The following is a 57,671-nucleotide window of genomic DNA, read 5'->3' as shown; positions in this document are numbered from 1 at the left end:
TTGCAGCTGATCGTCGAGTCCAGCAATCGCCTGTTGGGCATTCGTAACCTGTCGCAGATTGCCTCGGCTACCCTCAGTGAAATTGCCACCCTGATCAATGTGCCTGATGAAGGGCTGGTGTGCGTCAATCGGGCGGCTGCGGTAGGTCTGGCAGAAGGGACGGATGAGCCTGAACCCATTACCATCGCCGCTAGTGGCCGCTTCCGGCCCTACATCAACAGGGCTCTGCGCGAGTTACCCGATAGCGAAGTACAGACCATTCTCTATCAGGCGCTGCTGGAGAAGGCTTTTGTCGGGGCGCCAGAAGGGCAGGTGCTGTTTTTCTCCAAGTCGGCAGCAATTTCCGAGTTCGCCATTTATGTGGCCACCGGACGTCAGCTCACTGAAACCGAAATGGAACTGCTGCATGTGTTTGCCGCTAACGTGTCGCGTGGTTTCGGCAATGTCGCACTGATCAGCAAGCTCGACCGGGTAGCCTATCAGGATGAGCTGTTGGGTATTCCCAATCGCAGTGCGATCTTACGGGAGCTGGCGCGTCTGAATAAGCTGAAGGATGCCAGCATGTTCCGGCTGGTACTGCTGGATCTGGATCACTTCTCCGGTTTCAACAACCTGTTTGGTTCCGGGTTTGGTGATGCGGTCCTGCAGGCAGTGGCTGAACGCCTGTCGGTGTCCTTTCCTCAGCCTACGGTCATCGGGCGTCTGCATTCGGATCTGTTTGCCATCATCGGACATGCCGACAGTGTCAATCTGCATGCTGCACAGCAGATGTTTGAGCAGCCCTTTGAAATCAACCAGAGCAGCCATAATCTCACGGCCTGCCTGACGGCCATGTCACTGACGGTGGGGGCGGAAGATGCATCGTCACTACTGCGCTCGGCGGTCACCACGTTGCGTATTGCCAAGGCCCATGGTGCCGGGTCAGTGCAGCCGTTTGATCCGGAGTTTGAGCGGCAGGCCAGCGAGCGCTTCGCGTTGATGCAGAAGCTGGTGACGGCCATTCGCGAGCAGCAGTTTATTCTGCACTATCAGCCGCAGGTCGATTTGCAGACAGACGAGGTGGTCGGAGTAGAGGCGCTGATTCGCTGGCAATCCGACCAGGGCATGATTTCCCCCGGTGTGTTTATCCCGCTGGCTGAACAGTCGGCTTATATCCACTGCATAGGTGACATTGTCGTCAACCACGCCTGTCAGGCCGTGCAGCGCCTCAATTCGGAAGGGTTCGAAAAGATGCTGGTCAGCGTCAACTATTCGGCACGTCAGCTTGAGCGGGCAGATGTGTTTGATCGGTTGCGTGTGGCCTACGAGGCGGCAGGAATAGAGCGCAAGCGGCTATGCCTTGAAGTGACCGAGACGGCGATGATGCAGTCTTTCCATCAGGTTGCGGCCTTACTGGAACAGCACCGGACTCTGGGAGGAACGGTCGCCATCGATGATTTTGGCACCGGGATGTCATCGCTGGAATATCTGCTTGAACTGCCTGCGGATCATCTGAAGATCGATATTGCCTTTGTGTCACGCCTTGATAAGGACGAGCGCAGCCGTTCGCTGGTGCGCATGATCATTGCGCTGGGCAAGCGGTTGGATATTTCGGTGGTAGCAGAGGGGGTGGAAACCGAGCAGCAGGCCAACTGGTTGCGTGACAATGGCTGCAACATTGGTCAGGGCTGGCTGTTTGGCAGGCCCATGCCACTGGAGGACCTTATCCAGTGGCTGCATAACCGCAAGCAGGGCGAAAGATGAGTGAGCACATGGCGCCTGCATCTGCTCGCCGGGCGACCCTCTGGCTGGGGTACCTGCTGCCCTGGTGGATCATCATCCCGCTGGGCACCTGGCTGATCTATAACAATGCCTCCAGCCGCGAGCTGGATCAGATCCGTTATGCCCAGCGTGATCTGGTGGCTCATGACAATCGTCTGGTCGAGAGCTATCTGACCAAGGTCTATCAGGATGTATTGTTGCTGGCGGGCAGCACCGCATCCGTGCTGGACAGCTCAGCTGCCGCTCCCGATACGCTGCTGGCCAGTCTGTTCAGCGATGCAGGCCGTGCTTACCCTCAGTACATGCAGATTCGCTGGTTATCGAATCAGGGGATGGAGCAGGTCCGTGTCGACAGAACAGGGCCGCAGCTCAAGACCATTACCGAGCATGACTTACAGAACAAATCCGGTCGCTACTACGTGCAGCAGGGGTTGAAGACGGAACCCGGTAAGGTCTATGTCTCGCCACTGGACCTCAATGTGGAGGGCGGGAAGATTGAGACGCCCTACCGTCCGACGCTGCGTGCTGTGACCAAAGTGGTGACAGCCAGCGGAGAAACGCAGGGAATAGCGGTGCTGAATCTCGACGCCAGTCGGCTGATTGCGGAACTCCGAACCTCTGCTGATGCCATGCTGGTTGATGAACAGGGTTACTGGCTGGTAGGGCCTGACGCCAGCAAGGAGTGGGGTTTCATGTTCAACGATCCCTCTCGTCGTATTCAGGTCGAGTACCCGGACGTCTGGCAGCACATCATCACTGAGCAGTCAGGGCAGTTTCTCGACGAGCACGGTCTATGGACGTTTGCGCGTGCCAACCCCGAGCAGGATCTGCAGATCAGTGCCGATGAAATACCAGAGTTATATACCCTGTCACGGGTGACCACGCCGCTGGTGCTTCAGCGTCAGTTGCAGCTTTTTTACTTCAGTGCTGGCGCTGCCGTGCTGCTGATGGTGTCCTGCCTGGCCGGTTTTCTTGCCCTGAGCCGCCGCCGCCTCGATAGCAGAGCAAAGGAGTTGCAGCACAGCAATACGCAGCTGACCACCACGCTTGGCCAGTTGCAGGCATCGCAGGAAGAGCTGGTACGTACAGAAAAGCTGTCTTCACTGGGGTTGATGGTGGCAGGGGTTGCTCATGAGCTGAATACCCCGATTGGGGCAGTCATGCTGTGTGTGACCACGCTGGCTGACCGCCTGCGAGACTTCCGCCAGGCCTTCCTGGCAGGTGGGGTTAAGCGCTCTGAACTGGAACAGTTGCTGCTGCATCAAACCGATGGCCTGCAGATGGCTGAAGCTAATATCAACCGGGCAGCAACGCTGATTCAGCAGTTCCGTCAGGTCGCCGCTGACCGGGCCAATGCGGACATCCAGTCGTTCTCCCTGCAGGCGCTGGTGGCTGACATTCTTGCCCTGACCCATGGACAGTGGAAACACAGCGGTCATCAGGTGGTGACCGATATTCCTGCCGATATTGAAATGATCAGTTATCCCGGGCCGCTGGGGCAGGTGATACAAAACCTGCTGCATAACGCGCTGGTGCATGCCTTTACCCCGGGCGACACCGGCACCATTTCGATCAGTGCCCGCGTGAGTGCCGACCAGTCGGTGGACATCCTGGTCAGCGACGATGGTATCGGGATTGCGCCAGAGCACATCAAACGTGTTTTTGATCCTTTCTACACCACCCGGCGTGGCGCCGGTGGCACAGGGCTTGGGCTGCATATCGTGCATCATCTGACCACTGAGGTGCTGGGTGGCCGGGTATGGATCGAAACGGAGCTGCAGGGCAGGGGGACGACCATGCATCTGCGCTTGCCGCTGGACTGCCGCTCCCCGCTGCAGCAGGCGGTCTCCGGGTAGGGACGCCAGACTCGTGCGGTTCCTGTCCGCTCTGCGCTTGTGCTGACGGCCGTGCTCAGACCCACGGGGTACGCGTTATGACCCCGCTGCCTGCCATATCGATGAACGCCTCTTTTATCATCGGGCCTGACGTGCCCCGATCTGAAAAATGTGTCATTGCCCGGCCTTGTGCCGTCTGAAGCTGATTCGATTCAGCTATCTTTTGACGTGAACGTCATCGTTGAACACTTCTTGCTCCGTCCGGATTTCTCTCTATACTTCCTGAAATTTTCATCGAAACGTTTGCGCAAACGTTTCGCTCCACCTAATACCTATAACCCGGAGCCGTCGATGAGACTCGGTCCTTTACTTAACCAGCCCTTGTCTGCCTGCCTGTCCATGCTTGGTCATACTGACGAAATTACGCTGGGTGATGCGGGCTTGCCCATCCCTGCACAGGTTGAACGTATTGATCTGGCGCTCAAACGCGGCGTTCCCGGTTTGCTGGATACACTGGAAGTGGTACTGGCCGAAGTAGCGGTGGAGGCCGTGACGCTGGCGCAGGAACTGCCCTCCGTCAGCCCCGACATGCATCAGGCCATGCTGACGCTGGTCGGCGCGGCAGGCCAGCGCCGCGGTATCGACATCGCCATCCACTACGTCAGCCACAGTGATTTCAAAGTACAGAGCGGACGCTCCCGCGCCGTGGTGCGTACGGGTGAATGTACTCCCTATGCCAATATCATCCTGCACGCAGGAGTGGCATTCGAGGGAGGGCAGTGATGGAACCTATCCTCTCGCTGACAGGTATCGAGAAGGCCTTTCCGGGTGTGAAGGCGCTGGACGGCGCTGCACTCAATGTCTATCCCGGTGAGGTCATGGCCTTGCTGGGAGAAAACGGTGCTGGCAAGTCGACCATGATGAAGGTGCTGACCGGGATTTATCAGGCAGACCAGGGCACCCTGAGCTATCAGGGCCAACCGCAGTGGTTCACCGGCCCGAAAGCCTCGCAGGCGGCGGGCATCAGCATTATCCATCAGGAGCTGAACCTGATCCCTGATCTCAGCATCGCCGAAAATATCTTCCTCGGTCGCGAAAAGACCAGCGCTTATGGCCGCATTTTGTGGCGGCAGATGTACGCCGAAGCCCAGCAGCTGCTGGACAAGCTGCGCGTGCGCCACAGCCCGCAGACCCGTCTGGGTGATCTCAGCATCGGCGAACAGCAGATGGTGGAAATAGCCAAGGCGCTGTCGTTCGAGTCCAGGGTCATCATCATGGATGAGCCGACCGATGCGCTGACCGATACCGAAACCGAATCCCTGTTTGCGGTGATCCGCGAGTTGCGGGCCGAAGGGCGCGGCATCGTCTATATCTCCCACCGTCTGAAAGAAATCTTCGAGATCTGCAACCGTGTCACCATCCTGCGTGACGGTCGTTTCATCACTGAGCGCGCCATTGAAAGCCTGCAGGAAGAGGAAATGATCGAGCTGATGGTGGGGCGCAAGCTGGAGGAGCAATACCCCCGCATTCATACCGACAAGGGGCAGGCAACGCTGGAAGTGGCGCAATTGAGCGGCCCCGGCGTCAGGGAGGTGAGCTTCAGCCTGCAAGCCGGGGAGATTCTGGGTTTCTCCGGCCTGATGGGGTCAGGGCGTACCGAGCTGATGAAGCTGCTGTTTGGTGCCAGTCGCGCCACGGCGGGCAGTATCCGCGTCGCCGGGCAGGTGGTTCAGCACAACAGCCCGCAGGATGGCCTGCGCAGCGGGATTGCTTATATCTCCGAAGACCGCAAGGGCGATGGTCTGGTGCTGGAACTGTCAGTACGGGAGAACATGAGCCTGAGTTCACTGCGTCAGTTTACCGGTGCGGGCTTCCGTATCGGCAAGCAGGCAGAGACCGGTGCTGTGGATGAATACGTGCGCCACTTTAATATCAAGACCCCCAGTCAGGAACAGCTGATCCGCAATCTGTCCGGCGGTAACCAGCAGAAAGTCTCCATCGCCAAGGGGCTGATGACCCGTCCCCGTGTGCTGATTCTCGATGAGCCTACCCGTGGCGTCGATGTCGGTGCCAAGAAGGAGATCTATCAGCTGATCAATACCTTCAAGGCGGAAGGCATGAGCATCATTCTGGTGTCATCGGAGATGCCGGAAGTGCTGGGGATGAGTGATCGCATTCTGGTAATGCACGAGGGGCGCATCAGTGCCGAGTTTGAGCGCAACGATGCCACCCAGGAAAAATTAATGGCCGCTGCCGTAGGTAAGCAGGCGGCGTAATGGCCTCCTGCGTCGTCAGTCACCTTTGATCAATTGCCGAAGTGAAAATAATGAATAACAGCACCCGTCAACTTACTCCTGCCACCGGCCTGTTCAGCAAGCACTGGTGGATGGAGCAGAAGTCTCTGATTGCCCTGCTGATCCTGATCGCCGTTGTGTCGGCCATGAGCAGCAACTTCTTCACTGTCGACAACTTCATGAATATTCTGCGTCAGACCTCCGTCAACGCCATCATGGCCGTGGGGATGACACTGGTGATTCTGACTGCCGGTATCGACCTGAGTGTCGGGTCCGTACTGGCGCTGACCGGCGCTTTTGCCGCCTCCATGGTAGCCATGGAGCTGCCGCTGGCGGTCACGCTGGTGGTCACACTGGGCGCCGGATTACTGCTCGGTTGCGTCAGTGGTCTGATTGTGGCCAAAGGCAAGGTACAGGCCTTTATCGCAACACTGGTGACCATGACGCTGCTGCGTGGCGTGACCATGGTGTATACCGATGGTCGTCCGATTACCACTGGTTTCAATGAGGCGGGCGATGCCTTTGCCGTGCTCGGCACCGGTTACTGGTTTGGTATTCCGGTTCCGGTCTGGCTGATGGTCTTTGTCTTTGCCGGTGCCTGGTATCTGCTCCATCACACGCCGCTGGGCCGCTATATCTACGCGCTGGGCGGCAACGAGGCGGCCACCCGTCTGTCGGGTATCAACGTCAACAAGGTCAAAGTGGCGGTGTATGCCCTGTGCGGCATGCTGTCGGCACTGGCAGGTCTGATTGTGACCTCACGCCTTTCCTCCGCTCAGCCAACCGCCGGTATGGGCTATGAGCTGGATGCCATCGCCGCTGTGGTACTGGGCGGCACCAGTCTGGCAGGCGGCAAGGGCCGGGTGATGGGCACGCTGATTGGTGCACTGATCATTGGTTTTCTTAATAACGCGCTGAACCTGCTGGATGTGTCGTCCTACTATCAGATGATTGCCAAAGCGGTGGTCATCCTGCTGGCGGTGCTGGTCGACAACAAAAGCAAGTAACGCAAACTCACGGCGCTGACGGAACCGATAAGCCGTCAGTGTCTGGCTCTGCCGCTGCTCAGGACGGGCTGCGTTAATGGTCATGAAGACCTGATACTTCCCCGATGTTCTGTCGGACCCCACACAACAAGGAAAATATCGGTCATGAAAGTCGCTAATCTGTTTTCTCGTACCAAAGCCGCTGTGCTGCTGTCTTCTGCCCTGCTGGGTGCCAGCATCAATGCCGCTCATGCAGACAGCATGGCACTGGTGCTGTCGACGCTGAACAACCCCTTCTTCGTCACCATGAAAGAGGGGGCAGAGTCTACCGCCAAAGCGCTGGGCTATGATTTGGTGGTGCTGGATTCCCAGAATGATCCGGGTAAAGAACTGGCCAACGTGGAAGACCTGACTGTACGTAAGGTCAAGGCCATCCTGATTAACCCCACTGACTCTGAAGCGGTAGTGAATGCAGTGCGTATGGCCAACAATGCCAACATCCCGGTACTGACGCTGGATCGTGGCGCTGCTGGCGGCAAAGTGGTCAGCCACATTGCCTCTGACAACGTAGCAGGCGGCAAGCTGGCCGGTGATTTCATCGCTGAAAAACTGGGTGATGGTGCCAAGGTTATCCAGCTGGAAGGGATCGCCGGTACCTCTGCTGCCCGTGATCGTGGTGAAGGTTTCAATCAGGCTGCCAAGGCACACAACTTTGCCGTACTGGCCAGCCAGCCCGCTGACTTCGACCGCACCAAGGGGCTGAACGTCATGGAAAACCTGCTCAACGCTCATCCTGATGTACAGGCCGTGTTTGCCCAGAACGACGAAATGGCACTGGGCGCTGTGCGTGCCATTCAGGCCTCTGGCAAGAAAATCATGATGGTGGGCTTTGACGGCACTGACGACGGCAAAGTGGCCGTACAGCGTGGCCTGATGGCAGCGACCGTTGCCCAGCAACCCGAAAAAATCGGTGAGATCGGCGTAATTACTGCTGACAAGCTGCTGAAAGGTGGCGACGTTGAGGCTAATATTCCCGTCGACTTGAAGTTGATTACTGAATAACGTTCGTTGCCTTTGCGGTAAATGATCGATGAAAGCGAGCCCCGGGCTCGCTTTCGTCCCTGAGAACCAAGGCGGGCCGCAGCGGCGGACGACTTTCAGCAAAATGAGAAGAATGATAATGAGCCAATCCCTGGTTGTTTTAGGCAGCGTCAATGCGGATCACATTCTGCAGGTAGAGCATTTCCCCCGTCCCGGTGAGACCATCCGCGGTCGCGGCTATCAGGTGGTGGCCGGTGGCAAAGGCGCCAATCAGGCCGTTGCCGCCGCGCGTCTGGGTGGTAACGTCAGCTTTATCGCCTGCGTGGGTAACGATGATACCGGCCGCAGCATGCGTGAAGCCTTCGCTCAGGATGGCATGAACATTGATGGCGTCATGGTGGAGAGCGATCTGCCCACCGGCATTGCCATCATCTATATCAACGCCGAAGGCGAGAACTGCATCGGCCTGTCAGAAGAGGCCAATGGCCGTCTGAGTGCTGAACGCATCGAGCCGCATCTGCCGATGATCAAGCAGGCAGGTGCACTGCTGATGCAGCTGGAAACCCCGCTGGATGGCTGCATTCTGGCTGCCCGTACCGCCCGCGAGGCCGGTGTGCGTGTGGTACTGAACCCGGCTCCGGCGCGCAGCCTGCCTGCAGAGCTGCTGAGTCAGGTGGATATGATTACCCCCAACGAGACCGAAGCCGAAGTGCTGACCGGGATCGCCGTCAGGGATCAGGCCTCGGCGGCAGAGGCGGCGGCCAGCCTCCATGCTCTGGGGATTTCGACGGTAGTGATTACCCTGGGTTCGCAGGGTGCCTATATCAGCCAGCGCAGTGACGCCGGAACTGACGGGGCTGTGATAACCGGCTTCAAGGTGCAGGCAGTTGATACCACCGCAGCCGGTGATACCTTCAATGCCGGATTGCTGGTAGCGCTGCTGGAAGGCAAGTCCATGCAGGAAGCGGTGCCTTTTGCTCATGCTGCCGCGGCTATTTCCGTCACTCGTCTGGGTGCGCAGACGTCTATCCCGCGTCGGGCTGAAGTGGATAGCTTCCTGCAGGCCCAGTAAAAAATAGGCTCCAGCATAAAGGTAGCGGCAGGCGCCGTTACCCTTGTGCTGCGCTTCAAGAAGTGTCCTGGCAGGAGTATCTGGCCCCATGGCTACCATCAAGGACGTCGCCAGGCTTGCTGGTGTATCCACCTCCACTGTTTCTCACGTTATCAATCACACCCGTTACGTCAGCGAAGAGATCAGCACGCGCGTGCAGGCTGCTGTCGCTCAGCTCAACTATGCTCCCAGTGCGGTGGCGCGCAGCCTCAAGATCAATACCACCAAGACCTTCGGCATGCTGGTTACCGTCAGCACCAACCCGTTCTTTTCCGAACTGGTGCGCAATGTCGAACACGCCTGTTATCAGCAGGGCTATCACCTGATTCTGTGCAACACCGAAGGCGATGTAGAGCGATTGCAGAGTCATCTTGATCTGTTGTTGCAGCGCCGGGTCGATGGGTTACTGCTGATGTGCACCGAAACCAATCACCATATAGCGGGCTGGTTCGAGCGTTTTGGCTCGGTGCCGACCGTGATCATGGACTGGGGTCCGATTCAGCCGGGAATGGACACCATTCAGGACAGCGCCGAAGAGGGCGGTTATCTGGCCACGCGCCACCTGATTGATGAAGGGCACCGTGATATTGGCTGCCTGACCGGGCCGATGCAGAAGCTGCCCGCGCAGCAGCGCTGGCAGGGCTATCAGCGGGCGATGCAGGAGGCAGATCTGGTGGTCAATCCGCAGTGGGTGCTGGAAGGCAGCTTTGACTGCGACAGTGGCTATCAGGCCATGCTGGCGCTGCTGCAATTGCAGCAACGGCCGACCGCCATGGTCGCTGGCAATGACATGATGGCCATGGGGCTGATCAGTGCTGCTGCTGAACACGGCGTCCGGGTACCGGATGATCTCTCCATCGTGGGCTACGACGATATTCCCTTTGCCCGCTATATGACGCCAGCGCTGACCACCATTCATCAGGACACGGCACGCATTGCTGCCGTTGCGGTACAAACTTTGCTTGAACGGGTACAGGATAAACAGCAGGCAGACCGTACGGTGATGATGAAACCCAGTCTGGTGCAGCGTGCATCGGTACGCCGGTTAAGCCCAACCGTCTGAGCAGTAGTTTTGATCAGTAGTTTCTGAGCAGTGGCGTGACGGCTGCTCAGCCAAAAGACGGGTTTACAGATGCCAGCTGGCAGCGGAAGCTAGGAGTTCTGTCGGATGTGACGCCGGGCTTACTGCGAAAAAGCCGGTCAAGTCTGGCAGGCTCGCAGGAACGTATTCCTGATCTGCTGCGTATCGGCCACTCGGCGTGACTTTTGGCGCACGAGATCAGGGACATGCCCGCGGCAATTAGCACTCAGGACAGTGTCTAACGCTCAGGACAGTGATTAACGCTCAAGACAGTGAGGACTCAATGCAGTTTCAGCTTACCTACGATGCCAAGCAGGACAGGATGTTGTTGCGGGTCAATCTCGGTGACCGTGTGCTGGGGTTCTGGCTCACGCGCCGTTGTTGCCGGATTCTGTGGCAAGTGATTCAGCAGCGTCTCAACACTCAGCTGGTGCCGGGGGTAACCCCGCAGGCGCAGGGCTGGATGAAGCAGATGCAGCACCAGCAGATCGACAAAAAGCTCGATACCACTCCCGAACCGCCCGCGGCTATTGCCGGAGAGGCGATTCTGGTGATGGCCATTCGCCACGGCTCACACAGTGATGGTCGTCATCTCATCGGCCTGTATGACGAGCAGGAGCAGGGCGAAACCTTTGTGCTGTCCGCTGAACTGCTGCACGGGCTGATCAAGATTCTGATGGAGTCAGAAAAGAAAGCAGACTGGGCACTGAATCTGGACTGGGACCAGCAGGGCAGTCCCGCTGCTTCCATGACCCTGCAGTAACCCCAGCCCGCATCTGCCGACATTAACGTGGCAGTGGAATATATTCCTGATCATCGCCAGGGATGGTCGGGAAACGTTGATTGATCCAGTCTTCCCGTGCCTGCTCGATGCGCTCCTTGCGACTGGAAACAAAATTCCAGTTGAGAAAGCGCCGTCCATCCAGCGGCTCGCCCCCCAGCACAATCAGCGTGCTGTCCTGTTCAGCAATCAGGCACAGGCCGTCATGGTCTGCGGCGATGCCCAGATTGAAGGCTTCCACCTTCTCGTCCTGATCGGTGTACACCTCACCCCTGACCACATAAAACGCCAGCTCGCTGTAATCTGCAGGTAGCTGGAACTGGCTGCCTGCCTTCATGGTCAGGGCGGCAAACAGGGTCGGGGCGTAGGTTTTGACCGGAGAGGTCAGGCCCAGAGCGCTACCCATCACCAGATGCAGGTGAATGCCATCACCATTGAATTCAGGCATGGCCGTACTGGGGTAATGCAGGAATTCCGGCTCCATTTCCTCCAGTGGCTTGGGTAGAGCCAGCCACATCTGGATACCTTCTACCGCCGCGTCATCCTGCCGGACATGGGCAGGCATCCGTTCCGAGTGGGTAATGCCTTTGCCCGCCGCCATCAGATTGACCGCGCCCGGCGTGATTTCCTGCACGGTGCCGAGACTATCACGATGCATGATGGCGCCGCTGAACAGGTAGGTCAGGGTGGCCAGACCGATATGCGGGTGAGGGCGCACGTCCCCTTCGGTGGTATCGGGCTGAAAGTGTGCCGGGCCCATATGGTCAAGGAAAACAAAGGGGCCGACACTCTGGCGCACGACGGCGGGCAGCAGGCGGCGGACGGGGAAGCCGATGTCCTTGGCTTTGGGATGAAGCAGGTGCTGTAAGCTGGGCATATCCTGTCCTCCGGTGACACGTTTTAATCGCGGGTTCAGAAGTCGCCGTTGCGGAAATCCGTAACGGCCTGCTCGATCTGTTCTCGGGTGTTCATCACGAACGGCCCCCACTGCGCAATCGGTTCATTCAGTGGACGTCCGGCGATCAGCAGTAACCGTGCTCCTTCCGCCGACTGCAGGCTGATACCCTGGCCGTCGTGGTCACGCATGCGGTTGCCTGACAGTGCCGCCAGACGGCGAGTAGTGACTTTGCGCTGGCTGTCACCGGCCAGCACTTCACCCGAGTAAACATAGATGAAGGCGTTGTGGCTGGCAGGGATAGCCTGCCAATGGGGTTTGCCGGGGGCCAGTTCAATATCCAGATACAGTGGCTCGGTGTCCGGGCGGCTGATGGCACCGGCCACGCCTTCGCTCTCCCCGGCAATCACCCGGATATGGGCACAGGACTCGCTGGTGTATTCAGGAATGGCCGAAGCGGGCAGATCCTGATAACCGGGGTCGATCATTTTCTTGTCACTGGCCAGATTCACCCACAACTGGAAGCCGTGCATCAGGCCGTCTTCCTGCTCGGGAATCTCGGAGTGCAGAATGCCGCGACCGGCCGTCATCCATTGCACGCCACCTGCTGTCAGCAAGCCTTCATTACCGGCGTTATCGCGGTGACGCATACGGCCAGCCAGCATGTAAGTCACGGTTTCAAAACCGCGGTGAGGGTGTTCGGGGAAACCGGCGATGTAGTCATCGGGGTTATCGGAGCGAAATTCATCCAGCATCAGGAAAGGGTCAAGGCGACGTTGCAGCTCCTGAGTCAGCACCCGCTGCAGACGGACGCCTGCGCCGTCGGAAGCCTCCATACCGGCAACGACATGCTCAACTTCGCGGCTTTTTCCGGGGGTGTGGACAGTGGAATTCATGGCATCCTCCTTTTCACTATGGTGTCGATAACGTGGGCATCAGTCACAGCGTGCTTACGTTATTAAGGGAGCAACCCTGCACGGGGCAGGGTTGGCAAGGGGGGATCAGTCAGCCTGACGTTTGTCGATGCTGGGGTAGCTGGCGCCGTGCTGAACCAGCAACAGCAGACCACCGGCGATAGACAGGTTTTTCAGAAAGTTGGTCATCTGCATGGCATCACCGGGGTGGAAGTGGAACAGGAAGCCGGTGACGATGCTGAAGCCTGCCAGAATCAGGGCGATCCAGCGGGTCTGGAAGCCTGCAACCAGTGCCAGACCACCGCCGATTTCCAGCAGAATCACCAGTGGCAACAGGAAGCCCGGTACACCCATGGATTCCATATAACCCTGGGTGCCAGCGTAACCTGCGCCCAGTTTGCCGACACCGGCGATAACGAAGAGAGATGCTAGCAGTACACGAGATACAACGTTGATGGCTGCGTTCATGGTTTGGCTCCTCAATGTTCTGTCATTTCCAGCCAGTGAAGTGCTGGCTGAGTCTTGCAATATTGATGTGGGACATCGGGTTCTGACAGCAGCTGAGCGTTTTAGTTTGCCGGGTCAGTCGCTGTCGATGGAGAAACTATAGGCGAGGGTCCGTTTACGAAAAAGCTGAAAAATTGACACTTGATGTTCAGAAAAACTGACGGCTTTCGGGGGAAGTTGTTTAAAGGAATTGGAATTATGTTGCGGTGCCGTTTAATGCTGGCTTAAGTGTGAGTGGGCCAGCGCGAGCGTAGCGTGCTGGCCGTGATCAGTTCAGACTGCCGGGTTAAGCATGAATGCCCGGCTTGATCACCAGACTGGCGGGCTGACGCTGCAGGATGACTTCGCCTTTTCTGATTGACCAGCGCACATCCTCCTGACGACGAACGACTTCGTAGTCATCACTGCCTGACAGAATGATCAGGTTGGCGGGTTTGCCGACCTCGATGCCATAGCGATCACTGATACCAAGCGCCTTGGCACTGTTGTCGGTAATCAGGCTCAGGGCTTTGGAAATATCCTGATAGCCCATCATCTGGCAGATATGCAGACCGGCATCCAGCACCCGCAGCAGCTTACCGTTGCCGAGGGAATACCAGGGGTCGAACACCGAATCTTCTGCCAGACAGACATTCATACCTGCGGCCAGCAGCTCCTTGACACGGGTGACGCCACGGCGTTTGGGGAAGGTGTCAAAGCGCCCCTGCAGATGGATGCTTTCCGTCGGGCAGGAAACAAAACTGATCCCTGATTTTTTCAGCAGTCTGAACAGTTTGGAGCAATAGGCGTTGTCATAGGAGTGCATGGCCGTGGTGTGACTGGCCGTGACCCGATGGCCCATATCGTTGAACAGCGCCTCGGCGGCCAGCACCTCAAGAAAACGCGAGTTGGGGTCATCGATCTCATCGCAGTGCACATCCACCAGACGATCATACTTTTTCGCCAGCGCGATAACGTGCTTCATCGAGGCTTCACCCAGTTCCCGGGTGTACTCGAAGTGCGGAATACCGCCGACCACATCGGCACCGATTTCCAGTGACTCCTCCATCAGTCTGAGTCCGTTGGGATAGGACAGAATGCCCTCCTGCGGGAAGGCCACCACCTGCAGCTCCACCCTGTCTTTCAGCTCATCACGCAGCTGGCAGAAGGTCTTCATTGCCGTCAGGGACGGGTCAGTGGTGTCCACATGGGTACGGATCACCTGAATGCCGTTCTCCATCAGCAGCTGGATGGTTTTCAGGGCGCGGGTGCGGATGTCCTCCGGCGTCAGCATCGGTTTGCGTTCTGCCCAGCGCTCAATTCCCTCGAACAGCGTGCCGCTCTGGTTCCAGTTCGGCTCACCTGCGGTCAGGGCGGCGTCCAGATGAATATGAGGCTCAACAAAAGGGGCACAGGCCAGATTGCCATCGGCATCGATATCGGTTGCCGCTGCACTGACGGCCGCAGGCTGCACCTCGATGGCAGTGAAGACGCCGTTGTCCATAGACAGGGTGAAGAGTTCGGAGCGATGACGGAGACGGGCGTTGACGATTTTCATGGTGTTTTCCTTATCGTGGTGGCTGGCCGCGGGCGAGCAACCGCAGAACAGAGTGAAAGCAGGGCAAACGTCAGAGCAGGATGGAAGTTAAAAAACATCATGGCACGGGCTCATGAGGGTCCAGCTGATGGGAGTGCAGCAGCATGCGCTCGATCAGCAGGGCGTTATGCAGATTGAGCCGGTGCAGCGGGTCATGCAGTGGCCGGCCAGTGATTTTTTCCAGCGTGGCCAGACGATTACGCAGGGTGTTGCGATGAACACCCAGTGTGGCCGCCGCGTTGATATGGTGCCCGTGGCTGTTGAGATAGCAGGCCAGCGTGGCTTTCAGTTCCTGTGATTCCTTGCTGCGGTTGAAGCACAGGCTGCCCAGAGTCTGGTTGCAGAAATCCAGCAGCAGACGTTTGTCCTGAATGGCGGCAAACAGCCGGGCGACCCCCAGTTCACGATAGTGTACGGGCTGGTTGAGCTGATGATGAATTTCAGCAAAGGTGGCGGCCTCCCGGGCCTGCTGCATGCCTTCGGCGAGGCTGCTGAGCCCCTTGCCTTCATTGGCAATGCCGATCACCAGTGGCATATCGGCCTGTACCTGCTGCAGGGAAGCCAGCAGCTGGGCAACGTCTTCGCTGTCCGGTGACGTCGGCCAGATCAGTTGCCAGTCGTGCAGTTGCCGCAGTACCGGGAAGGGGTTATCACGCAGCTTCAGTCGTTCCGGCAGCAACTCATCGAGAGTTTGCTGCCAGTCTTCACGCTGTTGCCGGTCGCCGCCCTGTGCCAGACGGATCACCATGGCGCACAGTGGCTGCTGCGTCTCGATACCCAGTTCACGGGCGCGCAGATGGATCAGCTCAGGCGCTTCGGCGATACCGGCAATAATGCGACTGAGGAACAGGCGACGGGAGTGGCCGAGCAGGTTGTCCTGCACGATGGCATTGCTGATGATCTCGGTCACGCTGACCATTTTCAGATCATAGGGCTGCTCCAGCAGGGCAAAGCCGTAGTGGTTGGCCAGCTGGATAACGGCGGCGGGAATCTGCCGGATAAACGGCTGACCGGTCAGAATGACCATGCCCGCTACCTGCCGGGCACGGCCCTCTTCAATCAGCTGACACAGGTTGGCACTGTCACGCTGATGGTTGATGCCAGTGATAAATACCAGCTCACCGCCTTCCACCCAGGGCAGGATGGTGTCGTTCTCTGCCACATAGGGCCAGCGCACCACCTGACGGGCACCCTGAAAGCCCGCCCGAAAGCGAATGCTTTCAAGGCCGGGCAGATGCGGGATGTCAGCGCAGGTGATGGGCATGGCGACATGTCCGGGCAGAAGACATCCGGCGGGCTGGGTTTTGACGCTGGTTTATGACGAGGCCTCCGCGGTCAGTGTGCTGCTGGCGGTCAGTTTGACCAGTACGGTGTAGACCACCACCGCCACCACAATGCCTACCAGTGGCGCGATCCAGGGGGAGGTATAGGCGGCGGCTGAAGCGATCACGTAAGCTGCCAGCCCCTGAACATTGAAGGCGGGCAGGGTAACGGACTCCAGACTGGGGTACTGACCCTTATGGCGTACCCAGAAGTCCGCCATGATCACACCACCAATCGGCGGAATGAAGGTACCCAGCAGAATCAGATAGGGGATCAGCATGTCATACATACCGTTGATCGCTAGCACGGTACCGATTGCGGCGCCAGCCAGCGTGACCCACTTGCGGTTGGGAGTACGTAGCAGGTTGCAGCCTGCGACTGCAAAGTTGTAGATGGTGTTGTCCTGAGTAGTCCAGAGATTAAGGAACAGCATCAGTACCGCCAGGGTGACAAAACCCTGTGCCAGCATCACATCGACTACATCCGCCTGCTGATAGACCAGTGAACCAAAGGCACCGGTAAACACCATCAGGCCATTACCGACGAAGAAGGCACCCAGGGTTGCCCAGATGGCTATGGGGCCGGACCTGGCAAAGCGGCTCCAGTTGGTGGCCTGGGTTCCGCCACTGACAAAGGTGCCGAATACCACGGTAATACCGGCGGCCAGCGTCATCGGATCGGCAGGTGTCAGCTCAAACAGTTTGCCCCAGCTGCCGAGGTCTTCTCCCCCCTTGATAAAGCTGATGACGATGAAAATCAGCATGGCCGGTACGGCAAAGCGGGACAGCCACTCCAGACCACGATAACCAATATAGGCGGTAACGCAGAAGCCAAAACCAAAGATCACCATCAGCGGGATTTCCCAGCCCTGAGGCAGGTCAAGGATCTTGATCAGCACGATGGCAATGGTGGCGACACCCCAGGAGTACCAGCCTATCTGGGTGAAGCCGAGGATCATGTCGGCCAGCTTGCTGCCCCATTCACCGAAGCAGAAGCGGCCCATCAGCAGGGTATTCAGCCCGCTGCGGTAAGCGATATAGCCAAGAATGGCGGCGTAGACGCCCAGCAGCAGGTTGCCGATCAGCACCACCCACAGCAGTTCCGAGAAGGTGAAGCCACTGGCCAGTTTGCCACCGGCAAACATGGTAGCGGTGAACAGGGTAAAGCCGACCAGCACCAGCGTGGTGGAGAGCAGACCTTTACGATCAGAATGAGGTACTGCCGAGAGAGGGTAATCCGTTGGAACATCATTGCTCATGAGGAACTCCTTTAAGTACGGCGTTGCAGGTGTGTGCACTGGGTAAGTCGCCAGCGACGCTACGAACGGGATCACGATCGGCTGCTAGCTCGTGAGCACGTTGTGATATCTGAATTACGCTAGCTGTAAAGGCAAACTGCATACCAGTCTGAAACAGTTTTAAACGTAATGGTGCTCAGACAGCCTGTGTTGTGCGATGGCGTGATGAATTCGTCGAGATGGTTGTGCAGTTTGCACAGTGTAGAAGGTGAGAGGCGGGTGAGCCACTGTCGCTTGCTGTGGCGCCAGCAGGGCAGGTGGTGCAGAGTGCACCAGTACGGCGCAGCATTAGCGCAGGATGGGCGCAGGGCGCTGACGGCGGCAGCGTTCTGAACAGTAACGCACCTGCTCCCAGTCTTTTGCCCATTTCTTGCGCCAGCGAAAGGGGCGCAGGCAGCAGGGGCAGACTTTTTCCGGTAAATGGAGTTTCTTATGGGCCATTCGGGTGTTCTCAGGTTCCTTACTTTGGGGGCTCAGAACAGCGACAGCTGCCGCACATCCGCTGCAGACGAAGCCGCATGCCGTTGTGCAGGGCGGCGACGGCTGCCGTGTTTTTCATAGACGCTGCGACTGACTTGCCGGTGCTCACTGTTGTTATGGACCATCGCCAGACGCTGTCTGGCGCGCTGGGCGGCGGCCTCATGATCCACCAGTGGTGGTGGGTAGGTGACGCCCAGCTCAAGGCCATGGCGAAGCAGTTCTGCTCGGGCAATCAGGGCCGGGTGATGGCGCCAGCTGGCAGGCAAACTGGCCAGTTCAGGGCAGAAGCGAGCGATAAAGTGGCCATGTGGATCCTGATCAAGAGACTGTTTGACGGGGTTATAAATACGGTTGGGATTGATGCCGGTCACCCCGGATTGCATCTGTATCTGTGGGTAGTGAATACCGGGCTCGTAGTCGGTGAACAAGGTTGCCAGCAGCGGTGCAGTGCGTTGCCAGGGTAGCCACAGCAGGTAACTGGCATAGCTCATCACCATGGCGCGCATACGAAATGGCAGCCAGCCCGTCTGCCGCAGGCAGCGCATGCAGGCATCAATCATCGGCTGCCCGGTCTGGCCGTGAAACCAGGCTGTGAGGCGCGGCGCCAGCTCACCTTCGCCATCGCGGTTCGCCCCCTCCGCCTGTGCCCGGTACAGCCTGTTCTGTTCGACAAACTCCATGGCCGGTTCGGCTTCCAGCTTCTGCATAAAGTGCGACTGCCAGTGCAGACGGGAGATAAATGCCTGCAGATTGTGCCGATGGCTGGCATCGTCAGCCTGCACCAAAGCGTGCCGGGCACAGGCCATCACCTCTCTGGCAGATAAACTGCCCCAGGCCAGATGAGGGCTAAGACGCGAACTGAAGGTAGCCCCTTGCAGTGGTCTGGCCAGATTTTGCAGGTAACGGTGACTGCGACTGGCAACAAAGGTATCCAGTAGCTGCAGACCCAGACTGCGCCCCCCGCGTTGAATCTGCTCACCGCTGATGCAGGTCATCGCTCGCACGCTGGGGTTCGCAATCAGAAAGTCGCCGCTGTAGCGAAGCAGGCTCAGACCAGCGTGGATGTCGCTGATCTGATCCAGCGGCAGCTGGCGGACGCGTTCAGACATGGGGATGGCCAGTGCTGGCACACCGGTGCAGGTCATATCGAAGAACTGCTGGCTGAATTGCTCGTAGTCATCGCGGTTGATCCCGCCGCGTCTGACGGCATGCTGGGGCACCTCGAACCACTCAAGCCGGTGTTCGCGGCACCACGCCTGCACTTGCCGGTCACGCTGGAAGGTCCAGTCATTGCCGGTTTCCTGATGACTCCACAGGCCCTGAATTGCACAGTGGTGATGCAGCCAGTGCAGTGTGTCAGTGAGGGAGCCGAACGCTACCAGCAATGAAGCCTCAGTGAGACTGCGTGACTGTATCTGTTGTGCCAGTTCGGCCAGACAGTCACGAATAAACAGCCAGTGACGATGGGCCATATCGGGCTGCTGCCAGAGCTCAGGCTCAATGCAGTACAGCAACACCAGAGAGTGGCCGCGCTGCTGGCAGCGCTGTACCGCCTGCTGCAGCGGAGCATGGTCCGTCAGCCGCAGATCGCGCTTGAACCAGACTATTTCACAGCCGTTATCCATCGTTGTCCCCGGGAAAATCTTCTCTTTGCCTATACGGGGTGACGCTGAATCCAGATCTTTCAGCGGGCTGGATCAGACGAATAAAGATGTTTGACAGCCAAATAACAGCAGGTCAATCGAAAGGCATTTGATCGAATTAACGTAATCTGAGCTTTATTCAAAAATGCCCGTGTATCGCTATTGGGTGATGAATGAATAGCGCGACTAATAGATGAATAAACTGAATGGGTTTAGCTGTATTTATATTTTGAACACAATTGAATGTATTCGTTTCAGTTGTAATGGAAAAGAGGGTGCACTTAATTATTTAAGTCTTAGTACGACTTTCAGCAATGTTTCTGCTAATGAGTACAGATTAACGTGTGATACGCCATCTTGCTCAAGCCAACGTTTTCCCTCAGACAGAATAAAGCCAAGAAAAACACCAGCTAGCGAAAGTACTGCCTCTGCCACCTTCTTAACTCCCTATTAGCTGGCTCCGCGATCATTGGCTTGTTAGGCATTGCGCTTGATCCTTACATGAACTTTTACAATGTCCTTGTCTTGCCAATTTCCAGATCTAAACTCAGGGCGAGAACGTAAATTCCCAAGGATGTTTGAAGAAACTGCGAAATTGGTAGCATTCCATTTTTTTGTTTCAACTCGGCCGTCTTTATAAGTCGTCTCTATTTCTGCGAGTTTTGTTACTAAAAGTTCTTGCTTGAAAAGCTCAGGATCTCCGGGATCCAGTGTTATCGGCAGATAATCTGTGCGAGATCTAATTGCCTCTGAAAGCACGCCTTGGCTTTCCTGCTCATCTGATGTTTCTGTTTTGTCATTTACCTGCACACTATTGTCGTAATTTTTATGACAAGGCTGACAAAGAATCAGTATTGATTTCTCTAAAGGGAAATGCTCGTCTTTGAATTGGTCTTCAAATCTTTCAATATCCACGGTTGCTACACTGTTGTAGGTATAATCCTTGAGGATCAAATCTATTATTTCATTCCTATTTCGTCCATGCACATGAGCAGACTCTAGATTTTCCTTTGAACCACAATGCTCACAAGCGGACACTTCAGCTTTATGGCTTTTGGTAAATTGCTGCACTAGGTTTCTCAACCTCGGACCTATATATCTACGGAATTCTTTGTGGGTTCCTACGAATGATGCCATTTTTATTGCCTAATGCCGCGTTCACCGGCCTGTCCGGTGCAACGCTTTGTTAAATTACGGATTTCGAAGTCCTCGGATTAAATGACAAACCAAGCTTTTCTTTAAGGTACGAGTTTAAACAAAAAATTTCTATTTTATGAGCTTTTCTTGGGTTGTCTAAAAAGTAGCGGGTATAATCATCTTCTGAATCGGGCGATATGATTTGCATCTTACGTTCTTCATTATTTATATCCTTCAATACCTCATCATGTTTTATGCCGGTATCCCAGCACACAATGCTGTGGATATTTTCAAAGGAATGATTAAATCCTTTCGATAGGGTTCTTTTAAATTCAACGTAGAATAATTTTGCGCTTGAAATTGGTGTATTTTTATCCCCTTTTGCAATGACATCAATTCCTTCATGTGTATCATAATCAACAACATAAAAGGGAAATAGATCTGCTTCAAGCTGAGACAGTATAAGAAATAGCGAAAATACACCGCTCTCCCGTTCAGGCTCTACTAATGTGACGCCTTTGTGAACAGCTATATTGGATTTATTAACTTTATTAATGCGCCAATCAAAATTTTTCTTTTCTTTTTCTACTGTCTGATACGCCTGCGCTTCCTCTTCAAGCCACTCCATTGACGTCCATTCATCACTCTTTACAATTCCGTCATATATTTTTCTTACCTCTTCCTTTAGGTCTTGCAATATTTCAGTCGGGGTATTATCGACCGATCCTCTGTTTGCCGTAAGTCGCAAATCTTGGCAGTTTATGAATGCGTGAAATTTTGTATATTCAGAACCCTTAAAAGTAATCCATTCATTTTTTCTTTGAATAGGCATATAGTCTTTGCACACCCACAATCCATAACGCTCCTGTATTGTGTAAGCACCTTCTGGTGCTGTGTATCCTGGGCGCCTAAGCATTGTATTGTATCCATACCTGACGTATTTTCCTTCAAGGCTGAATATGGCCTCGTATGTTATTTCTGGGAAATTTTTGAGAACACCTGTCTTTATAATTTTCTTGGAATAGTGATCTGGTGCTCTAACCATATGCTCATCCAGAAGCCTACTTATATCTTTGCTATTTTCTGGAAAAAAATGACCCTGATCAATTTCTTCAAGCTCGCTCGCCCCTAAACCCTGCAGTAAAAGTTTTACTTCTTTTGTTTCTGTGTCGAAATGCTTTTCGATTGATCCATGTTTTGTAAACCAATTTATGTAGTCCTTTAAAATTTGATGAGTAAATTTATCTCGGCGATTATTGTTGTACCCATATATTGTTATTTCTGTCCCTTTAGGGATTCCTGATTGTGGCGTGACTTGGACTATTGGTATTTGCCTGTCAAAAAGCTTTCTAAATGGCTCGTCCATAACTGCCAAAAACCCGTTATCCCCAGTTGAGGTCCTCACCTCAATCCGACGGCTATTAAAATATACTTTTGTACCGTGTCCTTTCTCCCCAATTGCTTCAACATTTCCGCGACGAGTGGAATTCCCCAGATCGAAGAAATTCTGAAGCTGATCCCCGCTCATTCCTGTACCGTTATCAGCTAGAACAATCTTGAGAACGGATTCTCCGTATTGCTTGACAACATCGAAAATAACTCGAATTTCAGTTGCTTTAGCGTCATAAGCATTACTAATAGCCTCTCTAACCAAATCCAAAGGATTCGAAAAGTCGTTGGCTATTTCAATAAACTCTTGAGTCTCATCGACCTTTGGTGTGATCGTATAGGATTCCATTTTTTCTCCATAAGTCATGGTTCGGATACAAGTAATTTAACAGTGTGTTAATGAGGTCTTCGACCTTATAACAATTATTAAAAGGTATACCTTTTAACAAATTTTCTCTTAAAAGCATTCGCGTAAGACTTTGTTTTTAAGAGAAAAGTGAATTAGCTAACACAAAAGTGAGTAACTAAAAGGTATTTAAATCAGAAACACATCATCCAAAAGGTATACCTTCTTCCAAATTTTTCAAGGGCGAAATACTCAGCATGGTGACGCCCTCCATTTCTCATACCTGTCCAGAAAACATGATGGTACATCGATACAGTAAGCGAACCCTTGATGCCTATCGGTACTGGGTGGAGTTTCTTCTCCCATTCAGCAATAAGCAATATCTCTGTTTAACGCAGTCTGATGATCTGTTCTGGTTAGGCGCAGCGCATCCTGAGCTGGGGTAACTGTTCACCGAGACTGCGTTGGCAGCATCAATAATTCTAATTCTGCAGGAATGGGATAATCCGTCTTCTCGATACACGCATGCACCACGGTGCGCAGACACTTGCGGATGCGGCCCTCGCCGGTGCTGACTGGCGAGGGCCGATTGACCTCTTATGACATCAGGCATTAACGGCTGTAGATCAGCGGATCGTAGCGCTCCATCAGGGTCTGGGGTTTGGCGGGTGCAGTAAAACCGTACTGGCTGTACAGCCCGTGCGCGTCACTGGTGGCGAGAGTAAAGCGCCGCAACTGCTGTAAATCATCATGTTCAAACACCGCTGCCATCAGCTGTTTGCTGTAGCCACGGCCGCGGAATTCGGGCAATACAAAAACATCAACCAGATTGGCAAAGGTGGCGAAGTCAGAAATCACCCGGGCAAAAGCAATCTGCTGATGGCCAAGATAGCCACCAAAACACAGGGAGTGCTCGATGGAACGCTCGACGCGACGTCGGTCAATGCCTCTGGCCCAGGCCGATTCTTCACTCAGAAAGCGATAGATCACATCCAGATCAAGCTGCTGCCTGTCAGTGGAAATGCTGAATACGGCTTCACTGTGCTGGCTGGCGGGGGAAGTGCTCATGGTAATGAGAGGCCTCGGTCAGGGATAACGTGGGGGCAAAATAAATCATTGAAGATAGCACGGTGCTGTCTATTCTTTTCACAGGTTTTTTATGAGAAAGCTGGCGTGTTAAAGAGCAGATGCACGTCAGGTCAACGATGAGGAGATTAAGGATGAAGCCATCAACGATCAGCGTTTTCAGTCTGCGCGGTCTGGCCCTGAGTGGTATCGCCCTGGCCCTTGCCGGGTGCGCCGGGCAGTCCTATCGCACTATGTCAGAGCAGCAGTTGCAGGCGGCCTATCAGGCCGCGGTGCAGGACGCCGCCGTGGCTGAGCCGGACGAAATCTCCAGAAACCTGACCGCCATTGTGCCGGGCAATCATGCGCTGGTGTGGGATAACGATCAGTCCCATGTGCTGATGGTGACCTGGACGGCATGGAATGGTTATGACACTCAGGTGGATACCGATCAGCAGCTGAGCCGGGAGATCTGGGTCACTGCGGCGCCTCAACTGCAGCAGTTCTGCCGCAAGAACAGTGATGCGCTGCGACTGGAGCAGCTGCTGGGTCTACCGCCACACAACGGCAAGACGCGCTTTGTGGAATTGTGGGTGCAGCCCAAGGACATGTTCCGCCCCGCACCGGATTCGGAAATTTCCGACCACGAGGCAGAGGTCGACTTTCCCTCATCGCCCTATATTGCGATCAGTAATGAGTACAAGGCCTGGTTCAATCAGCTGCGCGCCAGCTCCTACGGTGACAAGGGTTACCCCTGGACCCGTCTGGGTTATACCTACGACTGGGGCAGTGCATCCCATGTGGGGCTGAGTGAGTTTGTCATCCGCCCGGGCGCTACCGTGCATGTTAAAGGTGTGGTTGAGAACGCAGCCTACTGCCATTAAAAGGCTGGCTCAGTTATCCCATTAGGTGCCATTGAAAGGACATGCCATGATCGCCGTTATTGCCACTATTACGTTGCGCGAGCACAGCCGCGACGCCTTCCTGCAGCGGATGAAGCAACTGGTGCCGCTGGTGCTGGAAGAGGAGGGTTGTATTGAGTACGGGCCTTATATTGATATCGACGCTCCTGCAGGCAAATTCGATCAGGATGCCAATTCGGTGATCATGATTGAGCGCTGGGAGTCTGAAGCCCATCTGCAGGCGCACGGTGTGGCTGCGCACATGCAGGTGTATCGGCAGGATGTGGCGGACTGGGTGGTCAGTGTTTCTCTGAGGGTACTGGAGCAGGCCTGATCTGTTCAGTCGCTGACAAGGACGTCTGACAGGTATCTGTTGTATCGATACCTGTCAGACGTCCTTGTCGGCATGCTCCGCCACCACGGCGGGTAGTAGTTTTTCCATCATGTAGACGCTGTCTTCATCCCGAACGATTTCCAGACCGTAGCGCAGATAGAGCTGCAGTGCCGGGTTGGATTTGAACACCCGCAGACGGAACAGACTGCAGCCAGTATGGCGGGCTAGCCACATACTGCGCTGCAGAGCTTCCCTGCCGACACCACGGCGCTGGTAGGCAGGCTCAATCTGCAGATCCCACAAATAGGTCCAGGGTTTGACGATCTGCAGGCGCAGTAGTCCGGCCGTTTTTGCCGGCGTCACGGTGCTGTCGAGCAGAATGAAATTAGCGGTACTGGGCCACTGCTGAAAATAAACTTTGCTGCTCCATTCGATGCCGTACTGCACGTAGTAGCGCCGCATATTGTTGTAGGTCAGGTCATGGGCGTACTGGCGGTCATCGTCATCAGCGGCGCGCAGATCGAGAGGCAGAGGGGGGAGTTTGGCTGAGCCGGTTCGATCATGGGGTGCGTCATGCATTGAAGGACTGCTGGAGCGTACCATTCCCATGGCTGAATCCTCTTCCGGGTGTGCGCGGTAGCGATGCCGCATCCAATATCGCTGTAAGTTGTGTCAGTTCTGAGTCTGTTGGTGCCGCACCTGCTGCCGAAGGCAGGCAGGGATAAGCGCTTCTTCAGAGCCAGAATACAAGGCTGCAAGTGTCATACCTGATCAGACCTTATGCACTTCCAGCTTGTCATCAATGGCTTTGAGCGCCTGGGTGATGGTCAGAAAGCGTTCGCGCTGATGGGTCGTCATGTTTTTGACGATTTTTACCAGTGGGCGCATATAGAACAGGCAGATATTGAATATCTGCTTTTCTTTGAACGTGCCTTCACGGCAGGCGCTGACACCTGCCTGAACCATGTTGAGCTTGATTTCCAGGCGTTCGCCACCCTCCTTGACTGCCCGCAGCAGGGTAAAGAAGGACGCTTCAAACTGATCCTTGCTGTATTCGTTCATCCCTTTTTCAACCAGCTCGTGCCACGACTGGTTGTAATCCACTTTATTGACTTCGATAGCCATCATGGCCACGTTGGAAATGGCGGCCATCGCCTGACTTTTTTTGGTCAGCTTGCGCTCGATGCGCAGTTCCAGCTCCTCGGTGACCAGCTGGCCGTATTTCTTGGTGACCTTCTGCTCCCACTCTTCATCGGTGAGTGGCTGGTTACCTTTCAGACGCGGGGTGGTGCGTTGTGCTTCGATGTAGAGGTCTTTTTTGACTTCCTGCTCGGCATCTTTGTACTGCTGTTCGTGCAGTTGTTTCAGCTGACGGGCATTTTTCAGCTTCTGCCGGGACTTTTCCTGCCGTCCTTTTACTTCATTGTGGGACTGCAGGCGCTTTTCCAGCTTGGTCTTGCGGGCGCCAGATAATGCCAGTAACGCTTCCTGTGACAGGTTTTCCCGCGACTTGATCAGATTGGCCAGCTCCTGAGTAAAGTCGCGGCCGAGGTGGCGGAAATGCGCCTTCATCAGCGCTTCGTCGGCAAACTGGTTGGCGACATCCAGCTTGAGATAATACTCAAGTAACACATCGGTCAGCTCATGAGCTTTCTTTTCATTGCCCTGTTCGACCGCTACGGTCGCTTCGATGATGCTCGACTTTATTTGCAGGTCGGCGTTGCGGGGGTATTTATCAGACAGCACCTGCAGGGTTTTGCTCATTTTGTCGAGGCTGCCGACATCTTCCTCGGAGGGGGTGCGGCTGTTCTTCTTGTGGCCCCAGACGATGCGCCGATAGAGGTCCGAGTCGACCACGGCGATATTCTTGTGACCGTAGAGAATGCAGCGAAAAGCGCGTTCAGCCACCCCGTACTGGCCATTGAGGAACGCCACGTGGCCAAGCAGGCTCTGTTTGTGCATCGATAACGGACTGAGGCTGGATGCCAGCTCCATGGCGTACTGGGCCAGATCGTAATCCTGCTCCAGACAGTGAATACGGGCCAGCCAGTCGTAGGCTTCCAGCGCCAGAAAGCGCTGATTCAACAGTTCGGCAAAGCAGCGTTTGGCATCGGGCAGTCGGCCGAGAAAGAAGTTGGCGATGCCTTTGCCCATGGTGGCCCAGGGCACCGGGTAGTCCTTACCTTCCATTTCCCGATAGTGCATATCAGCGTCTTTATACAGCGCCGACTCAATCAGAATGCGGCCCAGCAGACGGTCGCCGGTCATGGCCAGACTGGGTGTTTTGAGCTGGGCAATTTTCTTGCGCAGCCAGGACACCGCCGCACGTTCGTTGTGGTTGTCCAGATCGTCAAAGGCGGGTTTGAACACCGAGCGGACGTTGGCAATGCGGATTATCCGGTCAATCAGATCCTTGGCATTGATGGGCTTGTGAATGTAGTCATCCGGTGACTCCTCCAGCGCGGCAAACATCATGCGTTCACTGGCTTCGCTGGAGAGCACGATAAAGGAGGTGGAGTAGGGCAGCAGCTTTTGCCGTCTGGCATCCACCAGCAAAGAGTGGCCGTTGCTTTGAGCGCCACGCAGTTCAAAGTCGCAGATCACCAGAGCAAAACGGTTTTCTTTCAGCAGGCGGATGGCCTGGGAGTAGTTGTCGGCATCGTACAGCTTGCTGGCACCACCGCGACGCAGCATGTCCTTGATCAGGTTGATCATGGGGGCATGGGTATCGACGATCAGAATCTTTTCATCCACCAGCGAGCTGGGAATGAAGTTGATAATGCTGTCCTTGAGATCATTCCAACCACTGACCAGCTCAGCAGTGGCGACTTCACGAACGGTGGGCTCTGACATGCGGTAGTTCCGTAATCCCTGATTGGTACTTCTCGACAACACATTCGTCATCAGATGGCCTGTTGCCATCTGTTGCAGCATATCCGTCAAACCCGGCCATTTCAGCTGTTTTGTGCAGCATTGATGCAATCAGTCAGGCGGCAACCCACCAGACTTAACGCGGGCCTGCTGCGGCAAAGCCAATTCTGGGCACATTTCACCCTCTCTTGCGTTAAATAAAAAATCACTATTTGCCGTAAGAAAGAGCTGATGCTGTTGCACAGCGAATTGGACCTCGTCACCACAGGGCAGCTCAGGCCAGCTCCTGATCGTCAGGACTCTGCCAGACTGATCGCCATTTCATCGGTCATCCGCAGGGCCTGAGTCAGGCTGGTAAAGCGCTGGCGTTGCGGTAACGCCATGGTGGGCGTCAGGCCCATCAGTGGCCGCAGGTAAAACAGACAAATATTGATGACCTGCTTGGCCTTCGGCGACCCTTCGCGGCAGGCACCGATCCCTGCCTGCACCATATTGAGCTTGATGGTGACGTCGTCGCCGCCCTGTTTGATGACTTTCAGCAGGCTGAAAAAAGCAGGCTCGTAGCGCTCGCGGGCATAATCCAGCACCGCACTGGTCAGTTCCTTCGACCAGTGCGGACGTGGCTTCTCCTGAATGCTTACCGGTAGCAGCGGCAGATAGTGGACCGCGGCCATGGCCTGCTTTTTTCGCAACAGATTACGTTCGATGCGGTATTCCAGCTCTTTCTTGCAGCGTTGCCTGAAGGCTTCCTGCACGCTGCTGACCCACAACGGATCATCGCGTGCGGCTTCCCGTGACAGCTCATCAAGCAAAATCTGGCTGAGGGAGGGGTCCATGCTTTCCCGCACCTGCCGGACCAGCTCCTCGTCCAGCTCTGTGGTGGCTGCCGGGCGTTTGTCCGGCACCGGCACGTCGCGGCGGGCATCGATAAAAATATCGTGCAGCACCTGTTTTTCTGCATCCTGCAGTTGCTGCAAATGCATCTGGCGCAGCTGACGGGCACTGCGCTGGCGCTGTTGCTGGTGCAGTATCTTGTCGCGTAACGAATTACCGGTGCGCTTGCGTTGATATTTGGCCCGCAGTGCGCTCAGTTCTTCGGCAGACAGACTGGCGCGATAGGCTGTTGCTGCCGCAAGCTCGGTGTGAAAATCACGGCCCAGAAAGCGAAAGTGGCTGCTCAGCTGGCTGCGCTCCTTCAGCTGGCTGAAGGCATCCAGCATCAGGTAATAGTCGATCATGGCTTCGGCCAGGGCGGCCACGCGCTCGTCGTCCAGTTCTTCCTGAGCCAGAACGGACTCGACCAGCATGACCTTGAGCTGAACCTGGGCGTTGTCCGGCTCTTTCTCCTCCAGTGCCTTGACCACCAGCATCAGCCCATCGGTCTGGCCTACTGCTTCGGGGCTGGGCAGATAAGCGGTAGAGCCACTCTGGCCAGCACCACTGTCACCGTTATCCCAGACCAGCTGCTGATAGAGCTCTGCATCCGCCTTGGTCAGGTTGCGATGGTTCCAGGCCACGCTGCGAAAGGCTTTTTCCGCCAGACCATTCTGTCCGTTCATAAAGGCAACAAAGCCCAGCTGGCTCTGCTTGAACGCTGACTGGGGGTTGTGCTGGCAGGCCAGTGACATGGCCATTTGCGCCAGCTCGAACTGACGTTCGCAGCAATGCATGCGGCTAAGCCAGTCGTAGGCTTCTGCCGCCAGAAAGGGATGGGGCAGTAATGCACTGAACGCATCGCGTGCTTCGTCGTTGCGGTCCTGCAGATGCAGGCAGATGGCCAGACCCAGATGTCCCCAGGGCACGGGGTGCGAGTGGCGGATCATCTGCCGGTAATGCTGCTCCGCCTCAGTCAGGTGATTATTCTTCAGCAGCATGCGCCCCAGCAGGCGCTCGGCGCGCATCCATAACCCCGGTGAGCTGGATTTCTGCAGTGCAGGCAGATGGTGTTGCAGCCAGTCGATGGCGGTGGCCCGCTGACCCTGATCCAGTGCCAGCAGGGCGGGCTCCAGCAGTTGCCGCTGCTGGAGTTGCAGCAAGACTTTGTCCAGCAGCTCTTTGCTGTTGACCGGCTTGCTCATCCAGTCATCAGGTGAGTCTTCCAGCGCAGCATTCATCATCCGTTCGCTGGATTCACTGAGCAGGTAGATGAAGGCGGTGGCGTGGGACAGCAATTGCTGACGCCGGGCCTCCACCAGTAATGTCTGGCCCTTGTGCTTCGGGTCACGGACTTCAAAGTCACAGATCACCAGACCTGGCTTGTGCTTTTTCAGCAAGCGCAGGGCAGTGGCGAAGTTGTCGGTATCATAAAAGGAGGTCGCACCACCGCGGCGCAGAATGTCCTTGATCAGCTGGATCATCGGCAGCTGGCTGTCCACCACCAGAATGGTTTCACCGTGCAGACTGATGCCGTCGCTGTTGTCCTGATGGGGCTCGTGAAGGTGCGGAGAGCGCTGGCCGGGAATCTCTGCCATGGGCCGCGTCACTCAGACCAGATGCCGGACGATAAACGGATTTGGCTGTGATGACGGGGGATAGGTCAGGTTCTGCATGGCGACGACTCTCTTGCTGTCAGCTGTTCTTGTATTGCAGTGCAGCGCTGCCGCCAGCATGGGCCGGGGCGACGAAGCATTCTCAAGTGTAGCTCATGCTTTATCGGTTGTAGCGCCCAGTCCTTTAGCCTCAAGTGGGGTGTGTGTTACTGACAGGGTGGGGTCTGCCGTCGCCGTGTCAGCTTTCAGGTAGCCAGGTGCGGAGCTTCTTGCCAGAAAAGACGAAGTCATTCTTCTGGTAGAAATCAAAGCTGCGTTGCCAGCGCGGATCGGCAGGAGCGGATACGTCAATACGCTTCCAGCCGCGTTGCTGACCCAGCACCCGAATCTCTTCCAGAACCCGGGCACCCAGGCCCTGATTGCGCCACAGCGGATGAATCCAGAGTTCGTTGATGATGCCGTAGGCTCCTTTGGCGAAGAAGGAGAAGCACTCGTTGAGGGTGACAAAGGCAACCGCTTCGTGGCCTTCCTCCCACTTGAACGCCCAGTGACTGGGGCGACGATTGACCCATTGTCGCTGTATTTCCGCCAGCTGGCGCTCGTCATAACAGCGCTCTTCGCCAAACAGCTCGGCGTAGAGGGTATTGAGCAGATGGCTGATTTCGACAAAGTCGTACTGGGGGTCCAGCTCGGTCAAAGACATAGTCAGTTTCCTTAAATCCAGTGTTTGACGTTATCGAGGTGCATGAAAACCGGCACTGCAGATTGATCAGCAAGATTAATGCCTGCTGCTCTTGTTTACTGGTAATTGGTCTGCATGGTAATCCGCAGATGATCAGCTTTAGCTGTTGCTGACAAACGAGCAGGGTACTGAGCTTACCAAGCCTTGAAACCGGCGAGCCAAGGGCGGTGCTTATGGCGCGGTGGTGGGGCAATCAGAGGAGCAAACCATGACAGATGTCGTACTGCATATCAGCGTGGTCATTGGCGCGAGTTTCGACAAGGTCTACGCCTTTCTGGCTGAGCCGGCCAATCTGCCGCAGTGGGCCAGTGGTCTGAGCCGCTCTCACCTTGAAAGCGCCGGGCCGGGCGATGACAACACCAGCCACTGGTGGGTAGAGGCGCCGGTGGGTCGGGTATGGCTGCGCTACAGTCGCAGTAATCCCTTTGGTGTGGTTGATCACTTGGTGGTGTTGCCTGATGGCAATGAAGTCTATGTACCGATGCGAGTGTGCTCCCTGTCAGGTCAGGGATGCAGTGTTGTACTCAGCCTGATTCGCCAGCCATGGATGAGCGAGCAGGACTATGAACGTGATGCCAGCTGGGTGCGTGAAGATCTGCAGCGACTACGGCAGTTAATGGAACACAGCGGTTAAGCAAGCGGTGGTGCCTCTGGGAGGCGGCCGCTTTCGAGCATGCTCCCCCACTCAGACCGGTGGACGTTCACCAAATACGGGCTTGTCATGGTAGCCCGCTGCTGTCAGGGCTTTGGCCAGCAACTGCTGATGCCGCCCGGCTTCCTTCATTTGCTGCAGAACATCGGCCAGCGGTGCCGCCAGCGCTTCATGCCGGGCACGGTTAAGGTAACAGTGTCCAGTGGTGGCCTCAGGCACACCGGCTTCGTGGATAAAGGCACCGCCTTTTAGCGTGGAATAGCCCTGATCGGTCGACATATAGTCATAGACTGCTTCTTCCACATCGAGGAACAGTCTGGAGCGACCTTCCTGCAGTTTCAGCAGCCCTTGCTCTATGGTTTTGACGTAGCCGATGTGACCCGGCAAATGCAGATTCAGTGCCTGCTCGATTTCCTTGATACCCTGGCGGCAGTCAACGACGCCCGAGAGTGAGCCTAGGTCAGACCATTGCCGAATGCGGTCATCACTGTTTAGGGTAAAGGCTGCGAAACGCACTGGGTTATTGGCCGTTTCTACCCTAATCAGCTCGGGATACAGATTGGCAAAGCGATACACCCGTCCCAGTTCGCCGTCCACCTCGCCGCTGCGGCTCATTTCTGTTGCACGATTGGCAGGAACTTCGACAAAAAGAAAGTCGTAGCCGAGGGCGTCGAGCGCTTCGGTGTACACCGCGATCAGCCACTGGGTGCGGGGGTCTTCACGTTTGCGACTGAAGACAAAGGACAGAACAGGGCGTGTTGTGGTGCTTGCATGCACTAATGCAGGGCAACACAGCGCAGAACCCAGACCAGCAAAATGCTGTAACAGCAAACGACGATGCATGGCAGGTATCGGAGCCTTGTGAGTGGAGCAGGTATGCTGGGGTGATGCGCCAGCAGTAAACCACTCCAGGGTGAATGTGATGACAAGCTATCCCTGAATGATGGCAGTATAGTGGCGATGGCAACGTTGCCAGTGACAGTAATTGTCAGTATTACGTCAGCCTGCCAGCTCAGAAGATGATAGCAGTCAGATGGACCACCGCCATTGTCCTGTGCTAGCGACTGAAGCGCCGGAACAGGCTGTAGTGCCACTGGCGGATAGCCATCACCATGGTATTGCCGTGGCGCTGAGCCATGGGCAGCTCGGCATCACGATGGATGGTCGTGTTGAATTCTTCTGCCAGCTGCTGCATGCGTCGTTGCAGCTCAATATTGCTACCATCACTCAGCAGGCCGTTCAGTACGATCAGCTTCTCGCTGGGGCGATCAAAGCGCGACTGAAAGAAGTCCTGCGCTACCTTTTCCTGAAAAAAGCGCTGTATCGGGCCGTCGGCAATCCAGCCGAAATTGGCGGACACTTTGAGTCGGATACGGTTGCCGGGCAGCAGCTCGATCAGTTTGAGCCTGTCCAGATGGGCCAGCTTGCGGATCAGGGTGTGCTCATCAATGGTGTAGTGCTCAAGCAGATCCGCAAAGCTGAAACCATTGATGACGCTGACCGTGACCAGCAGCAGCACCAGATCTGCGGCGATCTCCTCTTCCTGCTGGCGCTGTAGCTGGTTCAGCTGGGGTTGCTGGCGAGCCGCTGCGTGGGTCAGATCGCTCAGGCTCATCTCTACCAGCAAACATACCTTTTCCAGCCTCTGTAAAGTAAAGTTACCCTCCGCAAACAGCCGCTTTACCGACGCTTCACTCAGTTCCAGTGCCATGGCGACATCGGCATAGGTCTTGCCATGTGCCTTGAGTTCACGTTTCAGCGTGGTCAGTAGCAGATCAATCTGGCTCATGGTCGGGTTTCTCAGTATGAACGTGCAGGGAAAAGTGACGGGTAACGCAGAAAAGTAGCAATATACACTACTTTTCGTCGTGCTGTGCGCTACAAGAAAGGATCAGGTTGCATGGAAACCGCCCTGATCCGAGGATGCGATGGTTTCCAACCAGCGGTGGCGATTGATACTGATCGCTATCCGGGCAGACATCAGCAGGGTCAACTCTGTGGTAATGCGGGATTACCCGACCTGATCTGATGACTGCCCTCGACTCAGGGACAGCTTATGAAATCACTGATGCGGACACTCGGCGCAGTGCCGTTTCTGGTGGCGGTGTTTCTCAATGCCTTCACCGATCTGGGACACAAGATCGCCATTCAGAACACCGTCTTCAAGGTGTATGACGGCAGCGAACAGGTCATTCTGACCGCCATTATTAATGGCCTGATCCTGTTGCCTTACATTCTGTTCTTCATTCCTGTCGGCTTTCACTCCGACAAGTATCCCAAGCATCAGGTGATGCGACTGGCCGGATGGGCCGCCGTCGGACTGACCCTCGCTATTACGCTGTTCTACTACCTTGGCCTGTTCTGGCCTGCTTTCGTGATGACCTTCCTGATGGGCGTGCAGTCTGCCTGGTACTCACCGGCCAAGTTCGGCTATATCAAGGCGCTGTTCGGCAAGGAACATCTGGCCGAAGCCAATGGCCGGGTGCAGGCCATCTCTATCATTTCCATTCTGGCGGGTACGCTGGTGTTCTCCATTCTGTTTGAAGGGCGTTACAGCAGTGAGCTGACCACGCCCGGACAGATCGTGCAGGTCATGGCGCCGATGGGCTGGATTCTGGTGGCCTGCAGCGTAATGGAGCTGCTGTTGCTGTACCGTCTGCCAGCGCTGGAGCAGCCTGACCACAGCCAGCACCTGTCGCTGCAGCAGGCGTTCGACCCGCGCAAAATGGTGGAAAACCTGCAGCCGGTACTGAGCCGTAAAGTCATTCGTCTGTCGATTATTGGACTGTCGGTGTTCTGGTCGGTTGGGCAGGTGATGCTGGCAGCGTTTCCGGCCTTCGCCAAAGAAAAGGTAGGTATTGATAACACGATCGTGCTGCAGGGCATTCTGGCGGTCACCGGAATTGGTATCGCCATTGGTTCGGGTCTGGCGGCCCGCTTTTCCCGCAACTATATCGAAAGTGGTCTGATCCCGGTGGGGGCAGCTGGGATTGCCGTCGGCCTGCTGATCCTGCCGCAGCTGGGGTCATCATGGGCTTTTGCTGCAGACTTCCTGTTTATCGGGGTGATGGGCGGGTTGTTTATCGTACCGCTGAATGCACTGGTGCAGTTCCATAGCGGCGAACACGAACTGGGCAAGGTACTGGCGGGTAATAACCTGTTCCAGAACATCGCCATGTTTTCCTTCCTGGTGCTGACAGCACTGTTTGCCCTGTTCGGCATCAGCAGCCAGCATCTGCTCACCATGATTGCCGTGATTGCGCTGCTGGGCGGTATCTATACCGTGCTGATGCTGCCGCAGAGCATGGTGCGCTTCCTGCTGTCACGGATTCTGGCACAGCGCTATCGCATCGAAGTGCAGGGTATGAAAAACATCCCGGAAGAGGGCGGTGTGTTGCTGCTGGGTAACCATATCAGCTGGATCGACTGGGCGGTGGTGCAGACGGCCTGTCCGCGCCCGGTGCGTTTTGTCATGCAGCGCAGCATCTATGAACGCTGGTATCTGAACTGGTTCTTCCGTCTGTTCGGCTGTGTGCCTATCGAATCAGGTGCGAGTAGCAAATCCTCGCTGGAAGTGGTCGCCAGACTGCTCGATGACGGCGAAGTAGTGTGTCTGTTCCCGGAGGGTGCGATCAGTCGCAATGGCCATCTGGGCGAGTTTCGCCGTGGTTATGAGCGCGCCTGCCAGCTGGCGGAGCGCGATCTGCATATCGTGCCTTTCTACCTGCGCGGGTTGTGGGGCAGTCAGTTTTCACGGTCTTCCGCTCACATCAAAGCCATCCGTCGCTCCGGTATGTACCGCGACCTGATCGTGGCCTTCGGTCAGCCTCTGGCCAAAGGCACGAGCGCCGCAGACCTCAAACGCCATGTGTTCGACATTTCCATCGCTTCCTGGGAGCAGCATGTGGATTCGCTACCCACCCTGACCGAAGGCTGGATCGACGGCGTCAAACACCTTGGTCAGCAGATGGCGATTGCCGACAGTCAGGGTGTGGAACTGTCTGCCTACCGCGCGCTGGCTGGGGCACTGTGCATGGCACGGCGGTTGCGCAAATGCGAAGGTGAACGGATCGGTATGCTGATTCCGGCCAGCGCAGGCGGCATGCTGGCTAATATGGGGGCGTTGCTGGCAGGCAAGACACTGGTGTGCCTGAACTATACCGCCAGTCATGAAGCGCTGAAGTCGGCCATTGAACAGTCCGGCATGCGTACACTGGTGACGTCTGAACGCTTCCTGTCACGTCTGGAACAGAAAGGGATGGATGTAACGCCGGTGTTGCAGGGGTTGAAGATCGTCTATCTGGAGTCCCTGAAAGAGCAGATCGGCAAGACCGAGGCGCTGCTCAGTCTGGCGGCCGCTGTGGTACTGCCGGGCTTTGTCCTGAAGCGCTTCTTTAACCGCTCACGTCGCTCACAGGACATTGCTGCCATCCTGTTTTCCAGTGGCAGTGAGGGGGCGCCCAAGGGCATCTGCCTCAGCCATCGTAATATCATGACCAACGTCAAACAGGTTTCCGATGTGCTCAATACGCAGGAGCGCGATGTGGTGGTGGCCTCATTGCCGTTGTTCCATGCCTTTGGCCTGACGGTCACCCAGTTTATGCCGCTGGTGGAGGGCATCCCGGTGGTCTGCCATGCAGACCCTACCGATGTGGCCGGAGTGGCCAAGGCTATCGCCCGTCACAAGGCGACGCTGTTGTGTGCGACATCCACCTTCCTGCGCCTCTACTGCCGTAATACCAAGGTGCACCCGCTGATGCTGGACAGTCTGCGTATCGTAGTGGCCGGGGCTGAACGACTGAACCCGGAAGTGCGGGATGCTTTCCAGCTCAAATTCAACAAACGTGTGCTGGAAGGGTATGGGGCGACGGAAACCACGCCGGTGGCGGCGGTGAACCTGCCGGACGCGCTGGACACCCATTACTGGCAGGTGCAGGTCGGTGGTAAAGCCGGCACGGTGGGTATGCCGCTGCCCGGTACCAGCATCAAGATTGTCGATCCTGAAACCTGGCAGGCGCTGCCTACAGGAACGGATGGCATGATCCTGATAGGTGGGCCGCAGGTGATGGCGGGTTACCTCAACAACCCCGATAAAACCGCAGCAGTCATCCGCGAAGAGCAGGGGATGCGCTGGTATGTGACAGGTGACAAAGGCCATCTGGACAGTGACGGCTTCCTCACCATCGTTGACCGCTATTCGCGCTTCGCCAAACTCGGTGGCGAAATGATCAGCCTGAGCGTGGTGGAAAATACCCTGCAACAGGCACTGCAGCTCCCTGAGCTGGAGCTGATTGCCGTCGCCATCAAAGACGAACGCAAAGGTGAGCGGGTAGTGATTCTGACGGAGCAGGTGCTGGAACTGAGCAGCATCAAGTCGGCCATGCTGGCGGCAGGCGCCAACCCGCTGATGATCCCGGCGCAGGTCTTCACCATCGCGGCATTACCACGGCTGGGCACCGGCAAGATGGATCTGGCTGGCGCCAAAAAAATGGCCCATGCTTGTGCGGAGCAATGTGACGGCAGCGCGGCGGGTAACGACTGACGAGTGCTGGCCCAATTGGGAAATCCCGGGGCAGGGGAGGAAAGCCCCCCGGATTTCCCCTACAATTCCCGCCACCCGGAATCAGCAAAACTTACCGAAGAAGATTTGAGAGCAATAATGAAATTGATGGCAAGCAAGCGAGTTGTGGTTCAAACCAGTACGTTGGGCCTGTTGTTGCTGAGTCTGACCGGTTGCATGGATAACTTCAGTCTGAAGATGCCCAGTTTCGGTATGGGGTCAGGCAGCGCTAAGGCCGAGCCTGTTGCAGAACAGCCCAAGGCAGAGCACAAACCCTTTAAAAGCAAGACGGATGATGGCACCGAGCGCGATATGGTGATTTATCTGTCCAACCACCCTAAACCCTGTCAGGGCTTTGCTCCCGGGCTGTGTATGGAAGTGAAGTATGATGCCAAGGAGGAGTGGTCACTGTTCTATGGCAGCATCGATGGTTTTATCTATCAGGCCGGTTATTACTACACCCTGAAGGTGCATCGTGGCCTGCGTGACAACCCGGCGGCTGACCAGTCGCGTTACGTATGGAAGTTGCTGGAGGTGGTGAACAAGACACCCGCTACCAAAAGGGCTGATGGGACGTCTCTCGAATAAGCCTATGGTCTTCGTAACGGCGCACCGTCATAGAGCACATTCGCTGAGCGGGCACGGCTGACGTGTTCGCTCCCGCCTGATCTGGGTCAACACACTGTGTGGCCCCATCCTTGCAGCGTAAATCTTTTACGGCTTTTGCAGGGGTTAACCTATATTGTCCCCGACCTGTCATGTTTGCCGCCTAGACTGGCGCGATTGCCTGATATCCTCAGCCGGCGAATTGGTATTCTGACAGCCAGCATATCGCTGGATGTGCAATCTCTAATCCCTAAAGCCTTGCCTTGATGCAGTACTTTCAGGTGTGAGCGAAGACAAAAGGAAGTCAAATGACCCTAATGACGAATCCACTGCAGAATATCGTGCGCATCGCGGAGCCGTTCGGCTACCAGTTCAGTGGTGATGTGGTGGTGTTGAACTGCACACTTGAGTGCGATGTGCCGCTGGCTGAGGGCTGGTCGTTACGTTTGCTGGCTGTCGCCACTGAGCCGCAGGCGGATGTCAGCATGGTGAGTCGGGGTATCCAGATCGCCAGCGCGACGCTCGGGGCGCTGGCGTACGGCAGTCTGGACTGGCAACAAAATGTCGAAGCGGCTCCTCCTGCCGGCAGTCAGTCTTATCAACTGGTGCTGCAACTGGTGTCACCTGAGGGCGATGCGGTACAGGAGTGCCCCTTCGCTCAGCTCCAGCGTTTTGTCCAGCCTTCCCTGCAGGGGCAGTGTGATTGCTTTACCAAAGACGGGCAGCGCTTTCTGCAGGTAGCCACCGTGGCCAATCCGCGCGAGGCGGAGAACCTGAGCGGTAGCCTGAGTCTTGAGTTGTGGCAGCTGGAAGCCCCCTATAATGGCGGCAGCTTCACTGGCGAGCTGCTGGTGCAGCGCAGTCTGGGTTGCCTCGGTGGCGGGCAGGAATGGCAGAACGTTACCCTGCAGCTGGAGCCCTCACAGGCGAGTTTGCCCTATCAATACCTGATGCTGCGCGAATGGACTGCTCAGGGTTATATCACCCGCGATTATCTGGTCGCCCCGGCGTTTGCTTCCACGGCTGTTGAGGTCGATGCCGATGCTGAAGTCACCACTACTGTCGAGGCTACCGAAGTCGCACAGCCCGATAGCACGGACATACAAGTCAAAGAAGACGCTGTCGAAATGGCCCCGGCCCCGGTAGCTGAAGTGGCTGAAACGCCTGAACCGGCAATCGAACAGGTAGTCAGGAAGACAGTGGCAAGTAGCAAAAAGAAAGCGGTGGTAGCGGACAAGCCCAAGGCTCAGCCTGAACTGTGTTCCATTAATACCGCAGGCCCTGCCGCACTGACCAGAGTCAAAGGTATTTCCCCACGCCTCGCCAATGACATCGTGCGTAATCGCCCCTATCAAAAGCTGGATGATCTGTTAAAGGTCAAGGGAATTGGAGTAAAGGTATTGGAGCGTATCGCGCCGTATTTGTGTGTTTAGGTGTTTTGATTAGATTGATATTAAAATATCATTTTCATATTTTTTGTTAGGCTGGGGATCCGATATGGATACCCCAGTTAGATCTATTTATATTTTAAGGATTTAAAATTTAGATTTAGGAACACCTCTGTCACGAATGAGCAGATGTTCATATTGTCCAAAGTCTGGAAAGTGATCATAGTTTGATGAAATATTTACCATACCCTCTCCTTCATCTCTCATTTTAGAAATGTAGTCTACTTTTGTAATAAATAGGGAGCCATCTTTTTTGAAGATATAGTGCTCTACATATGTTGCATCGTCAGTTTTTTCAAAGCGTTTTATAAAAACCTGTTCGAGAAAGAGCGGGCCTTCATCTGATCTGCTAAATATATAGTTCAACTCAGGTTTCTTATTAATATCTAAAAAACAGACCATTACACAGTTGGGCATGACTTCCAAATATGAATTTGCTGATGAATAGGCGGCACAGTATATTTTTCCTTTTTGATGAAGCTCTCGCGCTTCACTTTCAGTCAGTATACCTTTTGCTGCTTTTTCTTTCTTCGACCAACTTTTAAAGTACTGAATCATAGTTTGTACTCCGTACCATTTGAGTCAAATATTTTAATTTCTAGTTTATCTGGGCTTTGTTGCATAAATAGGCTTCAGCATACAAAGCCCCTTTCCCCAGACGAATTTATGCCATACGTACCGTCACCGGTGTTCCAAGCGACGTGAAGCGGTTCAGAATGGCGGCTCGCACCTGTAGTTCGGCCACCTGACGGTCGAAATCCTTCGCCATGATCCGCTCACCCAGTCGCTTGAAACACCGCATCTTGGTTTCTACCAGACTACGCCGATGGTAACCGCTCCACCTTTTCCAGAGCCCTTGCCCCAGATAACGCGTCACCCGCAAAATCGCGTTACGGGCCTTCGCTCCCGCTCGGCTCTCCTTCCACGGCCTCCCATTCCTGCGCGTGGGAATCACCGCTTCCGCCTCTCGCTGAGCGATCGCCTCATGACAGTCTCGGGTGTCGTAGGCACCATCACCGCTGACGGAGGCGATCTTTTCCTCCGCCGGAATCTGACTCAGTAACTTTGGCAGCATCGGGGCGTCACCCACGGTGTTGTCGGTGACCTCAATGGCCCGAATTTCCAGCGTCTGCGCATCAATACCTATATGCACTTTACGCCACTGGCGGCGGTAGTCTGCACCGTGTTTTTTCGTTTTCCACTCGCCTTCACCCAGCATTTTGATCCCTGTGCTATCAATCAGGAGATGCAGCCCCGACGTACTGGGGCGGTAAGGAATCACCACCTGTAGCGACTTCTGACGTCGGCATACCGTGCTGTAGTCCGGCGCAGGCCAGTTCAGTCCCGCCAGGCGGAGTAGACTTTGCACCATGCCCACCGCCTGACGCAGGGCCAGGCCGAACAGGTTTTTGATCGTCAGGCAGAACTGAATGGCCGCCTCGCTGAAGCGCTGCGTACGCCCTCGCTGGCCGCGCGGTGTTCCGTGCCAGGTCATGTTTCTGTCCAGCCAGATCATCAATGCCCCACGCGCTTTGAGCGCGGCGTTGTAGGACTTCCAGTTCGTTGTTTTGTACTTCGGGGAGGTAGGCTTGTTCATGCCTTCATTCTACAACACGGGAGCCTGTTCCGATTTGTGCAACAAAGCCGAGACGATAAAAAAAGCCCCTGCGCTTGATTCAAAGCGCGGGGGCTTTTTTGCATTAAAGGTTAGCTACCTATTCTTATCGCTCAACTTTCAATAAGTGATCATATTCACCAAAATTAGGATATTTTTCATAATTCCCGCTGACATCAGCCGAAGAGTTCGCTTCTTCGAGACTTTGCGGGTTAAATGATTGTTTTCTAATTATCAGCTTGCCATCCTCATTAAAAATATATGAGTTTCCCAACTTCACTTGATCTTTGTCGCTCTCAAATTCTCTATGCGTTGCCATCGATAAAAACAATTTCCCTGGCTCAACTTCTTTAAAATGATAGGACAAACTTTCCCTTAAAAAATCATCTAAAAAAGTAACGCCAACAAAATTTGTATTCCCTGCAACATCAATAACTGCGTAAGGCCGCTCAAGATCATTCACCAACACAGTGTATGTTCTACGTTCATCATGCGCCTGTTTTGCCTGTTCTTCGCTCCATATTTCAGTTGGGCGCTTCTTTGCCCAGAACCAAGACTTGCAATAAAAAAAGTTAAATTTGCTCATTCTCAATAAATCCTGCCATCTAACAGCTGTTGTGATCTAGAGCTTTTCTTCGGCTTCTTTCACTGTAGAAGCCGAAAATTTCTCAGTTGTTATGGTTTTTTATTCCATGTATAACGCATGTTCTCCAAATTCTCTATTAAATCCATTTTTGCATGATATTCTTTAAGAATTTTATAAGCAGTGCTGATGTCTGTGCAAACTGTTCGATTATCCCATGCATCGTCACCAAATAAAGTCTTACCTCTGAAAGGCAAGTCTTCTGGTTCCCACCATTCCATGATGTCATTTTGTGGGTCATCTGAGTTGGTGAGTAGAACAATTCTGAATTGGCCGCCTAATGAATCTATTCCTATGTGATATATGTATCCAGAATTTGCGGCTCTATTTTCTAATTTCAAAAAGCCTCCATGTTGGAATATCTTATTCATGCCCTCTTCTATTGGTAGCCAATCTGGATTAGCAGTTTTGCAAACACTTCTGTCTACGTCACTTTTATAGCTAAGGTGCAGTAAGCCTTCTTTAGTTAAGTCGTTCATTATTTCTCTCTTCAGTAGCATGTTACCCGAGCTGTGAGTTTAACTCGGGTAACTATCTTATCTATTTTTAATTATCAGGAGTAAATATTTCTTTATCTGTCCTGCTTTATTGACCAGCATTTCATGTTTTAATTTATTTTGCCACTGGCAATAATTTTATTCAGCAAATCCTGCTGTTGCTTGCAGTTAAGAAAATTGGGGCGAAAGTGTTGCAGGGTATCGCGCCGTACCTGTGTGTTTAGGAGTGCTATTCTCTTGCTATTACAGGCAGGTTAAAAATATGGAGAGATTCACATTCTTTCTCAAGATTCTATTCATAGAGTCATCATGTGTACTGATTAGTTAAATATATAATTGCGGTTGACAAGGCTTTGTTGCACAAATCATGTTGAGTCCCATGCTGTAGAATGACGGCATGAATAAACCGGCCTCACCTCAGTACAAGACCATCAATTGGAAGTCCTACAACGCCGCGCTCAAAGCGCGTGGATCGCTGATGATCTGGCTCGACCGTGACATGAACTGGTACGGTTCTGCGTGCGGGAAGCGAGGACGTACGCCCACCTTCAGCGATGCAGCCATTCAGTTCTGCCTGACCATTAAATGCCTCTACAACCTGGCCCTGCGCCAGGCGGTGGGCATGGTACAAAGCCTGCTTAAACTGGCAGGGCTGGATTGGCCAACCCCCGACTACAGCACCGTCTGTCGGCGCCAGAAGTCGCTGCAGGTCGTGATTCCTTGCTGCCCAGCCACGACCGGACTGCATCTGTTGATCGACAGCACCGGTATCAAGATGCTGGGCGAAGGGGAATGGAAAACCAAAAAGCACGGTGCGGACTACCGCCGCCAATGGCGCAAGGTGCATCTGGGCATCGATGCGCACACGCTGGAAATCCGGGCTATTGAGGTGACCGACAATGCGGTGGGGGACGCACCGATGCTGCCCGGGTTGCTGAGTCAGATACCGGTGGAGGAGAAGATAGCGTCTGTCAGTGGAGATGGTGCCTACGACACGCGAGGCTGTCATGAGGCGATAGCCCGGCGAGAGGCAGAGGCGGTGATACCCACCCGCCAGAATGCGAAGCCGTGGAAGGAAAATCGCCCGGGGGCCTCTGCCAGGAATGAGATTCTGCGGGCCACCCGCCGGCTGGGCCGGACGCTCTGGAAGAAGTGGAGCGGTTATCATCGGCGTAGTCTGGTGGAAACCAAAATGCACTGTTTCAAGCGGCTGGGTGAACGCGTGATGGCAAGGGATTTTGACCGGCAGGTCGCCGAGCTTCAGGTGCGGGCGGCAATATTGAATCGCTTTACGCGGCTCGGGACACCGATGACGGTGCGCATACCATAAGATCATCTGGGGTAAGGGGTCTTATATGCTGACATCTATTTATGCAACAAAGCCGGTTGACAATAAAAGGGGGATAACTGCTGTTATCCCCCTTGCTTTGATCAACTATTCAGAAGAGCCCATGTTGACTCTGCAGGTTCAAGGAAAGGATAGGGATTGTGATAATGCTCCAGTGGTCTCACCGGCAATAGCTCGGACACAATCAACGGGTGTTGGATCTCAATTTCATGGCCCAATATCCAGGCAAGCTTGGCAAAGGGCATACCAAAATGGCACATGTACTCACCTTCGTGACTTCTTTTTGGCCATTCACTGTTTTGCTTTACCACCAACGGTGGTGTAAGTAGTGTGCGCAGGCTGGCCTCTACGTCATCCGTGTTGTTGTTTAGCAGTGCCTGAAAAAACTCTATATAGTAGACAACATTAGCGTTGGCTTTTAGCTTGGCGAATTTTTTCTGCAGAATTGCAATCATCCTTTCAATTTCCGCCCAGTCCTTAATAAGAGCAGCCTGGTAACAACGCATAATACTTGCCCAGCTACCTTGCTCGGCTAATGCTAAGCTTTTTTCTTCGGTTAATTGAGCAAATAACGGATATAACTCTGTTGCATCACAAACCAAAGGCAGTGCGAAATCGGGAAGACACGGTGTCCCTCCCAGAACAAATGTGGCGGTACTGTGCTCCAGTGCTTTAATAATAGCCAAAGCGGACAAATAATATAATTCTTTTGCTCTTTTTATATCATGATTTATTTTGGCTTCGTATATGGCTAGTTGCCCAAGATACATGCGAAGCCTCATGTAGCTTACTGTAAATTTTTTTCCACTTTCATATTCGGCTGAAATTTTTTCTATCTGATTAGCGTAAGACTCATTCAGTGTTATAAAGCCACTTTCATCACCAATGACGAATACGACAAGTTCTTTATCTCTGCTTTTTTTGAATCTGCAATCTAGCTGGATGGTCATTTGATCGGCACCATAACGAGTGATTGTGCGTTTTTATCGACGGCAGTAACGAATTTTGCAATATTTCCAGTATCTAATGCATTATCTATTAATGTTGCTGCATTTTTCTTACTAGCATCAGTTGTCCGGCGCAACTCGACTGCGATTTGTCGAAGTCGTTCGTCTGTCATCTGTACAAAACGTTTTTCTGTGCCGGGGTCGAGCTTCAATGACAAATATGCTGAGAACTGCTTAGCTTCGATAACATAGAGCATTCCATCTTTTATATAAAGTCCATCGATGCCATTTTCTCCCCTGTATTTTCCGGGCAGCTCAATAAAGCCTTTGCTTTTGAAGAGATTGCTAGACAGAGCTTCAGTCAGCTCGCCTTTTGAGTCACCACTGGAAACAATTTTATTCAGCAAATCCTGCTGTTGCTTGCAGTTAAGAGAATCGGGGCGAAAGTGTTGCAGGGTATCTAACCGTATTTGTGTGTTTAAGAGTGCTATTTTCTTGCTCTTACATGCAGGTTAAAAATATGGAGAGATTTACATTCTCTCTCCATATTTCATCCATTGAGATTGACTATTTTAATCAGTGAGAGCGAGTGAGCTGGCTAATGCCAGCTCAGGTATATGGCTGTAGTAAAAAATAATTTACCAATTGGATTTCTGAACACTTCTTTTATAATCGGTTTGCATTTAATGCTCCTAAAAATAAACCTCTTTTTCCTCCGAGTATGTAGTTTCTAACTACCATAAGTGGACAAAAGGTACAATCTGGTGCTGTAGCAATAAATTTAGCAATAACTGGAAGCTTATAATAGAGATTTACTGGGTTCTCTAAGTCGATATCCCAATATCCCCCTAATTCTTTCCTGAATACTTCGCCTAAATATCGTGCGCATCTGTTCATGAAATTAACATTTTTTTCTTCAGTGCTATCAATCAAGTGCTCTAAACTATCTAAAGAGTAATCAAGGATGTAGCCATTCTCACTTGCTGTAGAGATAAATAATTCTAACACATCACTCATCTCGAACATGAAATCTTGAAATTTTTCCAGGTCACTTTTTTCTTCGTTTATTTCTTGTCTTTTCAATTGGTTTTCGGTGTGAATGTTGATTTTTCAGGTTTTTATTTGCTGCAATTTCTCTACTGTCACGTTTCAATCACTATTCTTACTCTGAAAGCCTTGTAGTGATTGGTTGCGGGTTTGTTTTTATATGTGGTTATTAGTCTTTCCGCATTATTCCTTTTATTCTAGTCAGTCTAGGTTCAAGTACTGGCGGTGGTTCTTCGATGCTGAATAGGTTAAAAGGGTATCGCGATGGTATCGTTCGTAATCGCTCCTATAAAAATCTGGATGAGCTGTTAATAGCTTACAGGGTATAGAGAGCGAATGCATCAAGCGATATTGGCGTATTTTGAGAAACTGAGGCTCTACAAAACTTAGCTTTAGAGTGGGAGGGAAACTTGCGAATGATTGTGATGTTTCTAGCTGTGACAGTGTTGTGAGTTATAAAAAAATCTTTTCAGGAATGATGAAATTTCCTACTTGGGAGTATCTCAACACCTCCAGCATAGCCAGAGGTGTCGGTGTTTTTTTAATTAAAAGATGGAATATTACTTAGCATGTCAGTATAGGCATTTTTTAGGCTTCTCGGTGCCGGTGTGTCGACAAATCTTGCTGCGAAAAGAAATGGATCAACTGTTAAGGTGTTAATATTATTCTCAAAATCACCTATTACGTATTTTGTAAAATTTTCTGATGAGGTGTTTTCATCTACCATCCAACACCCTTGAAACTCTTCAACTAAAATTTCTCCGAAAAAATATCCAATCCTTGTGATTAACCAAGAACGATTGTGCTCTTCAATTACTTGGTCTTCTAAAAATTCGTCTAGATATGGAAGATACCTCTTGGGGACTAAAAGTATCTCATGGGGGTTTGGTAGTCCAATGGCTTCAGAAAATTTATGTAGTACCGGAAGCCTTTCTTTTCTGAACTTTTCAAAGTTATTAATTCTTTCTTTGAGAATGCTCTCTGGATTTTTATTCATGATGTCTGCCTTGGTATTAATTATAAATAACGTGCGCGATATTGTTTAGTTCTAGTATGCGTGACAATTCCTGTGATGGAGGTGCCTCAAGAAAAAAACATTGTGGATTATATCCTTGAACAGGATCACGCAGGTGGAGATTCTTTGCAATTTTCGAGTATATTCTAGATGTCAGCTTTATTTCATTATTTTTATTGGTGGATGTTATGTATCTTTGGTAGGTCTTGACCTCAATAGCGAGAATATCCCCGTTGGCTTGGCCAGTATTACATCTTTTAATTCTTTCTTCCACTGGCAAAAATTTTATTCAGAAAATCCTGCTGTTGCTTGCAGTTAAGAAAATTGGGGCGAAAGTGTTGCAGGGTATCGCGCCGTACCTGTGTGTTTAGGAGTGCTATTCTCTTGCTATTACAGGCAGGTTAAAAATATGGAGAAATTCACATTCTTTCTCAAGATTCTATTCATAGAGTCATCATGTGTACTGATTAGTTAAATATATAATTGCGGTTGACAATAAAAGGGGGATAACTGCTGTTATCCCCCTTGCTTTGATCAACTATTCAGAAGAGCCCATGTTGACTCTGCAGGTTCAAGGAAAGGATAGGGATTGTGATAATGCTCCAGTGGTCTCACCGGCAATAGTTCGGACACAATCAACGGGTGTTGGATCTCAATTTCATGGCCCAATATCCAGGCAAGCTTGGCAAAGGGCATACCAAAATGGCACATGTACTCACCTTCGTGACTCATTTTTGGCCATTCACTGTTTTGCTTTACCACCAACGGTGGTGTAAGTAGTGTGCGCAGGCTGGCCTCTACGGCATCCGTGTTGTTGCTTAGCAGCGCCTGAAAGAACTCTATAAAGTAGACAGCAGCAGCATTGGCTTTTAGCTTGGCGAATTTTTTCTGAAGAATTGCAATCATCCTTTCAATTTCCGCCCAGTCCTTAATAAGAGCAGCCTGGTAACAACGCATAATACTTGCCCAGCTGCCTTGCTCGGCTAATGCTAAGCTTTTTTCTTCGGTCAGTTGAGCAAATAGCGGATATAACTCTGTTGCATCACAAACCAAAGGCAGTGCGAACTCGGGAAGACACGGTGTCCCTCCCAGAACAAATGTGGCGGTACTGTGCTCCAGTGCTTTAACAATAGCCAAAGCAGCCAAGTAATATAATTCTTTTGCTCTTTTTATATCATGATTTATTTTGGCTTCGTATATGGCGAGTTGCCCTAGATATATGCGAAGTGTCATGTAGCTTACTGTGAATTTTTTTCCACTTTCATATTCGGCTGAAATTTTTTCTATCTGATTAGCGTAAGACTCATTCAGTGTTATAAAGCCACTTTCATCACCAATGACGAATACGACAAGTTCTTTATCTCTGCTTTTTTTGAATCTGCAATCTAGCTGGATGGTCATTTGATCGGCACCATAACGAGTGATTGTGCATTTTTATCTACGGCAGTAACGAATTTTGCAATATTTCCAGTATCTAATGCATTATCTATTAATGTTGCTGCATTTTTCTTACTAGCATCAGTTGTCCGGCGCAACTCATCTGCGATTTGTCGAAGTCGTTCGTCTGTCATCTGTACAAAACGCTTGTCTGTACCGGGGTCGAGCTTCAATGACAAATATGCTGAGAACTGCTTAGCTTCGATAACATAGAGCATTCCATCTTTTATATAAAGTCCATCGATGCCATTTTCTCCCCTGTATTTTCCGGGCAGCTCAATAAAGCCTTTGCTTTTGAAGAGATTGCTAGACAGGGCTTCAGTCAGCTCGCCTTTTGAGTCACCACTGGAAACAATTTTATTCAGCAAATCCTGCTGTTGCTTGCAGTTAAGAAAATTGGGGCGAAAGTGTTGCAGGGTATCTAACCGTATTTGTGTGTTTAGGAGTGCTATTCTCTTGCTATTACAGGCAGGTTAAAAATATGGAGAGATTCACATTCTTCCTCAAGATTCTATTCATAGAGTCATCATGTGCACTGATTAGTGAAATATATAATTGCGGCTGACAATAAAAGGGGGTAACTGCTGTTATCCCCCTTGCTTTGATCAACTATTTAGAAGAGCCCATGTTGACTCTGCAGGTTCAAGGAAGGGATAGGGATTGTGATAATGCTCCAGTGGTCTCACCGGCAATAGCTCGGACACAATCAACGGGTGTTGGATCTCAATTTCATGGCCCAATATCCAGGCAAGCTTGGCAAAGGGCATACCAAAATGGCACATGTACTCACCTTCGTGACTTCTTTTTGGCCATTCACTGTTTTGCTTTACCACCAACGGTGGTGTAAGTAGTGTGCGCAGGCTGGCCTCTACGTCATCCGTGTTGTTGTTTAGCAGTGCCTGAAAAAACTCTATATAGTAGACAACATTAGCGTTGGCTTTTAGCTTGGCGAATTTTTTCTGCAGAATTGCAATCATCCTTTCAATTTCCGCCCAGTCCTTAATAAGAGCAGCCTGGTAACAACGCATAATACTTGCCCAGCTACCTTGCTCGGCTAATGCTAAGCTTTTTTCTTCGGTCAGTTGAGCAAATAGCGGATATAACGTTGTTGCATCACAAACCAAAGGCAGTGCGAACTCGGGAAGACACGGTGTCCCTCCCAGAACAAATGTTGCGGTACTGTGCTCCAGTGCTTTAATAATAGCCAAAGCGGACAAATAATATAATTCTTTTGCTCTTTTTATATCATGATTTATTTTGGCTTCGTATATGGCTAGTTGCCCTAGTTGAATGCGTAATGTTAGTAGATCAACTGTGTATGATATTCCATTGCTGTAGTCTAAGGATATTTTGTCTATATGCTCGCTATTAGACTTAAGAATGGTAATTATATCGACTCCATTACCATGTACGGCGGTATTTATATCTCTGTCTCTGTTTTTATTAAATTTACATTCTAATTGGATGGTCATTTGATGGGTACCATAACAAGTGATTGCGCATTTTTATCTACGGCAGTAACAAATTTTGCAATATTTCCAGTATTTAATGCATTCATAATCGCTAAGCCAGCATTCTTCTTGCTGGGGTCGCTTGTTTTTCGCAACTCGTCTGCGATTTGTCGAAGTCGTTCGTCTGTCATCTGTACAAAACGTTTTTCTGTACCGGGGTCGAGCTTCAATGACAAATATGCTGAAAACTGCTTAGCTTCGATAACATAGAGCATTCCATCTTTTTGATCTTGCCCAGCAGTTGTGGGCACGGGTTTAAGCACTCTCCGGGCCTCAAAGACCTGTGGACTGATGTGCCCCAGCGTGCTGTGATACCGCTGGTGCTTGTAGTCGATTTCGATGTATTCAAACACGGTTTTACGCATCTGGATGCGGCTCATCGCTCCCCGTGGATGCATTTGTGGTTGCTAGAATCATAAATTTTGTTTTAAGTGGAATCATTTCTAAATAGTTCACGTATCCGCTAGTTTGGGGCAGATTAGAGAAGCGACACAGAAAAATGAACACTTCCTAAATATCTAAATAAAAACCAGTATTCATTGCTCACGCACTATTACTACTCTCCCCAGTGGCCAATGCAGAGTTGATCAAATGAGATATTCTTAGACACTCAGGTATTTTTCCATGTAGTGTTGACTGTAACAGGACTGTGGCTGCCACCTCTCTGGAACATCCCTTTACCTGAAAATAGTATCCACCCTCGTGAATGACATCCCCAGCACTGTGTAATGCAGCAAGCCTTTCATGGCTGTGCGGCAGGTTCTCTATTGCTTTCTTGAAAGCATCCATATCAGGAGCTTTTCTCATAACGGAAATGCAAGGGATTTTAAGTTCTTCAGATAGTTTGCTCAGATCGACAGTGTTGAAGCCACCAAGCGTAATACCATCAATTAAGACTGCGTGAAGCTGTCTATAGAACTTACTGTTTAGTATCATCTGAGAAATTTTTTGGGTAGCATCCATGCCATCTTGAGTAATGTCGCTCTTTAACATGCCCTCAAATCGTGTCCCTGTACATATAATGCCTGTCATTGATACAAGCTCAGGCTGGCCAATATTAAAAGGCATATCATCGATGCCTATTGTTCTGAGTGTTCTTTTCCTTGTTATTGCCTTTTCTATATTCAGCATTGTTATTTTTCTAAATAGGTTTCGGGGAAGTATGAGTCAATATACTGACTTTCTATTAATCTATCTTTATTGAAGTCAATGTTCTTTGAAATGCAAACATATTTTCTAAGTGGTGCTGGTAGCTCACTTATTCTTAAGTACTCAGTGGGCCTTAAAAATCTATAGTAGTCACCCATTTTGAACTCTCCATCGAATCCTACCGGTGTATCATCACCCTCCTTGTATCCTTCAACGCCTCTATATGTGAATATTCCTTTTCGGGCTGCTAAGCTTAAAGGGCTATTTTTTTGATTTCTAGAGTATGTTTCTAACAATCTTCTAATAACCTCATCTCTTGAAAAAATTTTATATGGCTTTCCACCTGGATTTTTATGTGAGTACATTACACTTCCATATATATCCAATTCAAAACCACCATTTTTATTTTGGTAGGGTTTATATGGAGTAAGCTCTTCATTAATGTACTCGTTAAAATCATCCAGCCTTTCACTCCACTCCTGCAGTTTTTGCAAAGAATATGGTATATCACCCCAGCCATAATTTTCCATTAAGGCTATGTGTCCATTTTTATCCATTGCGTACCAGTCTATTCTTGTGTAGAAGTCTGGTTTAAATCTGGCTTCGTTTGTCACAATATTCTCCAAGGTTGGTCCCCGAATAGGAGGTTATGAGATTCAATTAATTGGCCATATTAAAGAGCAATTGTCGCAGCGATATTTCCGCCCTTGGTCGCAGCACCAGCGACACAGCCTGCGAGGGCATGCGCAAGTTTGTGCAGTACATACTGGTCTTCCAGCTAATCGCTCTTTTAGCCGTTAGCCGTTAGCCGTTTCTTATGTGTAACGTCTGGACGCAGAGTTCACATCGTCGATGTCAGCCATTACCTGTCCTCATCCATCTGGTCGAAATAATCGTTTTAACTTGACGTGGTTGCTGGGTAAACTGGCGCGCTTTTTCCCACTTTCTGCAAAGAGTGAGCTGGTTGTGACAACCTCTGCCTTAGCCCGTCCCCGATCACCGTGGCTGCTGATTATCCTGATGGCGCTGGTGATGTTTGGCCCGATGGCTATCGATATCTTTCTGCCTTCCATTCCCGCCATGATGCTTGACTTCAACGCTCCCGGCAGTGCACTGCAGGCGACCATTACGCTGTTTCTGCTGACGATGGGGCTGGGGCAGATTGTGCTGGGGCCACTGGTTGATCGGATCGGGCGCCGGCCTGTGCTGATTGCAGGCATCATCTGTTACGGATTGGGAGCCTTTATCGCTGCTCAGGCTGGTTCGCTCGAAGGGCTTTATGCAGGCCGTGTACTGCAGGGCATTGGTGCTTGCGCTACCTCCATCGTTACCATGGCGGCAGTGCGCGATACGTTTGATCCTGAAAAGGGAGCCCGTATTTTCAGTTATCTGAACGGTGTGCTGTGTATTGTCCCGGCGCTGGCGCCAATGCTGGGTGGTTTGCTGGCGCTGCAATATGGCTGGCGCTCCAACTTTATCTTTATGGGTGCCTTTGCTGTGGTCGTCGGGATGCTGGTGCTGGGGCGCTTCCCTGAGACTCGCCCGGATCATACTGACAGCAGTGGCAGGCTTTATCAGTGGCAGCGTTATCGCAGTGTATTGTTTAGCCGCTTCTTCCTTTATTACGCGCTGGTGTGTGCAGCGGCGATGACGCTGATCATCACTTATGTCACCTACGCTCCGGTTGTGCTGATTGATGGCCTTGGTCTGTCGCAGATTGCCTTCAGCCTGTGGTTTGGTGGCAACGCCTGTATCAACATTCTCGGCTTTGTGCTTGCTCCCCGACTGACGGCAACACTGGGCAGAAAGAAGATGGTGACACTGGCGCTGTGCATTATGCTGACTGGCGGGCTGGCTGAGATCGCCGGGGTGCTGTGGCTGCAGCTGGGGGCGATGACTTATATGCTGCCTGCCTCGATTATCTGCCTGGGATTTTCGCTGGGGCTGGGCTGTGCATCGAGCCTGGCGCTGGAGCTGTTTCCTGAAAAGGCGGGAACGGCATCGGCTTTGCTGGGGTGTATTCAGCTGACTATTTCTTCGGCACTGGCCAGTCTGGTGCAGCAAACGGCATTAAGCGGATCGCTGGCGGTGATGGGGCTGACGCTGTTGCTGATTCCTGCGTTACTGCTTGTGCGGCACACCATGACGGCTGAAGAGAATAGGGCAGGTCACTGACCCTATTCTCCTGTGTGAGAGCTAATCAGACGTTCAGCACGCCGACCACGCTGACAATGATGGCTGCCATCCCCAGATATTCCCTGAGGCTGAAACTCTCCTTGAAGATGCGTAAAGCGATGATCAGGGTGAAGAAGAATTCCACCTGACCCAGGGTTTTAACCAGTGCGGGGTTCTCCAGGGTCATGGCGGTAAACCAGCCAATCGAGCCACACATGCTGGTGATGCCTACGCCCAGTACCAGTGGCCAGTGGCTGAACATGTGTTTGAGCTCTGCCGGTGTTCTGGCGGCCTGATAGCTGACGATCAGCACACATTGAATACTGATCATGGTGGCTAGTGTCATTGCGGCACTGGCCACCTTGTCGGTTTCCAGCGATAAGCTGGCCTGTCGTAACCACAGCGATGACAGCGCAAAGCATACTCCCGTTGCCAGACCGTAGGCCGCTGACTTCGAAGTCAGCAGCGCTGCAATCCGGCTGGCCATCCCTCCGCTCGCATCACCTCGCGGGCTCAGCAGTAAAATACCGATGGCGCCCGCACCAACGCTCAACCATCCCAGTAAAGTCAGTGGTTCGGCAAAGAACAGAGCGCCCAGCAAGGCGACCATGATGGCTTCTGACTTGGCGTAGCTGATGCCAACGGCGAAATTGCGCTGCTGGAACAGCTTAACCATAAAGACGGTGGCAAGAATTTGCGCCACCGCTGACATGGCTGCGAATGTCAAAAAGGTCGCCTGCACCTGCGGGAAATCGACAGAGCGGATATGCAGCACTGCAGTCAGATATAGCCAGGCCAGAGGCAGGGTGTAGAAGTAGCGCGCCAGGGTGGTCGTCATGGCGGAGGTTCGGGTAGATAACTGCTTTTGCATTCCTGTGCGTGCAGCCTGCATCAGCGCGGCAAACAGGGTCAGTCCAATCCAGGCGGACATGGTAGGTCTCCTCAGGTGATGAGCGCAGTCTAGGCGTCATCAGTGGAGGAATAAAATGGTAAAAAGTGATGCGCTCTATTCCTCAGGGGAATAGAACTGGAGGAGACGAAAAGGCACAGGAATGATGAAGGGGGGTGTTAGAAAACCCCTTCCATACCGAGGGCAGTCTGGAAGGGGGCGGCCGTGTGCTTGAATCAGGCCGTATTTCTGGCATGCACTACTTTACTGGCTGGTAAGGATGATGCTCCTGCCAGTGGCGGGCAATTTGTTCACGTGTACAGATCCACACATCACTGTGCTGCTGCACGTAGTCGAGGAAGCGAATCAGCGAAGCTGCCCGGGCGGGGCGACCCACCAGCCGGCAGTGCAGTCCGACGGACAAGATTTTCGGGCTGGTAGCGCCTTCTGCGTACAGTACATCGAAGGCATCTTTCAGGTAGGTGAAGAACTGATCGCCGCTGTTGAACCCTTGCGGTGACGCGAAGCGCATATCGTTGGTGTCCAGGGTATAGGGCACGATCAGCTGAGGTTTGCCGGTGATGTCACACCAGTAAGGCAGATCGTCGGCGTAGGAGTCGGCGTCATACAGAAAGCCGCCATTCTCTACTACCAGTGCATGAGTTTGCGGGCTGGTGCGACCGGTGTACCAACCCAGCGGGCGTTGACCGGTCAGTTTCTCGTGCCAGTAAATGGCTTTTTCCATGTCTTCGCGTTCGGCTTCGATGCTGTAGTTCTGGTAGTTAATCCAGCGATAGCCATGGCTGGCCACTTCCCAGCCCGCTTTGAGCATAGCTTCTACCGCTTGCGGATGGCGTTGCATGGCCATGGTGACGCCATAGACGGTCAGCGGCAACTGACGCTCGGTGAAGATGCGATGTAGCCGCCAGAAGCCTGCCCGGCTGCCGTATTCATAGATCGATTCCATACTCATATGGCGCATGCCAGGGATGGGCTGTGCGGCGACCATTTCCGACAAAAAAGCTTCTGAGGCCGCATCTCCATGGAGAATGCAGTTCTCGGCGCCTTCTTCGTAATTGAGCACAAACTGCAGGGCGATACGTGCTTTGCCCGGCCAGTTGGCATGGGGAGGCTGGGCTCCGTAGCCAATCAGGTCGCGTGGATAGTCACCTAGAGGTTCCATCATGCTGAGGCTTCCTTCTTGTTCATGGCGGTCTCTTCCTCTGCTTCAGTGACAGGGTCAAGCTCGGGTAGCAGCAAGGTGCAGAGAATGGCTGTCAGACCACCGGTAGTAATGGATGAGGAGAAAATTTTCTGTGCCAGTTCGGGCAGACCTTTGAGCAGATCAGGCACCAGCGTAACACCAAGGCCAAGTCCGAAGGAGATGGCGACGGTGAGGACCTTTTTCCGGTTGAACTGTTCACTGGCCAGAATGCGGATACCGGCGACGGCGATAGTGCCAAACATCAGTGTGGTTGTTGCGCCCAGTACGGGTTTGGGGATGGTCTGCAGCAGTGCGCCAATCCACGGGAACAGGCCGAGTAGGGTCAGGATCGCGGCGACAAAAAAGCCCACATGGCGACTTGCCACACCTGTCAGCTGAATCACCCCGTTGTTCTGACTGAAGGTGGTATTGGGGAAGGTGTTGAATACGCCTGCCAGCAGCGAGTTGAAACCATCGCCAAGGACGCCGCCCTTGATACGCTTTTCATACAGCGGCCCGGCGAATGGCTGACGGGAAACGCGCGAACTTGCGGTCAGGTCGCCAACGGTTTCAATGGCGGTAATGACAAAGATAAAGGCCAGTGGCAGGAAGGCCTCCCAGCTGAAGCCGAAGCCGTATTTGAATGGTTCAGGAATGGCCATGACCGCCACGCCGTCGAGCGATGGCGTATGCATCTTGCCTGTGGCAGCCGCTACCAGACAGCCAGCAACCAGACCAATGAAGATGGCTGACAGACGCAACATGGGGTAGCGGGAAAGCTGAAAGATCAGCACCAGCAGAATAACCAGTGCCGCCAGACCGAGATTACCGGGGCTGCCGAAGTCTTTGGCACCAAAGCCACCGGCGATATCGGTGATGCCGACCTTTATCAGGCTGAGACCGATCAGGCATACCACAATACCGGTCACCGTAGGGGTGATGATGCGGCGCAGTTTGCCAATAAACTGACTAAGGATCATCTCGATCAGTGAGCCGACCATGCACACACCGAATACGGTGGCGAGGATATCTTCAGTGCTGCCGCCCTGGGCTTTGACTGTCATGCTCGCGGCGATGACGCCACCGACAAAGGAGAAACTGGTGCCTTGAATACTGAGCAGGCCCGAGCCGACCGGACCAATCCCTTTGACCTGAATAAAGGTAGCTACGCCTGAGACGAAGAGCGCCATGCTGATCAGGTAGGGGATTTCTGCTCCCAGACCGAGTACACCACCGACGACCAGCGTCGGCGTGATAATGCCGATAAAGCTGGCTAGCACATGCTGGAATGCGGCCAGCAAGGCGGCTGCTGCGGGGGGGCGGTCATCGAGCTGATAGATCAGATCGGTAGAGGACGACATGGTCTGCTCCTTGTAGAATCTGCACAGGTTAGGGGCTGCACTGGCTGCAGAGCATGTGTCTGAGCAGGTTGTCTGACATCTGGCTTTTTCTTTCAGCTACTTGAGCATGGTTTATCGCGGAAAGAGTGAGTTGATGTCGTACTTGCCCAGCACATCCAGTGTCCGTCTGCTTCAAGTGCAGATACTGGCGCGCCGAAGTGAGCGTTGTGATGCTGATACAAAATATTCAAATTTTGTGCCATGGGGCTGTGAATCCCATGAATACTGGCATGGGCTTTGAAACGATCATTTCGTTTTCTTGTTTTGTTGACTGAATGGTAAGTTTTTTGCGCCACGACTGTGCGTTTAAACGACTTTCAGGCACTAGGGCGGGGCATCTGCCTGTCATCGCCAGTACTGACGTCATGGGAGAGGTATGAAGCAGATCGATCAACGGGTGAAAGCGCAGTATCAGGCACTGACCCAGCAGGAGCAAAAGGTGGCGGATTTTATTCTCGATCACCTCGATGACTTTGCGATCTATAACTCGGTGGAGCTGGCCCGGGTCTGTCAGGTGTCGAAAGCGACAGTCAGCCGTTTCTTCAAACGCCTGGGTTACAAGGATTTTCGTGATGTGCGTCTGCAGTCTCGCCAGTTGCGTCAGTCTGGTGTACCTCTGACCGATATGGAGGCCATTGTTGCCGGCAATACATTGCTGGAGCGCCACTATCAGCGCGAAACAGAGAATCTGCTCGCCTGGATGCGAAAACTGACGCCTGAACTGTTCGAGCAGATTGTCGGCGCCACCCTGAATGCCAGACGCATTCTGGTGCTGGGCTATCGCAACAGTTACCCGGTGGCCCTGCACCTGCGTCAGCAGTTGCAACAGGTACGCGGTGGTGTGGGGCTTGCGCCGCAGCCTGGGCAGTCACTGAGTGAAGAGCTGGCAGAGCTGGGTAAGGAAGACCTGGTGATTGCGATTGCCTTTCGCCGCCGTATCAAACTACATGACAAGCTGATGCCCCTGCTGAAGAAACGAGGAATCCCGCTACTGATGATCTCGGATGCCACGGCGATGAAGCTGTCTGAACATGCCACCTGGTGGTTGGAGTGCCCTCTGGATAGTGTCTCCGCTTTTGACAGCTACAGTGCGGCAATGAGCATGATCAACGTGCTGGCTAACGCGCTGCTGCATCAATGTCTGGAACAGGGGCGCGCCCGCATCAGTCAGATCAGTGATATCTATGAGGAGCTGGATGAACTTTCTCTGACAAGTATCAATCTGGAATAGCGCTTTCCCGCCACTGACGCTAGACTGGCCCGATATATTGCTAATTATTTCCGGACGTCTCTTCGTCCCGACAGGCAGGATGCCTGAGCAGAATTCAAGGAGGAAGCATGAGCATTCAGCAGGATCAGGCGACAGACAGTGTCTGGACTATAGGCTTCGATGACAAGGAAGAACGCTCCGGGGATGCACTCATGGATGGAGCAGGTGAGCGGTATCGCACACTGACCACATGGTTACGCTGCTCGCTGTGGTTATGCGGCATGGTGGCGCTGCTCAGTTTCGGCTGTAATCTATGTCTGCTGCTGTTTTTGCATGGCCTGGAAGACGGCACTGTTGCTGAAGGCGATGGTATGTATCTTCTGATCGATAAGGTGATTGCGCTCAAGACCCTGGGTGCGCCAGTCTCCATTCTCGTTACCAGTTTTGCTTCCGTTCTCTCTCTGCGCTGGTTTTATCTCAGTCATGGCTTTGGCCGTCAGCATGGCCTGCGCCTGCAG

53 protein-coding genes and 1 pseudogene (2 of these 54 only partly in view) are annotated in these 57,671 nt (G+C 53.1%); 20 read left to right on the top strand and 34 right to left on the bottom strand.

The window, feature by feature from the left end; translation table 11 throughout:
* The 9 genes from QCD60_RS26950 to QCD60_RS26910 all read left to right on the top strand — a co-directional run.
* Window positions 1-1,743 carry the 3' portion of an EAL domain-containing protein gene (locus QCD60_RS26950; protein ID WP_279790066.1) on the top strand. It extends 492 nt beyond the left edge of the window, so only the last 1,743 of its 2,235 coding nucleotides appear in the window; its start codon lies off the left edge, out of view; its stop codon occupies window positions 1,741-1,743.
* Window positions 1,740-3,617, top strand: a complete 1,878-nt coding sequence (locus QCD60_RS26945; RefSeq protein WP_279790064.1) for a HAMP domain-containing sensor histidine kinase — start codon at window positions 1,740-1,742, stop codon at window positions 3,615-3,617. The genes QCD60_RS26950 and QCD60_RS26945 overlap by 4 nt, the downstream gene beginning before the upstream one ends.
* A 330-nt stretch (window positions 3,618-3,947) precedes the next feature.
* Window positions 3,948-4,379, top strand: coding sequence for a D-ribose pyranase (gene rbsD, locus QCD60_RS26940; protein WP_279790062.1), 432 nt, complete (start codon window positions 3,948-3,950; stop codon window positions 4,377-4,379).
* Entirely contained in the window at window positions 4,379-5,872 is a 1,494-nt protein-coding gene (gene rbsA / locus QCD60_RS26935) for a ribose ABC transporter ATP-binding protein RbsA (protein ID WP_279790060.1), read from the top strand. The genes rbsD and rbsA overlap by 1 nt, the downstream gene beginning before the upstream one ends.
* A gap of 50 nt (window positions 5,873-5,922) precedes the next feature.
* Window positions 5,923-6,897, top strand: a complete 975-nt coding sequence (gene rbsC, locus QCD60_RS26930; protein ID WP_279790058.1) for a ribose ABC transporter permease — start codon at window positions 5,923-5,925, stop codon at window positions 6,895-6,897.
* Window positions 6,898-7,041: 144 nt separating this feature from the next.
* Window positions 7,042-7,938 (top strand): ribose ABC transporter substrate-binding protein RbsB, encoded by an 897-nt coding sequence (rbsB, locus tag QCD60_RS26925; RefSeq protein WP_279790056.1) that lies wholly within the window; start codon window positions 7,042-7,044, stop codon window positions 7,936-7,938.
* A gap of 118 nt (window positions 7,939-8,056) precedes the next feature.
* Window positions 8,057-8,989: a ribokinase gene (gene rbsK, locus QCD60_RS26920; RefSeq protein WP_104152225.1), complete on the top strand. Its 933-nt coding sequence runs from the start codon at window positions 8,057-8,059 to the stop codon at window positions 8,987-8,989.
* Window positions 8,990-9,077: 88 nt separating this feature from the next.
* Complete coding sequence (locus tag QCD60_RS26915) at window positions 9,078-10,091, top strand: substrate-binding domain-containing protein (RefSeq protein ID WP_279790052.1); 1,014 nt, start codon at window positions 9,078-9,080, stop codon at window positions 10,089-10,091.
* A gap of 301 nt (window positions 10,092-10,392) precedes the next feature.
* Complete coding sequence (locus tag QCD60_RS26910; RefSeq protein WP_104152223.1) at window positions 10,393-10,872, top strand: hypothetical protein; 480 nt, start codon at window positions 10,393-10,395, stop codon at window positions 10,870-10,872.
* Window positions 10,873-10,894: 22 nt separating this feature from the next.
* Here QCD60_RS26910 and QCD60_RS26905 read toward each other — a convergent pair whose 3' ends face one another.
* The 11 genes from QCD60_RS26905 to QCD60_RS26855 form a co-directional block, all read right to left on the bottom strand.
* Entirely contained in the window at window positions 10,895-11,767 is an 873-nt protein-coding gene (locus QCD60_RS26905) for a pirin family protein (RefSeq protein ID WP_279790050.1), read from the bottom strand.
* A gap of 35 nt (window positions 11,768-11,802) precedes the next feature.
* Window positions 11,803-12,681, bottom strand: coding sequence for a pirin family protein (locus QCD60_RS26900; protein ID WP_279790048.1), 879 nt, complete (start codon window positions 12,679-12,681; stop codon window positions 11,803-11,805).
* A 105-nt stretch (window positions 12,682-12,786) separates the two neighbouring features.
* Window positions 12,787-13,167, bottom strand: coding sequence for a DoxX family protein (locus QCD60_RS26895; protein WP_279790046.1), 381 nt, complete (start codon window positions 13,165-13,167; stop codon window positions 12,787-12,789).
* Window positions 13,168-13,492: 325 nt separating this feature from the next.
* A complete protein-coding gene (gene codA, locus QCD60_RS26890; protein ID WP_279790044.1) occupies window positions 13,493-14,743 on the bottom strand; it encodes a cytosine deaminase in 1,251 nt (416 codons plus the stop codon).
* 97 nt (window positions 14,744-14,840) lie between these two features.
* A complete protein-coding gene (locus tag QCD60_RS26885; protein WP_279790042.1) occupies window positions 14,841-16,046 on the bottom strand; it encodes a PucR family transcriptional regulator in 1,206 nt (401 codons plus the stop codon).
* A gap of 51 nt (window positions 16,047-16,097) precedes the next feature.
* Window positions 16,098-17,363, bottom strand: coding sequence for a cytosine permease (gene codB, locus QCD60_RS26880; protein ID WP_279790040.1), 1,266 nt, complete (start codon window positions 17,361-17,363; stop codon window positions 16,098-16,100).
* A 327-nt stretch (window positions 17,364-17,690) separates the two neighbouring features.
* Entirely contained in the window at window positions 17,691-17,843 is a 153-nt protein-coding gene (locus QCD60_RS26875; RefSeq protein ID WP_279790038.1) for a DUF2256 domain-containing protein, read from the bottom strand.
* 32 nt (window positions 17,844-17,875) lie between these two features.
* The gene (locus QCD60_RS26870; RefSeq protein ID WP_279790036.1) at window positions 17,876-19,507 is read right to left on the bottom strand and encodes an FAD-binding domain-containing protein; all 1,632 of its coding nucleotides are present in this window, start codon (window positions 19,505-19,507) and stop codon (window positions 17,876-17,878) included.
* A gap of 495 nt (window positions 19,508-20,002) precedes the next feature.
* The gene (locus tag QCD60_RS26865) at window positions 20,003-20,596 is read right to left on the bottom strand and encodes a hypothetical protein (protein WP_279790034.1); all 594 of its coding nucleotides are present in this window, start codon (window positions 20,594-20,596) and stop codon (window positions 20,003-20,005) included.
* Window positions 20,597-20,711: 115 nt separating this feature from the next.
* Window positions 20,712-22,400 carry an ATP-binding protein gene (locus tag QCD60_RS26860; protein WP_279790032.1) on the bottom strand — a complete coding sequence of 563 codons (1,689 nt, stop codon included), beginning with the start codon at window positions 22,398-22,400 and terminating at the stop codon, window positions 20,712-20,714.
* A gap of 609 nt (window positions 22,401-23,009) precedes the next feature.
* Complete coding sequence (locus QCD60_RS26855) at window positions 23,010-23,465, bottom strand: GNAT family N-acetyltransferase (RefSeq protein ID WP_279790030.1); 456 nt, start codon at window positions 23,463-23,465, stop codon at window positions 23,010-23,012.
* 152 nt (window positions 23,466-23,617) lie between these two features.
* Here QCD60_RS26855 and QCD60_RS26850 point away from each other — a divergent pair, with 152 nt between their 5' ends.
* Complete coding sequence (locus QCD60_RS26850) at window positions 23,618-24,346, top strand: hypothetical protein (RefSeq protein ID WP_279790028.1); 729 nt, start codon at window positions 23,618-23,620, stop codon at window positions 24,344-24,346.
* A 46-nt stretch (window positions 24,347-24,392) separates the two neighbouring features.
* The gene (locus tag QCD60_RS26845; protein ID WP_279790026.1) at window positions 24,393-24,698 is read left to right on the top strand and encodes a putative quinol monooxygenase; all 306 of its coding nucleotides are present in this window, start codon (window positions 24,393-24,395) and stop codon (window positions 24,696-24,698) included.
* 54 nt (window positions 24,699-24,752) lie between these two features.
* Here QCD60_RS26845 and QCD60_RS26840 read toward each other — a convergent pair whose 3' ends face one another.
* From QCD60_RS26840 to QCD60_RS26825, 4 genes are all read right to left on the bottom strand, one after another.
* Window positions 24,753-25,307 (bottom strand): GNAT family N-acetyltransferase, encoded by a 555-nt coding sequence (locus tag QCD60_RS26840; RefSeq protein WP_279790023.1) that lies wholly within the window; start codon window positions 25,305-25,307, stop codon window positions 24,753-24,755.
* 162 nt (window positions 25,308-25,469) lie between these two features.
* A complete protein-coding gene (locus QCD60_RS26835; protein ID WP_279790021.1) occupies window positions 25,470-27,551 on the bottom strand; it encodes a response regulator in 2,082 nt (693 codons plus the stop codon).
* 311 nt (window positions 27,552-27,862) lie between these two features.
* Window positions 27,863-30,040, bottom strand: a complete 2,178-nt coding sequence (locus QCD60_RS26830; RefSeq protein WP_279790019.1) for a response regulator — start codon at window positions 30,038-30,040, stop codon at window positions 27,863-27,865.
* Window positions 30,041-30,296: 256 nt separating this feature from the next.
* A complete protein-coding gene (locus QCD60_RS26825; protein WP_104152202.1) occupies window positions 30,297-30,761 on the bottom strand; it encodes a GNAT family N-acetyltransferase in 465 nt (154 codons plus the stop codon).
* A 247-nt stretch (window positions 30,762-31,008) separates the two neighbouring features.
* Between QCD60_RS26825 and QCD60_RS26820 the strand changes: the two genes are divergently transcribed.
* Window positions 31,009-31,434, top strand: a complete 426-nt coding sequence (locus QCD60_RS26820) for a hypothetical protein (RefSeq protein ID WP_279790016.1) — start codon at window positions 31,009-31,011, stop codon at window positions 31,432-31,434.
* Between the two features lie 51 nt (window positions 31,435-31,485).
* Here QCD60_RS26820 and QCD60_RS26815 read toward each other — a convergent pair whose 3' ends face one another.
* Together QCD60_RS26815 and QCD60_RS26810 are read right to left on the bottom strand one after the other, a co-directional pair.
* Entirely contained in the window at window positions 31,486-32,295 is an 810-nt protein-coding gene (locus tag QCD60_RS26815) for a hypothetical protein (RefSeq protein WP_279790014.1), read from the bottom strand.
* 214 nt (window positions 32,296-32,509) lie between these two features.
* Window positions 32,510-33,241, bottom strand: coding sequence for a helix-turn-helix transcriptional regulator (locus tag QCD60_RS26810; protein ID WP_279790012.1), 732 nt, complete (start codon window positions 33,239-33,241; stop codon window positions 32,510-32,512).
* Between the two features lie 111 nt (window positions 33,242-33,352).
* Here QCD60_RS26810 and QCD60_RS26805 point away from each other — a divergent pair, with 111 nt between their 5' ends.
* From QCD60_RS26805 to QCD60_RS26790, 4 genes are all read left to right on the top strand, one after another.
* Window positions 33,353-33,481 (top strand): hypothetical protein, encoded by a 129-nt coding sequence (locus QCD60_RS26805; RefSeq protein WP_279790010.1) that lies wholly within the window; start codon window positions 33,353-33,355, stop codon window positions 33,479-33,481.
* 27 nt (window positions 33,482-33,508) lie between these two features.
* Window positions 33,509-36,994, top strand: a complete 3,486-nt coding sequence (locus QCD60_RS26800) for an acyl-[ACP]--phospholipid O-acyltransferase (protein WP_279790008.1) — start codon at window positions 33,509-33,511, stop codon at window positions 36,992-36,994.
* A 117-nt stretch (window positions 36,995-37,111) separates the two neighbouring features.
* The gene (locus QCD60_RS26795) at window positions 37,112-37,600 is read left to right on the top strand and encodes a DUF4377 domain-containing protein (protein WP_279790006.1); all 489 of its coding nucleotides are present in this window, start codon (window positions 37,112-37,114) and stop codon (window positions 37,598-37,600) included.
* 326 nt (window positions 37,601-37,926) lie between these two features.
* On the top strand, window positions 37,927-39,051 hold the full coding sequence (locus QCD60_RS26790) for a helix-hairpin-helix domain-containing protein (RefSeq protein ID WP_279790004.1): 1,125 nt from the start codon (window positions 37,927-37,929) through the stop codon (window positions 39,049-39,051).
* 102 nt (window positions 39,052-39,153) lie between these two features.
* Here the strand turns inward: QCD60_RS26790 and QCD60_RS26785 are convergent, their stop codons facing one another.
* The 4 genes from QCD60_RS26785 to QCD60_RS26770 all read right to left on the bottom strand — a co-directional run bounded on the left by QCD60_RS26785 (window position 39,154) and on the right by QCD60_RS26770 (window position 41,803).
* A complete protein-coding gene (locus QCD60_RS26785; RefSeq protein ID WP_279790003.1) occupies window positions 39,154-39,624 on the bottom strand; it encodes a hypothetical protein in 471 nt (156 codons plus the stop codon).
* Between the two features lie 106 nt (window positions 39,625-39,730).
* Window positions 39,731-40,663: an IS5 family transposase gene (locus tag QCD60_RS26780; RefSeq protein WP_279781211.1), complete on the bottom strand. Its 933-nt coding sequence runs from the start codon at window positions 40,661-40,663 to the stop codon at window positions 39,731-39,733.
* 124 nt (window positions 40,664-40,787) lie between these two features.
* Window positions 40,788-41,267 (bottom strand): hypothetical protein, encoded by a 480-nt coding sequence (locus tag QCD60_RS26775; RefSeq protein WP_279790002.1) that lies wholly within the window; start codon window positions 41,265-41,267, stop codon window positions 40,788-40,790.
* Between the two features lie 89 nt (window positions 41,268-41,356).
* Complete coding sequence (locus QCD60_RS26770) at window positions 41,357-41,803, bottom strand: hypothetical protein (RefSeq protein WP_279790001.1); 447 nt, start codon at window positions 41,801-41,803, stop codon at window positions 41,357-41,359.
* A 415-nt stretch (window positions 41,804-42,218) separates the two neighbouring features.
* Between QCD60_RS26770 and QCD60_RS26765 the strand changes: the two genes are divergently transcribed.
* Window positions 42,219-43,151 (top strand): IS5 family transposase, encoded by a 933-nt coding sequence (locus QCD60_RS26765; protein ID WP_279781181.1) that lies wholly within the window; start codon window positions 42,219-42,221, stop codon window positions 43,149-43,151.
* 101 nt (window positions 43,152-43,252) lie between these two features.
* Here QCD60_RS26765 and QCD60_RS26760 read toward each other — a convergent pair whose 3' ends face one another.
* From QCD60_RS26760 to QCD60_RS26715, 10 genes and pseudogenes are all read right to left on the bottom strand, one after another.
* On the bottom strand, window positions 43,253-44,119 hold the full coding sequence (locus tag QCD60_RS26760; RefSeq protein ID WP_279790000.1) for a hypothetical protein: 867 nt from the start codon (window positions 44,117-44,119) through the stop codon (window positions 43,253-43,255).
* The gene (locus QCD60_RS26755) at window positions 44,116-44,523 is read right to left on the bottom strand and encodes a hypothetical protein (RefSeq protein WP_279789999.1); all 408 of its coding nucleotides are present in this window, start codon (window positions 44,521-44,523) and stop codon (window positions 44,116-44,118) included. The genes QCD60_RS26760 and QCD60_RS26755 overlap by 4 nt, the downstream gene beginning before the upstream one ends.
* Before the next feature lie 259 nt (window positions 44,524-44,782).
* Window positions 44,783-45,199, bottom strand: coding sequence for a hypothetical protein (locus QCD60_RS26750; protein WP_279789998.1), 417 nt, complete (start codon window positions 45,197-45,199; stop codon window positions 44,783-44,785).
* 505 nt (window positions 45,200-45,704) lie between these two features.
* Entirely contained in the window at window positions 45,705-46,160 is a 456-nt protein-coding gene (locus tag QCD60_RS26745) for a hypothetical protein (RefSeq protein WP_279789997.1), read from the bottom strand.
* Window positions 46,161-46,712: 552 nt separating this feature from the next.
* Entirely contained in the window at window positions 46,713-47,579 is an 867-nt protein-coding gene (locus QCD60_RS26740; RefSeq protein ID WP_279789996.1) for a hypothetical protein, read from the bottom strand.
* Window positions 47,576-47,983 (bottom strand): hypothetical protein, encoded by a 408-nt coding sequence (locus tag QCD60_RS26735; protein WP_279789995.1) that lies wholly within the window; start codon window positions 47,981-47,983, stop codon window positions 47,576-47,578. The genes QCD60_RS26740 and QCD60_RS26735 overlap by 4 nt, the downstream gene beginning before the upstream one ends.
* A 237-nt stretch (window positions 47,984-48,220) precedes the next feature.
* Entirely contained in the window at window positions 48,221-49,087 is an 867-nt protein-coding gene (locus QCD60_RS26730) for a hypothetical protein (RefSeq protein ID WP_279789994.1), read from the bottom strand.
* A 305-nt stretch (window positions 49,088-49,392) separates the two neighbouring features.
* Window positions 49,393-49,526: pseudogene (locus QCD60_RS26725) on the bottom strand (IS3 family transposase); the annotation flags it as partial.
* 143 nt (window positions 49,527-49,669) lie between these two features.
* Window positions 49,670-50,257 (bottom strand): DUF99 family protein, encoded by a 588-nt coding sequence (locus QCD60_RS26720; protein WP_279789993.1) that lies wholly within the window; start codon window positions 50,255-50,257, stop codon window positions 49,670-49,672.
* Window positions 50,258-50,259: 2 nt separating this feature from the next.
* A complete protein-coding gene (locus QCD60_RS26715) occupies window positions 50,260-50,889 on the bottom strand; it encodes a hypothetical protein (RefSeq protein ID WP_279789992.1) in 630 nt (209 codons plus the stop codon).
* 352 nt (window positions 50,890-51,241) lie between these two features.
* Here QCD60_RS26715 and QCD60_RS26710 point away from each other — a divergent pair, with 352 nt between their 5' ends.
* Window positions 51,242-52,450 carry a multidrug effflux MFS transporter gene (locus QCD60_RS26710; protein ID WP_279789991.1) on the top strand — a complete coding sequence of 403 codons (1,209 nt, stop codon included), beginning with the start codon at window positions 51,242-51,244 and terminating at the stop codon, window positions 52,448-52,450.
* Window positions 52,451-52,475: 25 nt separating this feature from the next.
* On the opposite strand, the gene QCD60_RS26705 is transcribed toward QCD60_RS26710, so the two are convergent.
* The 3 genes from QCD60_RS26705 to QCD60_RS26695 form a co-directional block, all read right to left on the bottom strand.
* Entirely contained in the window at window positions 52,476-53,381 is a 906-nt protein-coding gene (locus QCD60_RS26705) for a DMT family transporter (protein WP_279789990.1), read from the bottom strand.
* Between the two features lie 217 nt (window positions 53,382-53,598).
* Window positions 53,599-54,525, bottom strand: a complete 927-nt coding sequence (gene puuE, locus QCD60_RS26700; protein WP_279789989.1) for an allantoinase PuuE — start codon at window positions 54,523-54,525, stop codon at window positions 53,599-53,601.
* Window positions 54,522-55,904 carry a nucleobase:cation symporter-2 family protein gene (locus tag QCD60_RS26695; RefSeq protein WP_279789988.1) on the bottom strand — a complete coding sequence of 461 codons (1,383 nt, stop codon included), beginning with the start codon at window positions 55,902-55,904 and terminating at the stop codon, window positions 54,522-54,524. The genes puuE and QCD60_RS26695 overlap by 4 nt, the downstream gene beginning before the upstream one ends.
* A gap of 415 nt (window positions 55,905-56,319) precedes the next feature.
* Here QCD60_RS26695 and QCD60_RS26690 point away from each other — a divergent pair, with 415 nt between their 5' ends.
* Both QCD60_RS26690 and QCD60_RS26685 read left to right on the top strand, forming a co-directional pair.
* Complete coding sequence (locus tag QCD60_RS26690) at window positions 56,320-57,174, top strand: MurR/RpiR family transcriptional regulator (RefSeq protein WP_110186761.1); 855 nt, start codon at window positions 56,320-56,322, stop codon at window positions 57,172-57,174.
* Between the two features lie 107 nt (window positions 57,175-57,281).
* Window positions 57,282-57,671, top strand: the 5' portion of a protein-coding gene (locus QCD60_RS26685) for a DUF4328 domain-containing protein (protein ID WP_279789987.1). 339 nt of this gene lie beyond the right edge of the window; only the first 390 of its 729 coding nucleotides appear in the window; its start codon is at window positions 57,282-57,284; the stop codon falls past the right edge of the window.

This window comes from Pokkaliibacter sp. MBI-7, assembly GCF_029846635.1.
Classification (GTDB): Bacteria; Pseudomonadota; Gammaproteobacteria; order Pseudomonadales; family Balneatricaceae; genus Pokkaliibacter.
The sequence above is the reverse complement of the archived record's forward strand: the minus strand, read 5'-3'. Positions and strand labels throughout refer to the sequence as shown.

What these genes read in the sequence shown, in the direction of transcription:
- rbsA (WP_279790060.1), top strand. Translation starts at nt 4,379, where the DNA reads ATGGAACCTATCCTCTCGCTGACAGGTATCGAGAAGGCCTTTCCGGGT.
- QCD60_RS26770 (WP_279790001.1), bottom strand. Translation starts at nt 41,803, where the DNA reads ATGAACGACTTAACTAAAGAAGGCTTACTGCACCTTAGCTATAAAAGT.
- codB (WP_279790040.1), bottom strand. Translation starts at nt 17,363, where the DNA reads ATGAGCAATGATGTTCCAACGGATTACCCTCTCTCGGCAGTACCTCAT.
- QCD60_RS26825 (WP_104152202.1), bottom strand. Translation starts at nt 30,761, where the DNA reads ATGTCTTTGACCGAGCTGGACCCCCAGTACGACTTTGTCGAAATCAGC.
- QCD60_RS26830 (WP_279790019.1), bottom strand. Translation starts at nt 30,040, where the DNA reads ATGGCAGAGATTCCCGGCCAGCGCTCTCCGCACCTTCACGAGCCCCAT.
- puuE (WP_279789989.1), bottom strand. Translation starts at nt 54,525, where the DNA reads ATGATGGAACCTCTAGGTGACTATCCACGCGACCTGATTGGCTACGGA.
- QCD60_RS26720 (WP_279789993.1), bottom strand. Translation starts at nt 50,257, where the DNA reads ATGCTGAATATAGAAAAGGCAATAACAAGGAAAAGAACACTCAGAACA.
- QCD60_RS26760 (WP_279790000.1), bottom strand. Translation starts at nt 44,119, where the DNA reads ATGACCATCCAGCTAGATTGCAGATTCAAAAAAAGCAGAGATAAAGAA.
- rbsB (WP_279790056.1), top strand. Translation starts at nt 7,042, where the DNA reads ATGAAAGTCGCTAATCTGTTTTCTCGTACCAAAGCCGCTGTGCTGCTG.
- QCD60_RS26945 (WP_279790064.1), top strand. Translation starts at nt 1,740, where the DNA reads ATGAGTGAGCACATGGCGCCTGCATCTGCTCGCCGGGCGACCCTCTGG.
- QCD60_RS26855 (WP_279790030.1), bottom strand. Translation starts at nt 23,465, where the DNA reads ATGAGCACTTCCCCCGCCAGCCAGCACAGTGAAGCCGTATTCAGCATT.
- QCD60_RS26885 (WP_279790042.1), bottom strand. Translation starts at nt 16,046, where the DNA reads ATGCCCATCACCTGCGCTGACATCCCGCATCTGCCCGGCCTTGAAAGC.
- QCD60_RS26690 (WP_110186761.1), top strand. Translation starts at nt 56,320, where the DNA reads ATGAAGCAGATCGATCAACGGGTGAAAGCGCAGTATCAGGCACTGACC.
- QCD60_RS26765 (WP_279781181.1), top strand. Translation starts at nt 42,219, where the DNA reads ATGAATAAACCGGCCTCACCTCAGTACAAGACCATCAATTGGAAGTCC.
- QCD60_RS26850 (WP_279790028.1), top strand. Translation starts at nt 23,618, where the DNA reads ATGAAGCCATCAACGATCAGCGTTTTCAGTCTGCGCGGTCTGGCCCTG.
- QCD60_RS26730 (WP_279789994.1), bottom strand. Translation starts at nt 49,087, where the DNA reads ATGACCATCCAATTAGAATGTAAATTTAATAAAAACAGAGACAGAGAT.
- QCD60_RS26785 (WP_279790003.1), bottom strand. Translation starts at nt 39,624, where the DNA reads ATGATTCAGTACTTTAAAAGTTGGTCGAAGAAAGAAAAAGCAGCAAAA.
- QCD60_RS26910 (WP_104152223.1), top strand. Translation starts at nt 10,393, where the DNA reads ATGCAGTTTCAGCTTACCTACGATGCCAAGCAGGACAGGATGTTGTTG.
- rbsD (WP_279790062.1), top strand. Translation starts at nt 3,948, where the DNA reads ATGAGACTCGGTCCTTTACTTAACCAGCCCTTGTCTGCCTGCCTGTCC.
- QCD60_RS26705 (WP_279789990.1), bottom strand. Translation starts at nt 53,381, where the DNA reads ATGTCCGCCTGGATTGGACTGACCCTGTTTGCCGCGCTGATGCAGGCT.
- QCD60_RS26900 (WP_279790048.1), bottom strand. Translation starts at nt 12,681, where the DNA reads ATGAATTCCACTGTCCACACCCCCGGAAAAAGCCGCGAAGTTGAGCAT.
- rbsC (WP_279790058.1), top strand. Translation starts at nt 5,923, where the DNA reads ATGAATAACAGCACCCGTCAACTTACTCCTGCCACCGGCCTGTTCAGC.
- QCD60_RS26835 (WP_279790021.1), bottom strand. Translation starts at nt 27,551, where the DNA reads ATGTCAGAGCCCACCGTTCGTGAAGTCGCCACTGCTGAGCTGGTCAGT.
- QCD60_RS26895 (WP_279790046.1), bottom strand. Translation starts at nt 13,167, where the DNA reads ATGAACGCAGCCATCAACGTTGTATCTCGTGTACTGCTAGCATCTCTC.
- codA (WP_279790044.1), bottom strand. Translation starts at nt 14,743, where the DNA reads ATGAAAATCGTCAACGCCCGTCTCCGTCATCGCTCCGAACTCTTCACC.
- QCD60_RS26740 (WP_279789996.1), bottom strand. Translation starts at nt 47,579, where the DNA reads ATGACCATCCAGCTAGATTGCAGATTCAAAAAAAGCAGAGATAAAGAA.
- QCD60_RS26775 (WP_279790002.1), bottom strand. Translation starts at nt 41,267, where the DNA reads ATGAGCAAATTTAACTTTTTTTATTGCAAGTCTTGGTTCTGGGCAAAG.
- QCD60_RS26805 (WP_279790010.1), top strand. Translation starts at nt 33,353, where the DNA reads ATGGAAACCGCCCTGATCCGAGGATGCGATGGTTTCCAACCAGCGGTG.
- QCD60_RS26815 (WP_279790014.1), bottom strand. Translation starts at nt 32,295, where the DNA reads ATGCATCGTCGTTTGCTGTTACAGCATTTTGCTGGTCTGGGTTCTGCG.
- QCD60_RS26780 (WP_279781211.1), bottom strand. Translation starts at nt 40,663, where the DNA reads ATGAACAAGCCTACCTCCCCGAAGTACAAAACAACGAACTGGAAGTCC.
- QCD60_RS26845 (WP_279790026.1), top strand. Translation starts at nt 24,393, where the DNA reads ATGATCGCCGTTATTGCCACTATTACGTTGCGCGAGCACAGCCGCGAC.
- QCD60_RS26820 (WP_279790016.1), top strand. Translation starts at nt 31,009, where the DNA reads ATGACAGATGTCGTACTGCATATCAGCGTGGTCATTGGCGCGAGTTTC.
- QCD60_RS26915 (WP_279790052.1), top strand. Translation starts at nt 9,078, where the DNA reads ATGGCTACCATCAAGGACGTCGCCAGGCTTGCTGGTGTATCCACCTCC.
- QCD60_RS26860 (WP_279790032.1), bottom strand. Translation starts at nt 22,400, where the DNA reads ATGGAATCCTATACGATCACACCAAAGGTCGATGAGACTCAAGAGTTT.
- QCD60_RS26840 (WP_279790023.1), bottom strand. Translation starts at nt 25,307, where the DNA reads ATGGGAATGGTACGCTCCAGCAGTCCTTCAATGCATGACGCACCCCAT.
- rbsK (WP_104152225.1), top strand. Translation starts at nt 8,057, where the DNA reads ATGAGCCAATCCCTGGTTGTTTTAGGCAGCGTCAATGCGGATCACATT.
- QCD60_RS26795 (WP_279790006.1), top strand. Translation starts at nt 37,112, where the DNA reads ATGAAATTGATGGCAAGCAAGCGAGTTGTGGTTCAAACCAGTACGTTG.
- QCD60_RS26790 (WP_279790004.1), top strand. Translation starts at nt 37,927, where the DNA reads ATGACCCTAATGACGAATCCACTGCAGAATATCGTGCGCATCGCGGAG.
- QCD60_RS26870 (WP_279790036.1), bottom strand. Translation starts at nt 19,507, where the DNA reads ATGGATAACGGCTGTGAAATAGTCTGGTTCAAGCGCGATCTGCGGCTG.
- QCD60_RS26905 (WP_279790050.1), bottom strand. Translation starts at nt 11,767, where the DNA reads ATGCCCAGCTTACAGCACCTGCTTCATCCCAAAGCCAAGGACATCGGC.
- QCD60_RS26810 (WP_279790012.1), bottom strand. Translation starts at nt 33,241, where the DNA reads ATGAGCCAGATTGATCTGCTACTGACCACGCTGAAACGTGAACTCAAG.
- QCD60_RS26745 (WP_279789997.1), bottom strand. Translation starts at nt 46,160, where the DNA reads ATGAATAAAAATCCAGAGAGCATTCTCAAAGAAAGAATTAATAACTTT.
- QCD60_RS26875 (WP_279790038.1), bottom strand. Translation starts at nt 17,843, where the DNA reads ATGGCCCATAAGAAACTCCATTTACCGGAAAAAGTCTGCCCCTGCTGC.
- QCD60_RS26800 (WP_279790008.1), top strand. Translation starts at nt 33,509, where the DNA reads ATGAAATCACTGATGCGGACACTCGGCGCAGTGCCGTTTCTGGTGGCG.
- QCD60_RS26695 (WP_279789988.1), bottom strand. Translation starts at nt 55,904, where the DNA reads ATGTCGTCCTCTACCGATCTGATCTATCAGCTCGATGACCGCCCCCCC.